This window comes from Bacteroides rodentium JCM 16496 (genome assembly GCF_000614125.1).
Taxonomy (GTDB): domain Bacteria; phylum Bacteroidota; class Bacteroidia; order Bacteroidales; family Bacteroidaceae; genus Bacteroides; species Bacteroides rodentium.
Window position 1 is genome coordinate 57,672 of record NZ_BAKJ01000003.1, and the last position, 57,671, is coordinate 115,342.

Below are 57,671 nucleotides of genomic sequence, written 5' to 3' on the forward strand. Positions count from 1 at the left end.
CGACCACACTGCCTTTTGGATTCCGGGCGACTACGATACGCAGGAATATGACTACACAGAATCCAAACTTTCTGAAATCCGCGGCTGATGAAAGGGGCCATTACGCCTAACTCTTCGCAAACCCCGTTTTCGCCCACCGGTGTTCAGACTTCTTTGCAGATGAAGACTGCTGATGGTTTGTACATCAACTTGCACGAAGCTGCTTTGGTGGATTACTCTTGCATGCACTTGAATCTGGATGATAAGAATTTCGTTTTTGAATCTTGGCTTACTCCCGATGCAGTAGGCGATAAAGGTTATCTGCAAGCTCCCTGCACGTCACCGTGGCGTACGGTTATCGTAAGCGACGATGCCCGTGACATCCTTGCCTCTAAAATCACGCTGAACCTGAACGAACCTTGTGCTTACGAGGACGTTTCCTGGATTAAGCCCGTGAAATACGTAGGTGTATGGTGGGAAATGATTGCAGGTAAGAGCACCTGGCATATACAGACGACCTTCCCTCCATCAAACTGGGTGATGTGGACTACTCCAAAATGAAGCCCAACGGCCGTCACGGTGCCACTAACGAAAATGTAAAGAAGTACATCGACTTCGCAGCCGAGCACGGTCTGGACCAAGTATTGGTAGAAGGCTGGAATGAAGGCTGGGAAGACTGGTTTGGCAAATCCAAGGATTATGTATTCGACTTTGTAACTCCTTATCCCGATTTCGACGTGAAGATGCTGAATGAATATGCAAAGAGCAAAGGCGTGAAGCTGATGATGCATCATGAGACATCCGGTTCGGTGCGCAACTACGAACGTCACATGGACAAGGCCTATCAGTTTATGGTGGATAATGGCTACAATGCAGTGAAGAGCGGATATGTAGGTAATATGATTCCCCGTGGTGAACATCATTATGGGCAATGGCTGAACAACCACTACCTCTATGCCGTGAAGAAGGCTGCCGACTACAAAATTTGCGTGAATGCGCACGAAGCTGTACGCCCTACCGGTTTGTGCCGTACTTATCCTAACTTGATTGGCAACGAATCTGCACGAGGAACTGAATATGAGGCATTTGGTGGCAGCAAACCGTTCCATACCACATTGCTTCCATTCAACCGCTTGATTGGCGGTCCGATGGATTACACACCGGGTATCTTCGATACCAAACTCGACTTTATGGGCGATTTGCCCCACGGACAAGTGCAGACTACACTTGCCAAGCAACTCGCTCTGTATGTAACTTTATACAGCCCGTTGCAGATGGCTGCCGACTTGGTTGAGAACTACGAAAAGCACATGGATGCTTTCCAATTCATCAAGGATGTGGCAGTAGACTGGGACGACAGCAAGTACATTGAAGCAGAACCGGGTGATTACATTACCGTGGCCCGTAAGGCAAAAGGAACCGGCAACTGGTTTGTTGGCGGTATTACAGACGAGAATGCACGTACAGCCAACTTTACGCTCGACTTCCTTGAACCGGGCAAGCAATACGTAGCCACTCTCTACGCCGACGGTAAAGATGCTGATTATAAGGAGAACCCTACTTCTTATCAGATAAAGAAGGGTATCGTAACCAGTAAGACCAAAATGTCCGTGAAAGAAGCGCGTAGCGTGGTTTTGCATTGAGCTTGATTGAAGCGACTCCGGCTGACAAGAAAGCTGTGAAGAAGTGGAGATAATTTAGGGTAGAAAGAGTTTTTATTAGGCATTAGTGAGGCCCCGCAGAAGTCCAATCTCTGCGGGGCTTTTTATTTCCCCCTCCCCAACAAGTTTTTTTTAAATGTATAGATAGAAAATGACACGAACAAAAAAACTTCTTTGTACCTTTGCACCCGTTAATTTTAGAAACCAATAACAAAACAGAACTTATGGGAGGTTTTTTCGGAACAGTCGCCAAGGCAACAAGCTGTGTGGCGGATTTGTTTTACGGCACAGATTATAATTCACATTTAGGGACAAAACGTGGTGGGTTGGCTACATACGATGCAGAAACGGCGCAGTTTACCCGTTCCATCCACAATCTGGAAAGCACCTATTTCCGCACGAAGTTTGAAGATGAACTGGACAAGTTCAAGGGAAATTCCGGAATAGGAATCATCAGCGATACAGACCCTCAACCCCTTATCCTCAACTCCCACCTTGGCCGCTTTGCCATTGTAACGGTAGCCAAAATCGTGAATCTGCAAGAACTGGAAGCAGAACTGTTGGCTCAGAACATGCACTTCGCCGAACTCAGTTCGGGCAAAACCAATCAGACGGAACTTATTGCCCTCCTTATCATACAAGGAAAAACATTTGTCGAAGGAATTGAAAATGTGTATAAGCATATCAAAGGTTCCTGCTCCATGTTGTTGCTGACAGAAGACGGCATCATTGCCGCCCGCGACCGCTGGGGACGTACTCCGATTGTGATTGGCAAGAAAGACGGAGCGTATGCCGCCACAAGTGAGTCGAGCAGTTTTCCGAATCTTGGTTATGAGATAGACCGCTATCTGGGTCCCGGAGAGATTATACGGATGCGTGCCGATGGTGTGGAACAGATACGCAAGCCTGATGAAGGAATGCAGATATGCTCCTTCTTATGGGTATATTACGGTTTCCCCACTTCCTGCTACGAAGGTAAGAATGTGGAGGAAGTGCGTTTTGCCTCCGGTTTCAAGATGGCACAGACAGATAAGTCAGAGGTGGATTGTGCCTGCGGCATTCCCGATTCGGGTGTAGGCATGGCACTTGGATATGCTGAAGGTAAAGGAGTTCCTTATCATCGTGCCATCTCCAAATATACTCCGACTTGGCCTCGTAGTTTTACTCCCAGCAAGCAGGAATTGCGTTCGCTGGTGGCAAAGATGAAGCTGATTCCCAATCGTGCCATGCTCGAGGGTAAGCGTCTGCTGTTCTGTGATGACTCTATTGTCCGGGGGACCCAGTTGCACGACAATGTGAAGGTACTGTATGAGTATGGTGCCAAGGAGGTGCATATCCGGATTGCTTGTCCTCCATTGATATATAGCTGCCCGTTTGTAGGATTCACGGCTTCCAAAAGCGACATGGAACTGATTACCCGTCGTGTCATCAAGGAGCTGGAGGGTGACGAGAATAAGAATCTCGATAAGTATGCCACTACCGGCTCACCCGAATATGAAAAGATGGTGGACGTTATCCGCGAGCGTTTCGGACTTTCATCCTTAAAGTTCAATACGTTGGAAACTCTGGTTGAGGCTATCGGATTGCCTAAGTGTAAGATATGTACGCATTGTTTTGATGGTAGCAGCCATTTTTGATTGACATTTTGTCCTTAAGGAATAAAAAAGGGGCGTGAATTGCTTGGCAGTTCACGCCCCTTTTTTTATCTTTACAGCGAGTTGTCAATGCGTCAATGTGCTAATGTGCTAATATGCTAATGTGCCAATTGGTTGCGCTGTGGGCATAGGCATGACTATCTTCATTAGCATATTAGCACATTAGCATATTGGCATATTATCACATTGGCATATTATCACATTGGCATATTATCACATTAAATCATTATTATCATGACTTTAGTAGAACGTTTTTTAAAGTACGTAAGCTTCGATACTCAGTCCAGTGAAGAGACTGAGGTTACTCCGAGTACTCCGGGACAAATGGTGTTTGCCCGGTATCTGAAAGAAGAATTGGAAACTTTGGGTCTGGAAGAAATCACGTTGGACGAAAATGGTTATCTGTTCGCCACTCTTCCTGCCAATACAGACAAGCCGTTGCCCGTTATCGGCTTTATTGCCCACATGGATACAAGCCCCGATATGAGTGGCAAGAATGTTTCTCCGCGTATCGTGCAGAATTATGACGGTAAGGACATCGTTCTTTGCGCCGAAGAGAATGTGGTTCTTTCTCCTGCCCAGTTCCCCGAACTGCTCGACCATCAAGGGGAAGATTTGATTGTGACCGACGGCAAGACCTTGCTTGGTGCCGATGATAAAGCCGGTATTGCCGAAATTGTATCGGCAGTGGTATATCTGAAGGAGCACCCCGAAATCAAGCACGGTAAAATCCGTATCGGCTTTAATCCGGATGAGGAAATCGGTCTGGGTGCCCATAAGTTCAATGTAGCGCAGTTCGGCTGCGAATGGGCCTATACCATGGACGGCGGAGAAGTGGGTGAACTTGAATTCGAGAACTTCAATGCGGCCTCTGCCAAGATAAGTTTCAAGGGACGGAATGTGCATCCGGGCTATGCCAAGAATAAGATGATTAATTCTATTCGCGTTGCCAACCGTTTCATGTCCATGCTTCCGGCTGACGAGGCCCCGGAGCATACCGAAGGTTACGAAGGTTTCTATCATCTGATAGGCATTACCGGCGAGGTGGAGCAGACAACAGTCTCTTACATTATCCGTGACCACGACCGCGCCCGCTTCGAAGAGCGCAAGAAGGAGATGGAACGCCTTGTGGCAAAAATCAATGAAGAATACGGTCCGGGTACTGCTACTCTGGAACTTCGCGACCAATACTACAATATGCGCGAGCAGATTGAACCGGTGATGCATATCATCGACACCGCTTTTGCCGCCATGAAGGCGGTAGGTGTAGAGCCTCGTGTAAAAGCCATTCGCGGAGGTACGGACGGTGCCCAGCTCTCTTTCAAGGGGTTGCCTTGTCCCAATATCTTTGCCGGTGGCTTGAACTTCCACGGCCGCTATGAGTTCGTGCCTATCCAGAACATGGAGAAAGCCATGAACGTCATCGTCAAGATTGCCGAGCTCGTAGCCAGCAAATAGATAATTCATAACTCATAACTCTAATAGTTCCATGAAAACCACTCCGTTTACCGAAAAACACATCTCGCTGGGTGCCAAGATGCACGAGTTTGCGGGATATAATATGCCTATCGAGTATTCCGGCATCATTGACGAGCATCTCACAGTATGTCAGGGTGTCGGTGTATTCGACGTCTCACACATGGGAGAATTCTGGGTGAAAGGTCCCCATGCTTTGGACTTTCTGCAGAAAGTGACCTCCAATAATGTAGCTGCCCTCACACCAGGGAAAGTACAGTATACCTGCTTCCCCAATGACAACGGAGGCATTGTAGACGACCTTCTGGTCTATCATTATGAGCCGGAGAAATACCTGCTTGTCGTGAATGCGTCGAACATTGAGAAAGACTGGAACTGGTGTGTGTCTCATAACACGGAAGGCGCTGAATTGGAAAATGCTTCCGACCACATGGCACAGCTTGCTGTGCAAGGACCGAAGGCTATTCAGGCGTTGCAGAAGCTGACTTCCATCAATCTTTCCGACCTTCCTTACTATACTTTTACCCACGGTGAGTTTGCCGGAGAAAAGGATGTCATTATCTCTAATACCGGATATACCGGCGCGGGTGGTTTTGAGCTTTACTTCTATCCGGAGGCTGCCATGAAGATTTGGGATGCCGTGTTCGAGGCAGGCGCGGAGTTCGGCATTAAGCCAGTTGGTCTGGGTGCGCGCGATACGCTTCGTCTGGAAATGGGCTTCTGTTTGTATGGCAATGATTTGGATGACACCACTTCGCCCATTGAAGCGGGTTTAGGATGGATTACCAAGTTTGTGGAGGGAAAGAACTTCACCAATCGCCCGATGCTGGAAAAACAGAAAGCGGAAGGCACTACCCGTAAGTTGGTGGGATTTGAAATGATAGACCGCGGTATCCCCCGTCATGGTTACGAGCTGTATAGTACAGACGGTACTGCCATCGGTGTGGTTACCTCCGGAACTATGTCGCCTACCCGTAAGATTGGTATCGGAATGGGGTATATCAGACCCGAATACAGCAAGGTCGGTACGGAAATCTGTATTGACATGCGGGGACGTAAGCTGAAAGCTGTGGTTGTGAAGCCACCGTTCCGCAAATAGTAATTTGAATGAATAACTAAAATAAGAAGAATGAAGAATTTGTCATGCGGCATCATCGCGCAGTCAAATTCTTCATTCTTAGTTATTCCTTTCTCTATATTCTGCTTATCCTATCCAGCATTTGGTTTGCCCAACCTATCTCTTTATTAGTCCATTCCTTTTCGGTTCCTTCTATGCCCTGGCCTTCGTAGTCCGAAAGCAAGGTGATGTATTCTTTCAGTATATCGGCGGCTTGGGCTTGTTTGTTCATGCGCATCAATAATAGTATTTTTTGTTTATATATGTCCAGATTGGGGCTTGTTCCTGCCATCTCCTGGGCTTTGTCAAGCATGGCGAGGCAGCGGTTGTTCACTTCTTCCGTATTGGACAGTGCCATTTCCGCTTTTACCAGGATGATGTAGTCGTTGTCCGTGGCTAGTCTGTTGTCAATGTTCTTGCGTATCAGCCGGGCGGTTTCCTTATAGCGCTTGTTGGCGTAGTTCATACTTGCGTTGAAAGAAACGACATCGCTGGTGGTCCGTAGGTAGGGGCGAGCACTCAGGCTATGGGATTCACCGGCCTTTTCTATACGCTTTTGCAGGTCGCCGATGCTGCCGTAGCGAGGAATGTCCTTACTGCGTTGGTGCAGGTTGTAATACCCTATAATTTTACCGAGAGCCGATGCGATTCCGTCGGGATTATAGCCCTTGAATGCCAGAAGTTGGCGCGCAAGGTGGTCCGAAGAGATTTCCTGGGAAGTTTTGTATTTCATTCCCAACCGGTCCGTTGCCGGAATGCTCAAAAGGGAGGCGATGGCTCCGATATCTGCCACCAGACTGACGGCATAAGCATCTTCATTATCGTCCCAGTAGGCCACATCGAGGGCTGTGCTGGCGGCAGTGGTAAAGACGTCTGCCCAGAAAGCCGCACGCTTGGCACGCCGCTCGGCACGGTAAATGTTGTTTACCTGATGGTCGAGGACGAAATGCCCCAGCTCACATGCGATGACGGCGGCCAGTTCGTCTTCGGAATCAAGAGTGCAGAGGAGGCCCGTACTGATAACCATGGAGCCGTTGGGAAGCATGAAGGCATCTGGTTCGGGCGACTGGATGACACGTATGTTCAGGCTCTCTCCACGATTGCTGTCGATGGTGGTGGCATTCAATTTGGAGAATATTCCTTGCACGTACGAGGTTATGTAGTCGTCTTGATAGGCTATCTCGTTCAGTTTATCGAGATAGTCCAGGCATTCTTCGTCGATTTCCTGGCGCAGTTTGTGCTTGTAGCCGCGGTCGTTGAAATATTCGTAAAGATGATTCTTCAGGTATATTTGCTGCCAGAATTCCCGGTCCGTTTCCGGAGCGGATATGGCAATGATACCTATCTCATCCGAAGGAATGGTCTCTTGTATGCCGTTCACTTCGACAGCATAGTAAATGTTGTCGCTGTTTTCGCCGGGATTGTTCATTTTGACAACCCGTCGGATAATGACCGGGGTACCGGCGGGAGATTGCTGGTACTCTTTTGTCAATTCTCCTTTGATGGCGATGTTTCCGCTTAAGTCCTTGTGCTTGGGGTTGGCAAACCCTGCCGTTGTGACAAGGATTGTCAGGATGAATAGGGTGGCGAGTCGTTTCATGATTTTGGTATGTTTTCGGTTTCGATGATACAAAAATAGGAAAGTGTTTTTCCCCTTTCTTGTTTTTTCCCCTATTCTGTGATAGGAGATTCCCTATTTATCGCTCAGCGGGAGGCGGAAACAAAAAAGGGAACCTTTCAGTGAAAGACTCCCTTTTTTCAGTTTGCTTGAAACTGATTATTTCTTACGGTTACCGTAACGGCTCATGAACTTATCAACACGACCGGCAGTGTCAACCAGCTTGGACTTACCTGTGTAGAACGGGTGAGAAGTGCTGGAGATTTCCAGCTTTACCAGCGGATAAGTTTCACCTTCGAATTCGATAGTCTCTTTCGTGTTGCAAGTGGAACGAGACAAGAATACATCACCATTTGACATATCTTTAAATACTACCGGACGGTAATTTTCAGGATGAATACCTTTTTTCATTTTGATATTTTCTTTTAAAAATTTATATTCTGTTACTATTTTGGTAATAAATAGTGTAATGGTCTTCTTTTCAGAGCGCAAAGATAGTGCAAGTTGGAGACTCTACAAAATAAATTCAGATTTATTTTTATTTAGTAGGTTTATCGCATTTTATTTCTGATTTTTGCAGGACTTAATCTTGTGAATTTATGAGGAAACTACTTGTCTTATGCTCTTTCTGGCTGTGCGTGGCAACGCTGGGGGCACAAAATGCGGAACGGAAACTGTATAGTGTTGCGTTCTACAATCTTGAGAACTTGTTTGATACGATTCATGATGCAGGTAAGAATGACCATGAGTTCCTGCCCGACGGCAGTTACCAGTGGACGGCAAAGAAGTATGAGTCCAAGCTGCAGAACCTTTCCAAAGTGTTGGGTTCCCTTTCGCGCAGTTTAGTGCCGGAAGGTCCGGCCTTCATCGGTGTGGCAGAGGCAGAGAACAGCCGGGTGCTGGAAGACCTCGTGAAGCAGCCGGCCATTTCCAATTATGAGTTCGTGCATTATGAAGGACCGGACAGACGGGGTATAGACTGTGCCTTGCTGTACGACCCGAAGCAGTTCAGCGTTACCCGCTCAAAGTTGGTGCTTTCTACTCCTTTTGAGGGGGATACGGTGCACTTGACGCGCGGCTTCCTGATTGTGGACGGACAACTGGCGGGAGAGCGTGTCTGCGTGATAGTGAACCACTGGCCCTCCCGTGGGGCAAAGTCACCGGTGCGTGTGCATGCAGCCAGGCAGGTAAAGGCCTTGAAGGACTCTCTGATGCGTAGCGACAAGAAGCTGAAGCTCATCGTGATGGGGGATATGAATGACGACCCGATGGATGAAAGCATGGAGGTGCTGGGTGCACGCAAATATCCGAAGCAGGTGAAGAAAGGCGAATTCTACAATCCCTGGTGGGAGACGCTGGAAGACAAGGGAGTGGGGACATTGCTCTATCGGGGCAAGTGGAACTTGTTTGACCAGATTGTCATTTCGAAACCGTTGCTGAAGGCAAAGAAAGGGTTGCGCTATGACCACAATGAAGTTTTCATCCGCGATTATCTGATTCAGCAGGATGGCAAATACAAAGGTTCCCCCTTGCGTACGCATGGGGGCAGGACTTGGCTGAACGGTTACAGTGACCATTTGCCGACCATCATCTATCTGAAAAATTAGAGCCTGTTTAAATTTTCTTGGAGCTTTTTTCTAAGAGTTGTTTTTGAGGATTTTTCTTCTTTCTCATGAGGAGCATAGCGGGCTATGTGACGAATGTGAAAGAAAAAAAAGACCAGAAAGAAACTTAGAAAAAGCTCATAAAATACTTTTTATAGTCGAACAGAACTGATTTGCGAAAAGAAAAGCGAATAGAGCGAGTATCTTAATTCCCCTCCTCTGGGGAGGAGGGGTGCCCAACGGGCGGGGTGGTAGGGAGCATAAAGTGATGAAAAATAGTACAGTGTGTATCGCTACCACCTCCCCCTACGTACTCACCCCCTCCACCTCCCCCGTTATCGGGGGAGAGCAACCTCCCCGGAGGAGGAGAAGTAAGTTACTCCGTATTTTTTCGCAAACCAATTCTGTTCGACTATAATAAAATCAAAACAGGCTCTTAGTATTACATAATAATGTGTAAACAGCCGTCGGAGAGCAAACATGGTCTCCGGCTTTTTTGTTGATAGGAGTATAGATGGCAAAAGTATGGCTGGCAGAGATAAATGCAAAGAGTTTGTAATATAGAGATTACAATAATCTGTTAAATGAAGCCAATAGCTTTAAAATAGAATGGATTTGATAGGATGAGCCGGATATTTTATTCCCCTCAAGTTCTTTACTTTAAAGGATTATGATTACTTTTGCGAAGAATTTTAATTCACTAACAATAAAATTTAAACAAAATGGTTAATTACAAAGATTTAGGACTGGTAAACACAAGAGAGATGTTTGCTAAGGCTATCAAAGGTGGATATGCTATTCCGGCATTCAACTTCAACAATATGGAACAGATGCAGGCTATCATCAAGGCTGCAGTTGAAACAAAGTCTCCGGTTATTCTTCAGGTATCTAAGGGTGCCCGTCAGTATGCCAACGCTACGCTGTTGCGTTACATGGCTCAGGGTGCTGTTGAGTACGCTAAGGAATTGGGTTGCAAACATCCTGAAATTGTTCTTCACCTCGACCACGGAGATACATTCGAAACTTGCAAGAGCTGTATCGACTCTGGTTTCTCTTCAGTAATGATTGACGGTTCACACCTTCCGTACGAAGAAAACGTTGCACTGACTAAGAAGGTAGTTGATTATGCTCATCAGTTCGACGTAACTGTAGAAGGCGAACTCGGTGTATTGGCAGGTGTAGAAGATGAAGTTTCTGCAGAACACCATACATACACTAATCCTGAAGAAGTTATTGACTTCGCTACCCGTACAGGTTGCGATTCACTGGCTATCTCAATCGGTACTTCTCATGGTGCATACAAGTTCAAACCCGAACAGTGCCACGTTGACCCTGCTACCGGTCGTCTGGTTCCTCCTCCTCTGGAATTTGCCGTTCTGGATGCTGTAATGGAGAACTTCCGGGATTCCCCATCGTTCTTCACGGTTCTTCTTCTGTTCCTCAGGAAGAAGTTGATACTATCAACAAGTATGGTGGTAAGCTGGAAGCTGCTATTGGTATCCCCGAAGAGCAGTTGCGTAAGGCTGCTAAGTCTGCAGTTTGCAAAATCAACATCGACTCTGACTCACGTCTGGCTATGACAGCTGCTATCCGCAAGACATTTGCTGAAAAACCGGCAGAATTCGACCCGCGTAAGTATCTGGGCCCGGCTCGTGACAATATGGAGAAACTGTACAAGCATAAAATCATCAACGTGCTTGGTTCAGAGAACAAGTTGGCTCAACTGGACTAATCGCAAGATAATCCGAATATAGTGTCAGCCCTTGCAATATTGGTGTTGCAAGGGCTGATTTGTTATAAGGCCGGTGAAAGGCATATCCCCGTGACACCTATTCCATACTAAAAATCCCTTGCAGATGGCTGGCAGGAGAGGTGTCTGCCAGCTATCTGCGAGGGAGATTTGCAAGAATGAGCTCTCTGTGTGGAGTGCGCGTTATAATTCTATCACTAATGATTCTCTGGGGCCCATCTTCAGCTCTTCACCGAAGGTGACGGTCTTTCCGCTCAGAATGTCTTTTCCTTGTTTGCTGTCTTTCAGGATTTCCTTGTAGAATTTCAAAGGAACGGTGGTCTCCGCATCCGTGCCGTTCAGCATCACGAATACCGTCTTGCCTTCGTACTGGCGTGCGTAGGCATAAACACCATTCTGTACCATGAACTGCACCATGCTGCCTTTGGCAATGACATCGTTTCCTTTACGCCAGTTCAGGATGGTCTTGTAGAAGTCGTAGCACTCGTTCTGTATCTTGGTACGTCCGGCTGGGGTCAGTGCGTTTGTTGCGTCACCGCTCCATCCGCCGGGGAAGTCCTTGCGTACATAGCCATCGCTCTTGCTCTTCACACCATTCATCATGACTTCCGTTCCGTAGTAGAGTTGCGGAATGCGGCGGGTGGTAAGCAGCAGGGTAGAGGCTTGCTTCAGCATCGGCAGATTGTCGCCTTCGCCCAGGAAGCGGTCGGTGTCGTGGTTTTCGATGAATGCCAGTACGGAAGCGGGGTTGGGGTAGAGGAAGTCGTATACGAAGTTATTGTATATGCGGTCCAGTCCCTTGAACCAAGTCTCGGTCTGTTCATTCTTGGCGGTGTTTATCTTGTCGAAGAAGCTGAAGTCCATAACTGTCTTGAGGTTACTGTTCTTGGGGGCTGATAGCTTGGAATCCTTCTGCCACCAGGCGGTGTAGGCGGGTTCGGTAACCCAGGTCTCGCCCACGGTGTTGTAGTTGGGATATTCTTCGTTGAGCTCTTTCATCCAGTTGCTCATGGCATCATAGTCGGCATACGGGTAAGTGTCCATGCGGATGCCGTCGATGTTGGCGAATTCAATCCACCAGAAACTGTTCTGTACCAGGTAGCGGTAAACGTGAGGGTTCTTCTGGTTGAGGTCGGGCATGGCGGTAACAAACCATCCGTCGTTCATCTGGTCGAAGTCATATTGGGATGTATAAGGGTCTACGTGCGGGGTCAGTTTGAAGGAAGTCTGCACGAAGTTATTCTCGTGGTCGGGGTTGTTGAACCAGTCTTTGGAGGGCATGTCCTTAATCCATACATGCTCTACGCCGCAGTGGTTGAAAATCATGTCCATTACGATTTTGATGCCGCGTGCATGGGCTTTTTCAATCAGTTGCTTGTATTCTTCGTTGGTGCCGAAGCGTGGGTCCACCTTGTAGTAGTCTGTGGTGGCATAGCCGTGATAGGAACCGCCGGTCATGTTGTTTTCCAGTACCGGAGTAAACCAGAGGCTGTGACGCCGAGGTCGGAGAAGTAGTCCAGGTGTTGTTCGATGCCGGCAAGGTCACCGCCGTGGCGTGCATTGGGGTCATTGCGGTCTACCTTGTACTCGGCCATGCCTGCAATCTGGTCATTGTCCGGGTTGCCATTGGCAAAGCGGTCGGGCATCAGCAGGTACAGTGCGTCGGAGGCGTCGAAACCTTTATGTTCGCAACCTTTCTTGTTGCGCGCCTTTAGTTCATATTCCTTTACGAGTTTCTTTTTTCCTTCGGTGAAGGTGAGGTTGAATTTGCCGGGTTTTACATCCTTGTCCAGTTTCAGATAGACCAGGAGGTAGTTGTTGCTTTCCAGCTTGACGGTGCTGCTCAATGAGACGCCGGGATAATTGACGGATACTGACGCGTTGCCGATGCCTTCGCCATAGACCATCAGCTGGAGTTCCGGGTTCTGCATGCCGGTGTACCAAAACGGAGGGTCGATTTTGTTCACATTCATAGCTGCATACGTACTGAGGGAGAGTAAGAGTGTTCCCAAGATTAAGAAAACTTTTTTTCATGATAGTAACTTTACGGTTAATTTTTGCGCTAATTTAAAACAAATAACGGAGAAAGTTAATCTTTCTCCGTTACTGTACCTTATTATATTATGCAAACGTTTTCATTGGGGCTATTTAATGGGGGTTACGCTGGCGGTATCGACCTTTCCCTTGAAGAAGTCCTCTTTCTTGCGCTTTTCCCTGATGTCCTTCAGCCAGTTTTCGGCGGCATTGTACCGGTTGTCTTCTCCGATGATGGGAACCCCGTCCGCATCCACTTCCTGCACTTTGTCCTTACCGTTTTTCGGACGGGTTTTCAGGTAGGCCGTTAGGTATTGCTCTGCCTTGGATGTATCTTTCAGATAGTAATAATAAACGAAGGCCGTGTCGTAGAGCAGTCTGTGTTTTTGCCGGTCGTATTTCTCGTATTGTGTCAGGAGGGCGTTTGCCTGGTCTGTATATTGGAGTGCCATCTTATAGCAGTCCACAAGCCCTACGTATAAGCGGGACATGACACTGTCGCTGGGCATGGCCAGGTTTACGGCTTGTTCCAGATATTCCACGCCTTCTTCCTTCCACGAGGTCTTGGAGCAGGCGCGTCCCAGGTAGTAGAGCACATTTATATTGGACTGGTCATCTTTAAGGGCGTGTTCCAGTACATCGTGCGCTGTGTAGAAGTCTTCGACAGCATAATAACTGATGCCCGCATAGAAGCAGGTTTGGAAACTGCTGTCTTGTTCTTGCAGTAGCTGTTCATATCTCTCTATGGCTTTGGGGTAATCTTTGTTCAGGCAATAGGCTTGCGCATTGACACGGTTCACCAGGATGTTGGTGGAGTCTATGCCGCGGTATTTTTCTGTCACCTCGATAGCATCGTCATATTGGTGTCCGGCAACGTAGATGTTTCCCAGTTTGGCGGCAGACAGGTAGTCGTTGGGGAATCTTCTCTGTATGTCGGTATAGGCATCTATGATGCGTTCTATCTCCGTATTGTCATACACATGTATCATGTTTTCTGCCCTGAGGTGCAGCACGTAGCGGAGCTGTCATGCTCTGCCAGCAGGTTACTTTCTTTTAGTGCTTCGCGGTGTTTTTTCATACTCATCAGCATGCCGATGTACTGGAGGCGGACGTATTTGTTATCCGGATTGATGGTGAGGGCTTCTTGATAGTAATTCAGCGCTTCTCCATATTTGGCAAGCGACTTGCAGCATTCGGCAGCTTCGATGTAGGCACGTGGGTTGAGCGAGTCTTGTGTCACAATTTCTTGAAAGACGCTCAAGGCTTCCGGATTGTTTCCCAGTCCTTTCAATGCTTTCCCTTTTTGATAGAGCAGGGGGAGGCTGGGAGCAGCCTCTTGTTCTATCAGTTTTAAGGCTGTTTCATAATCGTAGTTTGACATTGCCTCCTGAATGGGGTTGGTGTTCTGTGCTGTCAGAAGTGTACAGCAGATGCTGAAGCATAGAGTGATAAAAAGTTTTCGCATACAGTCTCTCTTTAATATGATGATTAAACTGACTGCAAGTTACTAAAAAGAATGCTTTTACGAAATAATCGTAGTGAGGGTTTAGATAGATTAACAAATAAAGCCCCTTCTCACGAAGGGGCTTCAAACATAAACAGTTAAAATCCACTCCAAATGAATGGAGCGAAAGAAGTATTACATTAAGAATCCTAACAAAATACCGGCTGCTACTGCAGAACCGATTACACCGGCAACGTTCGGACCCATGGCATGCATCAACAAGTAGTTGGTCGGGTCGTATTCCAGACCTACTACTTGGGAGATACGTGCGGAGTCGGGTACGGCAGATACACCTGCATTACCAATCAACGGATTAATCTTATTGTCTTTCTTCAAGAAGATATTGAAAATCTTAACGAAGAGTACACCGGACGTAGTAGCGATGATGAATGACAATGCGCCGAGGAAGAATATCAAGATAGAATCCAATGTCAGGAACTCGGATGCTTGTGTGGAGGCACCTACTGTCAGACCCAGCAAAATGGTGATAGTATCAATCAACGGACCGCTGGCGGTATTGGCCAAACGACGTGTCACACCACTTTCCTTCAACAGATTACCGAAAAACAGCATACCCAGCAAGGGCAGACCGGACGGAACCAAGAAGGTAGTGAGCAGCAAACCTACAATCGGGAAAATGACTTTCTCTGTATGAGAAACCACGCGCGGCGGTTTCATACGGATGAGGCGTTCTTTCTTGTTGGTCAGCAGGCGCATGATGGGCGGTTGTATCACCGGTACCAGCGCCATGTAGGAATAGGCTGATACCGCAATGGCACCCATCAGGTTAGGAGCCAGTTTGGACGAGAGGAAGATGGCGGTCGGACCATCGGCACCACCGATGATGCCGATTGCACCGGCTTGCATGGGGTCGAATCCCAATCCAAGGGCAATCATGTATGCACCGAAAATACCGAATTGTGCAGCCGCACCGATAAGCATCAGCTTAGGGTTCGAAATCAAGGCGGAGAAGTCCGTCATGGCACCGATACCCAGGAAAATGAGTGGTGGATACCATCCGGATGTCACTCCCTGATACAGAATGTTTAGTACAGAACCTTCTTCATAGATACCGACTTTCAGTCCGGCCTCCATGTTGAAGGGAATATTACCGATAAGCATACCGAAACCTATAGGAATCAGCAACATCGGCTCAAATTCCTTGGCTACAGCCAAGTATATGAAGAACAAACCTACCAGGAGCATTACCACGTGTCCCACCGTTGCATTGGCAAAACCCGTATAAGTCCAGAAGTCGGCAAGGTTGTTTCCTAAGAATGTGATAAATTCTCCCATATTATTCAATAATTACGAGGTCAGTACCTTCGAGAACGGAGTCTCCTTTATTAACATTGATAGCAGTAATCTTACCGTCTTTGTCGGCATTGATGTTATTCTCCATCTTCATGGCTTCCAGAATGATGATGACCTGGCCTTTCTTCACGGTGTCGCCAACATTCACTTTGATGTCGAGGATGACACCGGGCAGCGGAGATTTCACTCCGGATTTTCCAGTAGAGGGAGCAGCCGGCTTAACCACCTGGGTGGTAGGAGCAGCCGGAGCAGTGGAGGCAGGACGTACTATTGGTTTGACAGCCACTTTCGGCGCCTTCTCCATTTCAACCTTGTAGGGAGTACCGTTCACTTCTACGTGAGCGATATTATCTTCGATATCTCCAATGGCAACCTTATATACGTTACCGTTAATCTTATATTTATATTCTTTCATCGTTTTATCTTATTATAGGTGACTTTACTTTCTGGGAGTTTCACGCAACGTATAAATCTTCGAACTCCACGGTGAATAACTACGTTTTACACGGGTAATGGTAAGTATGGTATCTTCCACGTCGTGTACATCGCTTTGCATCTCGTGCATAGCCATGGCAATGGCAGCGAATACTTCTCCCGGGGCCTCGCCGAGTTTCTTCTCTTTGGCTTCCTGCTTGTCGGTGATGCCTTTCGCTTTCATGGCATTACGCTTGCTGAGGCTGACAGATGCCTTACCGATAATCTTGAAGGAGATATAAAGAAGAATCAAACCGCAGAATACGACGCTCATGGCGGAAATGGCCATACCGATACCTATGCTGTCGTGCTCTTCAAACTTTTCCATCTTGGCATTGCTGTCGATGGTCTTGTTGTTGGTACTCGGAGTGACATATTTATCTTCGCTTCCACCCTTTACTTCCCATTGGTCGGCTGCATCGCTGACACGGGCATACGACTGGTTGGCTTTTAAAGTACCGGCAGGCACTATGACTTGATCAAGCAATTTCTTGCCGGAATCATACAGCCCAATCCAGTTGGCGTTTGTGGCATCCAGTTTAAAGTTCGTGTGGAATGTACCGCGTCTCGGAGCTCCATCTGCCCAGAAAAGTGCATGTTGACGTGGTTTTACCAGTGTCAGCACATCACCTTTGGGGATGAAATAACTGGTAGTATCACCCGGCTGGCTGCTGAATTTCAGATAGCAACCTGCAAGGTCGGCGCTGCCGTATGATCTGTTGAATATTTCAATCCATGCGCTATGTATACCGTAGTCATCCTGATAGTTGCTTTCGTTGTTGACCAGCACTTCATTCAGTAACAATTTGTTGTTCGATTTCTGTTCTTGGCAAGAAGAGCAGAAGCCTAACACCAGCATCAATGAAAGGAATATTCCGATTTTTGTTTTATTCATAATCGTTCTTGTTTTAGTGTAAAAAGCCTGATTACAAAGGAATATTACCATGCTTCTTAGCCGGATTGGACAACTTCTTGGTTTGCAGCTGCTGCAGGGCGCGGATGATGCGGAAACGTGTGTTGCGCGGTTCGATTACATCGTCGATGTAACCATACTTGGCTGCATTGTAAGGATTGGCAAACAGTTTGGTGTATTCGGCTTCTTTCTCTGCCAGGAATTGAGCCGGATTTTCCTGCTCTTTGGCTTCGCGGGCATACAATACCTCTACGGCACCTGCGCCACCCATTACGGCGATTTCGGCAGTAGGCCATGCGTAGTTCATGTCGCCACGCAGCTGCTTACAGCTCATCACGATGTGCGAACCACCGTAGGACTTACGCAGTGTGATGGTAACCTTGGGTACAGTAGCTTCACCGTATGCATACAGCAGCTTGGCACCGTGCAGGATGACGCCGTTGTACTCCTGACCGGTTCCCGGAAGGAATCCCGGTACGTCTACCAATGATACGATAGGAATATTGAAGGCGTCGCAGAAACGGACGAAGCGTGCGCCCTTGCGGGATGCGTTACTGTCGAGCACACCTGCCAGATACTTCGGCTGGTTGGCAACGATACCCACGGACTGGCCGTTGAAGCGTGCGAAACCGATAATGATATTCTTTGAATAGTCTTTCTGAATTTCGAGGAACTCACCGTTGTCCACAATGGCACCGATAACTTCGTACATATCGTACGGCTTGTTCGGATTGTCGGGAATAATCTCGTTCAGGGAGTCTTCCAGACGGTCGATGGGGTCTGTGCAATCAATGTAAGGAGCTTCTTCCAGATTGTTTTGAGGAATGTAACTCAAGAGCTTGCGGATGAGTGCAAGACCTTCTTCTTCAGTCTGTGCAGTGAAATGAGTAACACCTGATTTGGTGGAGTGAACGCTCGCGCCACCCAGGTTTTCCTGGCTTACATCTTCGCCGGTTACAGTCTTTACTACCTTCGGACCGGTAAGGAACATGTAGGATGTACCTTCCATCATCAGCGTGAAGTCTGTCAATGCAGGAGAGTAAACGGCACCACCGGCACAAGGACCGAAAATACCGGAAATCTGCGGAATGACACCCGAAGCAAGGATGTTGCGCTGGAAGATTTCAGCGTAACCCGCCAAGGCATTGATACCTTCCTGGATACGTGCGCCACCCGAGTCGTTGATACCGATACACGGAGCACCCATTTTCATGGCTTGGTCCATAATTTTACAGATTTTCAGAGACATGGTTTCGGACAGTGAACCGGCAGAAACCGTGAAGTCCTGTGCGAAGATATAAACCAGACGGCCTTCGATTGTACCGCAACCGGTTACCACACCGTCACCGGGGTAGTGTTTCTTTTCCATGCCGAAGTTGGTGCATCTATGTTCTACGAACATGTCCATTTCTTCGAAACTGCCTTCGTCGAGAAGCATGGCTATGCGCTCGCGAGCTGTATATTTACCCTTCTCGTGTTGCTTTGCAATCGCTTTTTCACCACCACCGAGACGTGCTGCAGCGCGGCGGTCTATAAGCTCTTTAATCTTTTCAAGTTGATTACTCATGAATTTATATTCTTTTAATGTTTATACAATTTATGGTTGGACGATTTACGGTCGTGCTTATTCCGGTTTCTCGCAAAGTTCAGTCAGAACGCCGAGGGTTGACTTCGGATGCAGGAATGCAATGTTCAGACCTTCTGCACCTTTGCGGGGAGCTTTGTCTATAAGGCGGATACCTTTCTCTTCGATTTCGGCAAGCGCACCGGCCACTCCGTCTTCTACGGCGAATGCAAGGTGGTGCATGCCACCGTTGCCGTTGTTCTTTTCGATGAACTTGGCAATTGTGCTTTCTGGAGAAGTCGGTTCCAGTAACTCAATTTTCACATCACCCACTTTCAGGAAAGCGGTTCTAACTTTCTGATCTTCCACGGTTTCGATGTTGTAGCATTTCAAACCTAAAACGTTTTCGTAGTACGGAAGGGCTTCTTCAATGCTCTTAACGGCAATGCCCAGATGCTCAATGTGTGAAATCTTCATAACTATATAAATTAATGTTAGTATTGTATCCTTTTTAATAAAGGTATAAAGCAGTACAAAGAAAGAGAATTCTTCCTTAATAAAGAAATTTTTCATCAATTAATTAATGTGATTATTTGTAATAAGACGCCTGAATGGGAAATTTCCGGTTCTCTCCTTATTCTCTCTTTGTTTTCTCCCTGTATATGCAGAGGGAGCAGGTAGGGACTTGGTAGGGAGCAGACAAGGAGTAGGCAGGATTGCAGATATCGTTCGCTAACGGACATCCCCACTGTCCGAAAATGAACACTTACCCCTCTATGGAACCTTTCCGGCCACTTGGCACACTCTTTGCTTTTCTGTTTGCGACAATTTTAAAGATTGAACATGAAAAAGAATATTTTACTTGCTGCTTGCTTTTTGATGCCGTTGGCAACCATGGCGCAGAATGATACTTTGGGACATGAACGCAATATTACGCTGTCGGAGGCCATTGTACTGGCCCGCACGCAGTCTGTGGATGCTGCCGTGGCATTGAATGAATTGAAAACCGCGTATTGGGAATACCGTACATTCCGTGCGGACTTGTTGCCGGAAGTGAATTTCACCGGTACACTGCCCAACTATAACAAGTCCTACAGTACCTACCAGAATTCCGACGGCTCCTATAGCTTTGTCCGCAACAATACACTGGGGCTGTCCGGCCAGCTTTCGGTAGACCAGAACATTTGGTTTACGGGGGGTAAACTGTCACTGGCTTCTTCGCTGGATTATCTCAAACAGCTGGGCTCCGGGGGAGAGAAGCAGTTCATGTCAGTCCCCGTGAGCCTGGAGTTGACGCAGCCGGTCTTCGGAGTGAATACTTTGAAGTGGAACCGCCGTATAGAGCCCGTACGCTATGCCGAGGCAAAGGCCGAGTTCATTTCAGCTACGGAAGAGGTGACGATGAAAACCATCACTTATTTCTTTCAACTGTTGCTGGCCAAAGAATCGCTCGCTACCGCCATGCAGAACAAAGTGAATGCCGACCGCCTTTATGAAGTGGCCATAGCCAAACGTAAGATGGGACAGATATCCGAGAATGATTTGCTGCAGCTTAAACTGAATTCATTGCAGGGCAAGGCCGACGTGACTGAGGCAGAGAGCAACCTGAATGCAAAAATGTTCCAGCTCCGTTCTTTCCTCGGGGTGTCCGAGCAGGAAAGCCTGAACCCGGTGTTGCCCGCCACTGTTCCCGATATAAAGATGGAGTATGACCGTGTGCTGAACAAGGCACTGGAACGCAACTCCTTTGCACAGAACATCCGTCGCCGCCAGCTCGAAGCTGATTATGAAGTGGCAACGGCACGCGGAAACCTGCGCAGCATCGACCTCTTTGCCAGTGTGGGCTATACGGGGCAGAACCATGAATTCTCTTCAGCCTACCGGGACTTGCTTGACAATCAGATTGTGCAGGTGGGCGTCAAGATTCCTATCCTTGACTGGGGCAAGCGCCGTGGAAAGGTAAGGGTGGCAAAGAGCAACCGTGAAGTGGTCTTGTCCAGAATCCGTCAGGAACAGATGGACTTTAACCAGGACATCTTTTTGCTGGTGGCTAACTTCAACAACCAGGCGCAACAGCTGGACATAGCCGAAGAGGCGGATGTCATTGCTGAGAAGCGTTACAAGACCAGTGTGGAGACCTTTATGATAGGTAAAATCAGCACACTGGACCTGAATGATGCACAGAACTCTAAGGACGAAGCCCGTCAAAAGCATATTTCAGAGTTGTACTACTATTGGTATTACTTCTATCAGCTCCGCAGCTTGACCCTTTGGGATTTTGAACGCGATACGGAATTGGAAGCTGATTTTGAAGAGGTGGTAAGAGGATAAGTCGACGGGTTGCAAGTGATAAGTTATGAGTCGTTTGCCGGTAAAAGCGCCGTATATGCGATATTATAGGTAAATAACTTATAACTTATCATTCATAACTCTGCTTTTTTACTTATTTTTGCGGGAAACAAACTGCAATTTTTATGATACTGATAATAGACGACGATAGTGCTGTGCGTTCTTCCCTCAGCTTTATGCTGAAGCGTGCCGGATATGAGGTGAAAACGGCTCCGGGTCCTCGCGAAGCTATGGACATAGTGAGGGCCGAAGCTCCCGCTTTGATTTTGATGGATATGAACTTCACTCTTTCCACTACCGGAGAAGAGGGACTCACCTTATTGAAGCAGGTAAAGGTGTTCCGTCCCGATGTGCCCGTTATTCTGATGACGGCATGGGGAAGTATCCAGCTTGCCGTGCAGGGTATGCAGGCCGGCGCATTCGACTTCATAACCAAGCCTTGGAACAATGCTGCTCTTTTGCAGCGCATCGAGACGGCCCTTGAGCTTACGGTCGCCCCGAAAGAGGTGCCGGAAGAGCAGACTACCGCATTGAATCGCAGCCATATTATAGGCAAGTCCAAAGGGCTGATGGAAGTGCTGAACACAGTGGCCCGCATAGCCCGTACCAATGCTTCGGTGCTGATTACGGGAGAAAGCGGAACGGGCAAGGAGCTGATTGCCGAAGCCATCCATATCAACAGCCAACGTGTGAAGCAGCCCTTTGTCAAGGTGAACCTCGGCGGCATCTCGCAGAGCTTGTTCGAGAGCGAGATGTTCGGCCATAAGAAAGGGGCGTTTACCGATGCCAGCGCCGACCGTATAGGGCGTTTTGAAATGGCAAACAAAGGTACCATCTTCCTCGACGAGATTGGTGACCTCGACCCTTCCTGCCAGGTGAAACTGCTGCGCGTGCTTCAGGACCAGACATTCGAAGTGCTGGGCGATAGCCGTCCCCGCAAAGTTGATGTACGCGTCGTGTCCGCCACTAATGCAGACCTCCGCAAGATGGTGTCCGAACGTACTTTCCGTGAAGACCTCTTTTACCGTATCAACCTGATTACCGTAAAACTGCCCTCCTTGCGGGAGCGCCGTGAAGATATTCCTTTGCTGGCACGTCACTTTGCCGACCGTCAGGCAGAGGTGAATGGCTTGCCGCGTACGGATTTCTCGGCCGACGCTCTGAATTTCCTTTCCCGCCTGCCTTATCCGGGTAACATTCGTGAGTTGAAGAATCTGGTGGAGCGTACCATTCTGGTCAGCGGCAAGCCGGTGCTGGATGCCACGGATTTTGATGCCCAATATCTGCGTCACGACGAACCGGCCAAAGCTGCCGAAGGTACTTCTTTTGCAGGTATGACCTTGGATGAAATAGAGCGGCAGACTATCTTGCAGGCGTTGGAACAGCATAAAGGGAATCTCAGTCAGGTGGCAGTGTCATTAGGCATCAGCCGCGCTGCGCTTTACAGACGTTTGGAGAAATATAATATTCAAGTCCCGTGCGCATAAAATTCTTTTTCTTCATACTTGTCCTTTTTCTGCTCGGTCTGGGTGGAATGCTGGTGTATCTGCTGAGTGAAAAGCCGCCTTTGTATCTGTACGTATTGGAGGGGCTCATCGGTTTATCCTTATCTATCTGATAGTATTCTATAATAAGATAGTGAAGCCGATGAACACCATAGGCAGCGGTATGGAGTTGCTGCGCGAGCAGGATTTCAGTAGTCGTCTCAGCCGGGTGGGGCAGTACGAGGCAGACCGCATTGTGAATATCTTTAACCGAATGATGGAGCAGCTCAAGAATGAACGGTTGCGCATGCGCGAGCAGAATCACTTCTTGGATTTGCTGATTCAGGCATCTCCAATGGGGGTTATTATCCTGACAATGGACGATGAAGTGTCGCAACTGAATCCGATGGCGGTAAAGATGCTCGGTGTCCGTATGGAGGAGGCGATGGCAAAGCGGCTGGACCAGATGGACTCCCCGTTGGCTGCCGAACTTTCGTCCATTCCCAAAGACGAGACGGCAGTAGTCCGTCTCAATGACGCGAATATTTATAAATGCACCCATTCTTCTTTTATTGACAGAGGGTTCAAACATCCTTTTTTCTTGATAGAGCGTATGACAGAAGAAGTGATGCGTGCCGAGAAGCGTGCCTATGAAAAGGTTATCCGCATGATAGCTCATGAAGTGAACAATACCACTGCGGGCATCACTTCCACACTCGATACAGTGGAGCAGGCACTTTCTACGGAAGATGATATGGAGGACATCTGCGATGTGATGCGCGTCTGTACGGAGCGTTGTTTCTCGATGAGCCGTTTCATTACCCGTTTTGCAGATGTGGTAAAGATACCCGAACCTACCCTGGCACCCGTCCAACTGAATGAGTTGGTGTCCATGTGCAAGCGTTTTATGGAAGGAATGTGCAATGACCGCAATATAGGGCTACGTCTGGAATGCGACCCGGAGGTGGGAATGGTGCGTATGGATGCTTCTCTTTTTGAGCAGGTGCTTGTGAATATCATCAAGAATGCTGCCGAAAGTATAGAGGGGGTTGCCGGAGAAAACGGACAGCAAGGTGAGATAATAGTAAGGACCACTGCCCCCGCTTCTGTCGAAGTCGTTGACAATGGTCCGGGGATAAGTAAAGAGACCGAAGCTAAACTCTTCAGCCCCTTCTTTTCCACCAAGCCGAACGGGCAGGGAATTGGCCTGGTGTTTATCCGGGAAGTTTTGAGCCGTCATGGTTGCACGTTCTCCCTGCGTACCTACAACGATGGATTGACCCGCTTCCGTATACTATTTAATTGAAAATTGAAAGTTTAACCTTTCGCCTTTCCATTTTTATAGTCGAACAGAATTGGTTTGCGAAAAATACGAAGTAACTTACTTCTCCTCCTTCGGGGAGGTGTAGCGATACACACTGTACTATTTTTTATTGCTTTATGCTCCCTACACCCCGCCCGTTGGGCACCCCTCCTCCCCGGAGGAGGGGAATTAAGATACTCTCTCTATTCGCTTTTCTTTTCGCAAATCATTTCTGTTTTACTATAAAGAATTCTTTTGCATACTCGTCCAGTATCTTTTTGATGCTTTGGCCGATGGTTGCATAGTCTTTCTCGTCCAGATTGGCGAGTGAGGCACGCACGCTCCATTCGGGGCCGTCAAAACCACCGCCGTTCAGCAGCACCAGAGAGGTTTCTTTGGCAAGGCGGAAGACTACGTTCAGCGGGCTGTAGGTACGTTTCAGATATTCTACAAAGTCGTCCCCATAGAACTTCTTTGCCCAAACCAGCATGTCGATTTCTGTATAATAACCTACGCGCAACGGGTCTTCCGTCAGCGTGAAACCGGTATTTTCCCAAAGGGCATGCAATCGGCGGCGGATAATCTCCTGCATCTTTTGCTTGTATTTGTTTTCCTTGTCCAGCAGGGCAAAGGCGGCGAAAAGGCCCATCTGCATCTGTTGTGGCAATGACAGTCCGGCGGTATGGTTCAGTGCCACCTGACGGCTGTCGGCAACCATACGGTCGATAAACTTCAGTTTTTCAGGTTCCAGAGTGAGGGTGGAGTAGCGGTGGTGCAGAATCTCCCGTTTCTCTTTCGGCAGTTTGGCTATCAGCTTGTCGAACAGATTGAATTCGTGCAGGGCGATGACCGCATTGCGCCATCCGGTGGCACCGAAGTATTTGGAGAATGAATAGACGCAAAGCGTATTGTAGGGAATTTCTGCCATGAACGAACGGAAGTGCGGACTGAATGTACCGTATACGTCGTCTGTAATAATCATCAGATTAGGGTTGTCATTTCTGACGATACTCACGATGCGCGCCATTGTATCCGGACTGAGTGTGTAGCTGGGCGGATTACTGGGATTGGTGACAAAGAGGGCCTTGATTTTAGGGCTTTTCAAGCGGTCTATGTCTTCGTCGCTGTACTGCCAGAGGTGCATCCCTTCGTTATTCATGCGGTTGGCATGTATTTTGGTCACTCGAAACTGGTAGCGGCTGAGTTGTGGGATTTCAATATAGGGGGTAAAGGCAGGAACCATGAGGACGATGCCGTCCCCTTTGTTCAGCAGGAAGTTTTCCTGCAGGGAGTCGAAGATGTAGCACATGGCGGCTGTTCCACCTTCGGTGGCAAACAGGTCATAGGCACCCCGGGGAGGACGGTTGTCGCACATCTCTTGCGAAAGGTAGTCTTGCACAAGGATTTCCGTAAAATGAAGGATGCGGTCGGGCACGGGATACTGGTCGCCTACAATGCTTTCGGCCCATTCGTGTACAAGGCTGTCGGGGTCGGCGGCATGCTGCATCAGCAGGTAGTTGTAGGTTTGTTCCAGCAATTTGGCGCCCGGTACGTTATTGTTCTTTTTCAGGAAGGCTTCGAAGCGAGAGGCAATGCCTTTTTTTTCGGGGATGCCTGCAATTCCCTCGGGCAAATCCATGATGCGGCGGCACTCTTCCAGGCCGAAGCTTCCCAACAGGAAGAAGGCTTCGCGTGGAGCGGTTGCAATCCAGTTGGGGTTGCCGCGCCCTGCGTTCAGCATGGTACGGGCGGTTTTCTTCAGACTCTCGTCTGCCATGTCTATCAGGCGGTTCTTCAGTTCGAAAGGACTGATAGATTCCATTTTCTTTTCTAAAAGTTTTGTATCCATAAGCTCAAGTTTAGGTTCGTTATTTATTGTTTTCAGTCATTCGGCGAATAATCTCTGTTCATGCGGTATACTATTTCTTTCCTTGCTTGAAATTAATCGTCCGATATATGTTTCCTTTTCGTCCGACAGTTGTTGAATCATCGTCCGACAACTGTTGAATTATCGTCCGACAGCTGTCGGACGAATAGCTATTAGTGAATGGGTATATAGTCGCTTGCATTTCCGGCAATAATTCTTTGAATGCTCCGGATTAGTAAGCATTGGTACAGAATCGTCTTATATTAGCAAAACGATGACTACACCCCATATTATTAATAAGGTATTGCCCACGGCATAGGTCACGGTGTATCCCAGAGCAGGTGTCTCACTCTCAACGGCATCCTGCACCGCGCCTAAAGCGGCCGTAGTGGTACGTGCCCCCGCGCAGACGCCCAAAGCCAGTGCCGGATGGAACTTGAAAACATACCTTGCCAGCAGCAAGCCGATAATCAGCGGCAGGGTGGTGGCGGCTGCTCCCACCAGAAACAGGCTGATACCTACGTCGTGGAAGCCCTGCACGAAACTGGGACCTGCCGAAATGCCCACTACCGCGATGAACATGTTCAGACCGACATTGTTCAACACCCATTGCGAAGGTTCGGGAATGCGCCCGAAGGTGGGATGCTTACTGCGGAGCCAGCCGAAGAACAAGCCCGCAATCAATGCGCCGCCGCTTGTGCTCAAGCTGATGGGGATGCCGCCGATATGGACGGAAAGTGCTCCGAACAAACCTCCGACAAGGATACCCAGGCCTACGAATATCATATCCGTCTGGTTGGTAGGACGGTCTATATACCCTAGACGTTTGGCTGCTGCTTCCACTTCCTGCCTGGTACCTACCACTTCGATGACGTCGCCGGCATCTACTACCGTTTGTGCCAGCACGGGAATGGATATTCCGGCGCGCTTGATGCTCCGGATACTGACACCGTGCATGAACTTTTCCCTTCGGATAGCTGCAACCGTCTTGCCGGCAACCGTCTTGCGTGTGATTGTAACCGGTAACTTTTCGGCAGGAAAATCCAGGAGCTGGGCATCTTGTACTTCCGGCCCTATCCAGCTTTCTTCGCCTATGATGTATTCGCGGCGTCCGCTTAGCACTATTTCGTCTCCCGGCTCTATCCGTAGGTTCATGCTGACTTCCACTACAATTCCGGATTTGCGGAGGCGTTCCACAAATAGACGTTTGTCGTGCTGCCGGAAGTAGACTTCCAGGTCAATCACCCGCTTTCCATTCTTGAACCATTCGTTTTCGACCCGGTAGGCACGGAAAGTGACGGGGCGTGCCGCCGGCATGAATCCCGGTTCGTCAGCCAGAGAGCTGCCCATCTTCGCCTCCAGTTCCTTGCAGGCGGCTTTCACCTTTTCCAGCCCGCCCAGCATCTTGGGACCGATGGATGATAGGACCCATGCCGAGCCTGCCGTACCGAAAATGTAGGTGACGGCGTAGGATACGGGAATGATGTTGACGTAACTTTGTCGTTGGGCCTCGTCCAGTCCCATATTGGCCATGGTGTCTTCTGCCACTCCGATGACGGCGGAGATGGTTTGCGAACCGGCCAGCAGTCCGGCAGCTTCACCGGCATTGTAGCCCATCATCAGGCCAGCAGCCAGGTCACTAACAGTACGGATATACACATCAGTACGGCAAAGCCACTTGGGGCAATCCGTCCTTTTTTAGTCCGCGGAAGAACTGGGGACCCACTTTATAGCCCACGGCAAAAAGGAAAAGCAGAAAAAATACCGACTTTATCGGACCCGGTACGGCTATATTCAGCTGCCCTACCAGTACGCCTACAAGCAGTACACTGGTCACTGTGCCCAGCGTAAACTTACCGATACGCAGTTTCCCCAGCCAGAATCCCAGGAATATAGTGAGGAAAATGGCAAGTTCGGGGCGTTCCCTGAGCTGGTTGAAAATCCATTCCATAATCAAGTTGTTTAGGTTATATATTGGTTGTTCCGATGCTTTCTGGAGCGTCGTTTCGCTATACAACGGCTTTTAACGGGAAGTGTTTTATACAAAAGGAGTTTTTTAGAACATTTATTCCGTAAAACCGAACTTTAAGAAAAAGTTTTCTTCCGTACCTTTGCTATCCAAATTAGGTAAAACAAGGTATGAAGTTGTTTTTTAGGGTATTTCTGCTTATCCAGCTGGTTACTCTTCCATTGAGAGCACAATATATGGTGCAAGGCGTTGTCACCGATTCGTTGACGAAGGAGCCATTGCCTTATACGTCAGTTTATCTGAAAGGAACTACGGAGGGAGGGATGACGGACAATAACGGCCGTTTTTCCTTCAAGACCTATCGCCCGGAGGCCACGCTGGTCATTTCGGCCGTGGGATATAATGAATATGTCCGGCTGATTCATCCTGCAAAGTCTTCTAAGTTCAATATTGCCCTTTCGCCAGCCACTTATGCACTGGATGAGGTGGTGGTGAAGCCGAAACGTGAACGGTATAAGAAAAAGGATAATCCCGCAGTGGAGTTTGTACGCAAGATGATAGAACATCGGGATGACTATTCGCCCGACGAACGCGACTTCTGGAAACGTGACCGCTATGAAAAGATGACTTTTGCCATCAATAACTTCGACAGCTTGAAGCAACAGAAGTGGCTTTACCGTAAGTTCAAGTTTCTGACGGATTATGTCGATACCTCTGCCGTTACCGGCAGGCCGGTATTGGCCATCTCCAACCGTGAGTTACTTGCCACAGACTATTACCGCAAGTCTCCGCATAGCCGGAAACAGTGGGTCACCGCCCGCAGGCAGGCAGGAGTGGACGAAATGCTTTCCCAGCAGGGTATGGAGCAGGCTATCAGTGTCACCATGACCGATGTAGACCTTTATGAGAACAACATCACCTTGTTCACCAATAAGTTTGTTAGTCCGCTTTCCTCCCTTGGGCCGTCTTTCTACAAATATTATCTGATGGATACGCTTACCGTTGCCGGAAAGCCTTGTGTTGACTTGACATTTGTCCCTTTCAACTCCGAGTCGTTCGGTTTTACGGGACATTTGTACGTCATGTTGGACAGTACCTATTTTGTAAGGCGTGCCGTCATGAACTTTCCTCAGAAAATCAATCTGAACTTTGTGGACTACATGAAGATTGAACAGAATTTTGACCGCGCGGAGGACGGTACGAGGCAGTTGCTCAATGAGAGTATCACTACGGAATTCAAGTTGGTGGACAATAGTGACGGTATTTATGCCAAGCGGGATGTGTATTACAGAAACTATCAGTATGAACCGGATGACAAGGCTCTGCAGGCTTTCCGAAGACCGGAAAAGGTGATTGAAGAGACATCGGCTTCCGGCTATTCGGAAGCATATTGGGATGCCAACCGCCAGGTGGAGGTCAGCAAGAAAGAGACTTCGGTGGACAAGATGATGGCCCAGTTGCGCAGCTATCCCGTTTATTTCTGGACGGAGAAAGTGCTGAAGGTGCTGTTCACGGGTATATTCCCGCTCCGAAGGAAAAAGAACCTTTGTTCTATATCGGTATGATGAATACCACCATCAGCGGAAATACACTGGAAGGGGTGCGCTTGCGTGCCGGCGGTATGACGACGGCATGGCTCAATCCGCATCTGTTCGGCAGGGGGTATATGGCATACGGTTTTCGCGACCATCGCGTAAAGGGACTCGCTGAACTGGAATATTCTTTTCATAAGAAGAAGGAATATGCCAATGAATTTCCTATACATTCGTTGAAGCTCCGTTACTTGTCAGATGTCAATCAATATGGACAACACTATCTTTATACCAGTCAGGATAATGTTTTTCTTGCCTTGAAACGTCAGAAGGATGACCGTATCGGTTATCAGCGGAAGGCGGAGCTGACCTATACCAATGAGTTCCATTCCGGCTTTTCCGTACAGATGACGACGCGTCTGCGTAAAGATGAATCATCCCATCTGATTCCTTTCGTCAAGCAGGATGACCGTAATACGTATGTAAAAAGTATTTCGACCAGTGAGCTGGAATTGAAGCTGCGCTATGCTCCCAACGAGAAATTCTTCCAGACCCAATGGAACCGCTTCCCCGTTTCGCTGGATGCTCCGGTCTTTTCGCTTACGCATACCATGGCTGCCAAAGGGGTACTGGGAGGAGACTATACCTATCACTATACGGAAGCGGGTTTTCAAAAGCGTTTCTGGTTCTCGGCATTCGGTTATACGGACGTTATCCTGAAAGCCGGAAAAGTCTGGAATAAAGTCCCTTTTCCTCTGCTCATCATTCCCAATGCGAACTTGTCTTATACCATACAGCCTGAGTCTTATTCATTGATGAATGCCATGGAATTCATGAACGATGAATACGCTTCCTGGGATGTGACCTATTACTTGAACGGCTGGCTCTTCAACCGTATTCCTTTGTTGAAAAAGTTGAAATGGCGTGAAGTACTTTCCTGCCGCGGCTTGTATGGGAATTTGAGTGATAAGAATAATCCGGCTTTTCAGCAGGATTTGTTCCGTTTTCCTGCCGGAAGTACCACCATGGGGCATACGCCATACGTAGAGGCAGGTGTAGGCATTGAAAATATTTTCAAGGTGTTGCGTGTCGATTATGTATGGCGTCTGACTTACCGAAATTTACCGGATATAGACAAATCCGGGCTCAGAATCAGTCTACACATGACATTTTAACTTAAATCTTACTAATGGAACATTAAATCGGATAAAATGACTAATCCCAATTGAGTAAAATACCCTAAATTTGAGCAATTTTTTAAACTCTAAATAATACAATGGCAATGAAAGAAAACATTAAGCCGGCAACCGGACGCTTGGGCGTGCTGGTAGTCGGAGTAGGTGGTGCGGTTGCAACCACCATGATTACCGGTACATTAGCTGCTCGCAAGGGCTTGGCAAAAGCTATAGGCTCAATCACACAAATGGCTACTATGCGCATGCAGGACGGCAAAGAAAAACTTATCAAAGACATAGTGCCTTTGGCTGATTTGAATGATATCGTTTTCGGTGGTTGGGACATTTTCCCGGACAACGCCTACGAGGCTGCTATGTATGCCGAGGTCTTGAAAGAGAAAGACTTGAATCTGGTAAAAGACGAACTGCAAGCTATCAAGCCGATGCCTGCTGCATTTGACCACAATTTCGCAAAACGTTTGAACGGTACGCACATTAAAAAGGCTGCTACCCGCTGGGAAATGACAGAGCAGTTGCGCGAGGATATCCGTAACTTCAAGGCAGCCAATAACTGCGAGCGTATTGCTGTGCTGTGGGCTGCAAGTACCGAAATATATATTCCGCTGTCCAAGGAGCACGAATCTCTCGCTGCTTTGGAACAGGCAATGAAGGAAAACAATACTGAAGTAATCTCTCCGAGTATGTGCTATGCATATGCTGCCATTGCAGAAGGTGCTCCGTTTATTATGGGTGCTCCTAATCTGTGTGTGGATACTCCGGCTATGTGGGAATTCTCCAAGAAAATGAATGTGCCCATTTCCGGTAAGGACTTCAAGAGTGGCCAGACTTTGATGAAGACGGTGCTTGCTCCGATGTTCAAGACCCGTATGTTGGGTGTAAGCGGCTGGTTCTCTACCAATATTCTGGGTAACCGTGACGGCGAGGTACTCGACCAACCGGAGAACTTCAAGACAAAAGAGGTCAGCAAGCTGTCTGTTATCGACAATATCTTCGAACCGGAGAAATATCCTGACTTGTACGGTGATGTTTATCATAAGGTACGCATCAACTACTATCCTCCCCGTAAGGATAACAAGGAAGCATGGGACAACATCGATATTTTCGGCTGGATGGGCTATCCGATGGAAATCAAGGTCAACTTCCTGTGCCGTGACTCCATTCTTGCTGCTCCCATCGCACTCGACTTGGTTATTTTCAGTGATTTGGCATTGCGTGCAGGCATGTGTGGCATCCAGACTTGGCTGTCTTTCTTCTGCAAGAGCCCGATGCACGATTTCGAGCATGAGCCGGTACACGATTTGTTCCAGCAATGGCGCATGGTGAAAGAGACTCTCCGCAACATGGTGGGTGAAACAGCACCGAGTTATCTGGACTAAAACAACAGTGATAAGGTGATAAAAATAAGGTGGTAAGGTGATAGAGTGATAGCACTTTACCACTTTATCACTTTTATTACTTTATTGCATTTATCATTTTACCGTTTTTATCGCATTTGTCACCTCATTACTTTTTTGATGAAGAAACCCTCCCTCCTCCCAGTTATTATCGGTACGGGCTTTGGCTCGGGCTTTTCTCCTTTTGCACCCGGCACTGCGGGAGCTTTGCTGGCTACGCTTATCTGGTTCGGGTTGTCTTATCTGGTTTCAAGTGTCTGCCTTTTGTGGCTGACAGTAGCATTGATTTTGGTATTTACACTTGCCGGTATCTGGGCTGCCAACCGCCTGGAGGCATCTTGGGGCGAAGACCCTTCGCGCGTGGTGGTCGATGAAATGGTTGGCGTGTGGATTGCCTTGCTTGCGGCGCCCGCCGGACACGTATGGTATGCATTGGGAGCATTTGTCTTGTTCCGTTTGTTTGATATATTCAAGCCCTTGGGCATCCGTCGTATGGAAAGACTGCCGGGTGGAATCGGGGTAATGATGGACGATATTCTGTCCGGAGTTTACGGATTTGTAATTTTGATTGTGGCAAGATGGATAATCAGCTGAAAATAAGTGGCAGAGGTTTGTCATGGCGTCATTCTGTCTGGATCTTCTTCAAGGCCCAGATTTCTGCGCAGTTTGCAAGCTTTGTCGATTTTCTGGTGACTATCCTTCTGGTAAAGGCTTTTGCTGTTTTTTATCTTTATGCCACATTCACGGGCTCCGTAGTGGGAGGCATTGTAAACTGTGCCATTAATTACGGATGGGTGTTCCATGCTGAAGACTGCAAGAAAACGCATGTTGCCGTCAAGTATCTCTTTGTCTGGGGAGGCAGCATTATGCTGAATACTTGGGGTACTTTTGCACTGACCGAATGGCTTACCGGCATGACATGGGTCAATGGATTGTTGGGATATTATATAGACAATGTATTTATTCTGTCAAAGATAATTGTAGCAGTGCTGGTAGCTTTTTTTTGGAACTACCATCTGCAACGTTTTTTCGTTTATCGTAATCATAATATAAAAGGCTTTCTGAAACATTATTTAGAGAACAAAAAAGACGAATATGAATTATAGAGATTGGTTGCAGCAGGTGATATACAAGATTATCAACCCTGTGGTGCATAGTATGATTAGAATTGGCATTACGCCTAACTTTATTACGACTACGGGGCTGGTACTGAATATCGTGGCGGCTGCCTTGTTTGTGTATGCCGGGGTGTACAAGAGTGGTGAACTGGCTTATGTAGGCTGGGGAGGCGGTATTGTGCTCTTTGCCGGGTTGTTTGATATGATGGACGGACGCGTGGCACGCGTGGGTAAAATGAGTTCTACTTTCGGTGCGCTCTACGACTCCGTACTCGACCGTTACAGCGAGCTCGTGACATTGTTTGGCATTTTCTATTACCTGATGCTGCAAGGCTATTTGTGGGGCTCCATCATTACATTCATTGCGCTGATAGGTTCGCTGATGGTGAGTTACGTGCGTGCCGTGCCGAAGGCTTGGGACTGGAGTGTAAAGTAGGTTTCATGCAGCGCCCCGAACGCGTTGTACTGACTGCCCTCGGTGCCATGTTCTGCGGTATCTTCGGTGATTGTACCTTGTTCGACCCGATGCTGATACTAATTGTGCCTATGGCAGTGATTGCAATATTGGCGAATTTGACGGCATTTGCGCGCTTGGCGCATTGCTATAAACTACTGAAAGACAAGGAATGAAAAATAGTTTGTTTCCCTCTGTGAGAGAGGCAGTGCTGGTGATTGTCATCACAGCGTTTTTCCTGATTCTGACAGCAGTCTGTATCGGGCTTCGTCCGGAACATTTCCTGATGGCGGGTGTATTTTTGGCATTATTCTTTGCCGGACAGACAACCCGTAAGTTGGCAGTGGCGCTGTTGCCGTTTTTCATATTCGGTATTTCGTATGACTGGATGCGCGTATATCCCAATTACCAGGTGAATCCCATTGATGTAAAAGGACTTTATGAGGCAGAAAAATCCCTTTTTGGCTTGTCTGTAGACGGTGCTGTCCTTATCCCTTGTGAATATTTTGCTTTGAATCATTGTCCGGTCGCCGATTTCTTTGCCGGGATATTCTATCTCTGTTGGGTACCGGTTCCCATTGCATTCGGGTTGTGGCTCTATCTGAAAGGTGACCGTAAGGTATATCTTCGCTTTGCGATGGTGTTCCTGCTGGTTAATCTCATCGGTTTTGCCGGCTATTATATCCATCCCGCTGCTCCGCCCTGGTATGCCATGAATTATGGTTTCGAGCCGATACTCGACACTCCGGGCAATGTGGCAGGCTTAGGGCGCTTTGACGAATTGCTGGGATGCTCCATCTTCAACTCCATTTACGGAAGGAATGCCAATGTATTTGCGGCGGTGCCCTCGCTCCATGCCGCCTATATGGTGGTGGCTTTGGCCTACGCCGTTATGGACCGCAGCAAAAAGTGGTTGATAGCGTTGTTTGCGGTGATTATGGTCGGTATCTGGTGGACGGCTGTCTATTCGGGGCACCATTATCTGATTGATGTGATGCTGGGCATCTCTTGTGCATTGCTGGGTATTTTTGTTTTTGAGAAAGGACTGATGAAGTGGGGAGCGTTTGGACGCTTCTTTGAAAGATACAGTCGATACATTAAATAAGATATACAATGAATAATTTTGTTTTTTATAGTCCTACAGAGTTTGTCTTTGGCAAGAATACTGAAGTTCAAGTCGGTGCATTGGCACGTAAGTATGGTGCACAAAAAGTGATGATAGTATATGGAGGCGGTTCCGTTGTACGGAGTGGTCTGCTTGATAGGGTGAAGCAATCCTTGCAGGAAGCCGGTGTGGCTTATTGCGAAATGGGAGGTGTCCAGCCCAATCCCATTGACAGGAAGGTGTACGAAGGTATTCAGCTTTGCCGTCGTGAGCACGTGGATATGATGCTTCCTGTGGGCGGTGGTTCGGTCATAGATACGGCAAAGGCCATTGCTGCCGGAGCTTTCTATGATGGAGACTTTTGGGATTTCTTTATCGGTCGTGCCAAGGTGGAGAAAGCGTTGAAAGTAGCCGTGGTGCTGACTATCCCGGCTGCCGGAAGCGAAGGCTCGGGCAATACGGTAATTACCAAGACAGAGACACTCCAAAAACTGGGTCTCTGTGCCCCCGAGCATTTGCGTCCCGTATTTTCCATCATGAATCCTGAACTGACCTACACCCTCCCGGCTTATCAGACGGCTTGTGGTATTGCCGACATGATGGCTCACATCATGGAGCGTTACTTTACGAATACACCGGATGTGGAAATCAGCGACCGGCTTTGCGAAGGCACCTTGACAGCTATCATTAAAGAAGCTTACCGGGTGAAACAGCAACCGGACAACTATGCCGCGCGTGCCAACATTATGTGGTGTGGCACTGTGGCGCATAACGGAACTTGTGGGGTAGGGCGTGAGGAAGACTGGGCATCCCATGCACTGGAACATGAAATCAGTGCTATCTATGATGTAGCCCACGGTGCAGGCTTGGCTGTAATCTTTCCTGCCTGGATGGCTTTTATGGCGGAACATAATCCGGCAAAGATAGCCCAGTTTGCCCACCGCGTTTTTGATATACCCAAGTCCGAAGATTTGGAAGAGATGGCTTTGGCTGGTACCGCCCGCCTGAAACACTTTTTCCGTTACATGGGCTTGCCGGTTAGCTTCAAGGAGTTGGGCATCGAGCATCCCGATATAGACCGTATGCTCGTCAGCCTGCAGCGCAATAAAGGCGAACAGCTTGGCAACTACGTGAAGCTGACCATGACTGATTGCAGGGAAATATACCGTTTGGCTTTATAGCAAAAGGAGCCTGTTTTGGGGAGAACTCCCCCAAAGCAAGAAATAAAAAAGACGGCGAAGATAAATACCCTTCGCCGTCTTTTTTATTTGATTTCGATTTCTTCCTTCATGTCTATCTCTTCCCCTTGCAGGTCGTAGAATACATATTCCAGGAATGCTAATTTCTGGTTTGGAATAATCTTGATACCGAATCCGTACTTCATCTGCCACTTCCGTTTCAGGGAGACGAGTCCCTGATTGACGTAGGCTGCGATGTACGGGTGGATGTGTAACGAGAATTTCTTTATCTTCAATTTGTTGACCAGGTAGTCAATCTTACTCTCTAAGGTGTCCGTAAAGAGGATGGACGATTTGATGGTGCCTTTACCGAAGCAGGTGGGGCAGGTTTCCGTCGTATTTACATCCATGGCCGGGCGCACACGCTGGCGTGTAATCTGCATCAGTCCGAATTTGCTGAGCGGCAGGATGTTGTGACGTGCTCTGTCTTTCTGCATGTTGGCACACATACGTTCGTAAAGCTTCTGGCGGTTTTCGGCTTCATTCATGTCGATGAAGTCCACCACGATGATACCACCCATATCCCTTAGTCTGAGCTGGCGTGCCAGTTCGTCGGCTGCACCCAGATTCACTTCCAGTGCGTTGGCCTCCTGCCCGTTGGCATTCTTGGTGCGGTTACCGCTGTTCACGTCTACTACGTGAAGCGCCTCAGTATGCTCAATAATCAGGTAGGCACCACTTTTGTATGAAATGGTCTTGCCGAATGACGACTTGATTTGTTTGGTGATACCAAAATTGTCGTAAATGGGGAGTTGGCCTTTGTACAGCTTCACGATTCCTGCCCGTTCAGGGGCGATGAGGGTTACGTAATCCTTGATTTCGTGGTACACAACCTCGTTGTTCACGTGGATGTTTTCGAAGGAAGGATTGAACAAGTCGCGCAACAGTCCTACGGCGCGGCTGGTTTCTTCGTAAATCAGTGTCGGAAATTTGGTGGCCTTCTGTACTTTTGTAATGGCATCTTCCCAATGTTTCAGTAATACTTTAAGCTCTCCGTCGAGTTCGGCAACACGTTTTCCTTCGGCTACGGTGCGGACGATGACGCCGAAGTTTTTCGGCTTGATACTCATCAGCAGTTGCTTGAGGCGTGCGCGCTCTTCGCTCGATTTAATTTTTTGTGATACGGAAACCTTGTCATTGAAGGGAATCAGCACGAGGTATCTTCCGGCAAAGGAAAGTTCGGAAGTCAGTCGCGGCCCTTTGGTAGAGATAGGTTCCTTGACAATTTGCACCACTACTTCTTGTCCCACCTTGAGTGTGTTGGAAACCGTTCCGTCCTTTTCAAGGTCGGGAAGTATGGTTGCTTTGGTAATGGGATTCAGCTTCTTCTTGTCGCTTAAAGTTTGCTTTACGTACTTCTCTAACGAGTTAAATTGAGGACCCAGGTCCAGATAATGAAGAAAAGCGTCTTTCTCGTAACCCACGTCCACGAAGCAGGCATTCAGGCCGGGCATCAATTTCTTGACGCGTCCCAAATACATGTTGCCCACCGAAAAGGAGATGTTTCTTCCTTCGCTCTGGAGTTCCACCAGCTGCTTGTCTTCAAGCAGTGCAATGGATACCTCTTTGGGCTGTACGTCTACAACGAGTTCGCTTGTCACAATAATTGGCTTTTAAATGATTCTATTTACTACTTAAACAAAGAACAAACCCGCGAGACATTTTGCTTCACAAGTTTGTTCTTTATTTTGTCCTTCAGACTAAAAATTACTTTTTGCTTTTATGTCTGTTCTTTCTTAGTCTTTTTTTACGCTTGTGCGTAGACATTTTATGTCTTTTTTTCTTCTTTCCGCTTGGCATAGCTTCAAAATTTTTATGGGTTAATACTATTGTTTATTATTTCTTCACTGAGAGGGTGAACGTTTTTGCAGGCTTAAATGCCGGAATGTTATGTTCCGGAATGATTATTGTAGTGTTCTTGGAGATGTTGCGAGCAGTTTTCTGGGCTCTTTTCTTCACTACAAAACTACCAAACCCGCGGAGGTAAACATTTTCATCTTTGGATAAAGATGCCTTTACTGCGTCCATGAATGCTTCAACGGTTGTAAGTACGGTTGTCTTATCAATTCCGGTGTTCTTTGTAATTTCGTTTACAATATCAGCTTTAGTCATTTTTCTTTAAAAAAAAATATTATTACTATAGTTTTCCTAATTTTTTGGACTGCAAATATATAGCTTTTCCGTGGCTCTAAAAAATATATTTCGGACAATTTTCTAAAAAAGTCTTGGCATTAAGCTTTGTTAGGCTGAAAATGAAGTATTTTTGCAGCATGAATATTTTTAGCGGAACATTGTTGGACTGGTATGCGGAGAACAAACGCGACCTTCCGTGGCGAAATACCACGGACCCTTATCTGATATGGATTTCTGAAATCATCTTACAACAGACAAGAGTGGCGCAGGGGTATGAGTATTTTCTGCGTTTCATAGAACGCTTCCCGGATGTGGTGTCGCTGGCTGCTGCGTCCGAGGACGAAGTGATGAAATATTGGCAGGGCCTGGGGTACTATTCGCGTGCCCGCAACCTGCATGCCGCAGCCAAAAGCATGAAGGGGACATTTCCGAAAACCTATGCAGAGGTACGTGCTTTGAAGGGAGTGGGGGATTATACGGCAGCGGCCATCTGCTCCTTTGCCTATGACATGCCTTATGCGGCGGTCGACGGGAATGTGTATCGGGTGCTTTCCCGCTATTTCGGCATTGATGTTCCCATTGATTCTACTGAAGGGAAAAAGACTTTTACCGCTTTGGCGGGTGAGGTGCTCGATAAATCCAGGCCGGCAGATTATAACCAGGCAATTATGGACTTCGGAGCCGTGCAGTGTACGCCGCAGTCGCCCAACTGTCTGTTTTGTCCTTTGTCCGGCAGCTGCCGGGCATTGTCTGAAGGAAAAGTGCAGCAACTGCCCGTGAAGCAGCACAGAACCAAGACCACCAACCGCTATTTTAATTATATATATGTACGCATGGGCGCGCATACCTTGATACATAAGAGGACGGAGGACGATATCTGGAAAAATCTCTTTGAATTGCCTCTGGTTGAAACGGAAAAAGATTTATCCGAAGAGGAATTTCTGGCATGTCCGCAGTTTCATGCGCTGTTTGCAGAGGGAGAGGTGCGGATGGTCCGTACACTGCTTCGGGGGGTGAAACATGTATTGTCCCACAGAGTGATTTACACCAACTTCTACGAGGTTACTCTGCCCGATAATTCGAGCTCCTTCTCAAGTTACCAACGGGTTGCAGTCGAAGATTTGGACCGTTATGCGGTACCCCGGCTGATACATGCTTTCTTGGAGAAATATGTATAAAAGTTGTTTGTATTCTTGCATGGTGTGAATATTCTCGTTAATTTTGGCAGCAAATTAATAAAATAGAAGCTTATGTCAGTAAATAAAGTGATATTGATAGGAAATGTGGGACAAGACCCTAAAATAACCTATTATGAAGGTGGAAACTGTGTTGCCCAGCTTTCTTTGGCCACTACGGAGAAAGGATACACTTTGCAGAATGGTACGCAGATTCCGGACCGTACCGAATGGCATAACCTGATATTCCGTGGCCGTTTAGGCGAAATCGTTGAGAAATATGTGCATAAAGGCGATAAGCTTTACGTGGAAGGTAAGATACGTACCCGTTCTTACGATGACCAGGGAGGCATCAAGCGCTATGTGACTGAGATATTTGTCGACAATATGGAGATGCTGACTCCGAGAACGGCAACTCCCGGTGCCGCCCCTTATGCGCCGCAGGCGGGAGCCGCCCCCCAGCCACAACAACCAGTACAACCGCAGGCTGCCCCTGCACAAGATAACCCGACGGACGACTTGCCGTTCTAATTGTTTAACTAAAACCAAAATCTTTGGACCCAGACGCTTATTTATGCCAGTTGGCAGATGTTTTTAACGGTATATCCGTACAGACTCCTTCTATTTCGGCCATTGTAGCCATTGTGTTGGCAGGTTTGCTTTTGCTCGTTTCCGGTTTTGCATCAGCTTCCGAAATAGCCTTTTTCTCTCTTTCTCCGTCAGACCTGAATGCAATAGCGGAGAGAAAGCATCCTTCGGATGAGAAAATCAGTAATCTGCTGGACAACAGCGAACGTTTGTTGGCAACGATTCTGATTACGAACAACTTCGTGAATGTAACCATAATCATGCTCTGCAACTTCTTCTTTATGAATGTGTTCCAATTTCATTCTCCCATTGCAGAGTTCCTCATTCTGACAGTAGTCCTTACATTTTTGCTGTTGCTTTTCGGTGAAATCATGCCTAAGATATATTCGGCTCAGAAGACGCTGGCTTTTTGCCGCTTCGCCGCTCCCGGTATCACGTTTTGCCGTTCCGTATTCTATCCGATGGCATCCATGCTGGTGCGTTCCACTTCTTTCCTGAACAAGCATATGGTCCGCAAGAACCATAACATATCGGTCGATGAACTCTCGCATGCGTTGGAGCTGACCGACAAGGCAGAGCTTTCGGAGGAGAATAATATTCTGGAAGGTATCATCCGCTTTGGCGGGGAAACGGCCAAGGAGGTCATGACCTCTCGCCTTGATGTGGTGGACTTGGATATCCGTACCCCTTTCAAAGATGTGGTGAAGTGCATCGTAGAGAATGTCTACTCCCGTATTCCCATCTATGCGGATAGCCGTGACAATATCAAGGGGGTACTTTATATCAAGGACTTGCTTCCCCATCTGAACAAAGGGGATAATTTCCGCTGGCAGTCGCTTATCCGGCCCGCCTATTTTGTGCCCGAAACCAAGATGATTGATGATTTGCTGCGCGATTTTCAGGCAAACAAAATTCATATAGCCATTGTGGTCGATGAGTTCGGCGGTACGTCGGGCATTGTCACCATGGAGGACATTATAGAGGAGATTGTGGGCGAAATTCATGACGAATACGATGATGAAGAACGTACATATGCCGTACTGAATGACCACACTTGGGTATTTGAAGCCAAGACCCAGCTGACTGATTTCTATAAAATAACGAAGATAGACGAGGAAATGTTCGATGAGGTGGCAGGGGATGCCGATACGCTTGCCGGACTTCTGCTGGAACTGAAGGGGGAATTTCCTGCTCTCCATGAAAAGGTGACCTACGGCCGTTATGAGTTTGAGGTGTTGGAGATGGACAACCGCCGTATCCTGAAAGTGAAGTTCACAGTAAATGCCCCGGCAGAACCCAACTCTTCTTCCCTTTAATTTTTAATTATTAATTTTTAAATTGTTCCGTGCCCCTCTTCTTGCAACATACCGCTCTTCCCTGTCGATGGGGAATTTGGAAAACGGAGGAATCTCCGGAGGAATTGCTGGCCATGCTTCCTCATCAGGAAGTATACCGGGAAGGTATGCGGCGCTTCACCGCGGCACACCGCCGTCTGGAGTGGCTGGCTGTCCGTGTGTTGCTTTACACGCTGTCGGGAGAAGAGAAAGAGATTGCCTATTATCCAGTGGGAAACCTTATCTGGCAGATGCCTCCGCCTCTCTCAGTATTTCGCATACGAAAGGTTATGTGGCTGTTGTCTTGGGATTGCCGGGCCGGGAAGTAGGTATTGACATCGAGCAGTATGGTGAGCGGGTAAGGAAGGTGGCGCATAAATTCATGCGCGAAGATGAACAGCCGTCCGTGTTTCGCGGAACCGACACTTGGTCACTGTTGCTGCACTGGTCGGCCAAGGAGACCATGTTCAAATGCCTGAATGCTTCCGAGGTTGATTTCCGCAGGCACATGCGCATTCTGCCTTTTGCTGTAAATGAAAGCGGCGTATTCTCCGCCGAAGAATATCGTACGGTGGAGAAACGCCGGTTTACTATCCATTATTATTTGTTTCCGGATTTTGTCTTGACATTGAGTCTGTAAATCTCTTACAGTCTTTCCAGTTGTACCGTGAAGTGTCTCATCAACGGAGCTTCCCAGGTGATACGTACTCCGCGGGTAATACTTTCCCGCTTGTCATATACATTTTTCAAAGCGGCTGCCACCACATCCATGTGGTTGTCGGTATACACACGGCGGGGGATGGCAAGCCGGAGCAAGTCCAGGCCGTTGAAGCGGTTTTCGCGGGTCACCGGGTCGCGGTCTGCCAGCAGATACCCGATTTCGCAGCCGCGTATGCCTGCTTCCAGATAGAGCTCGGCGGTCAGTGTTTGTGCCGGGAATTCTTCTTTGGGCACATGTGTCAGCACTTTGGGGGCATCCACAAATATGGCATGGCCGCCTGCGGGACGTTGGTAGGGTATCCCGTATTCGTCCAGTTTCCGGGCTAAGTATTCCACCTGGTGAATGCGGGTTTCCAGATTGTCAAATTCAGTGTTTTCATCCAGGCCGATGGCAAGGGCGTTCATGTCACGACCGTTCATGCTCCGTAAGTAAGGTAGCCTTCGAACTGCACGCAGAAGCCTTTGGCACCTTCATACCAGTCTTTCCGGCGGGTGGCTATGAATCCGCCCATGTTGACAATACCGTCTTTTTTGGCACTCATCGTCATGCCGTCGGCAAGGTCGAACATCTCGCGGGTGATTTCCTTTATGCTCTTGTTGTGGTAACCTTCTTCTCTCATTTTGATGAAGTAGGCATTTTCCGCAAAGCGTGCCGAGTCAAAGAGAACGGGCTTGCCGTACTTGTCGGCAATGGCGCGGACTTCGCGCAGGTTCTGCATGGAAACCGGCTGGCCGCCTGCGGTGTTGTTGGTGATGGTGACGATGATGAACGGTATCCGTTCGCTATGTTCCTGCAATGCTTTTTCCAGTTTTTGGGGGTCTACATTGCCTTTGAAGGGGATTTCCAGTTGTGTCTGTTTGGCTTCGTCTATGGTGCAGTCCAGAGCCAGTGCCCGGCGTCCCTCGATATGTCCTTTGGTGGTGTCGAAATGGGAGTTTCCCGGCACAATGTCGCCCTCGTGCACCAGGTAGGAGAAGAGCACGTTTTCGGCAGCGCGTCCCTGGTGGGTGGGGATGATGTATTCAAATCCGGTGAGGCGGGTGATGACCTCCTTCAGTCTGAAGAATGAGGTGGCTCCGGCATAGCTTTCGTCGCCCAGCATCATGCCTGCCCATTGGCGGTCGCTCATGGCGCCGGTGCCCGAGTCGGTGATGAGGTCGATATAAACTTGTTCCGATTTGAGTTGGAATACGTTGTAGTGGGCTTCTTTCAGCCATTGTTCGCGTTCCTGGCGGGTGCTTTTACGGATAGGTTCCACCATTTTGATTTTCCATGCTTCGGCAAATGGTAATTCCATAGACTCTGTATCTTTAATGATTTGACAATAGGTTAACGGATAAACCGGTTAATGCGGTTTGATGTGCCGAATTTAGACAAAATAAGTGTAATGACCAACTAAAACATGACTTTTTGTAAAGCGAATGTCCGGACGAAATCACTTCGGCCGGACATCATGAAATAAACTTGGCAGAGTTTATTACCTTCTTTACTTTCTCTGAATCAGGTTTGATGAATGAAATGATGGACGATTTGTCCGGCTCATTAGACTCAACGCTTTTTCCTCGAAAGCAATGATAAAGTATGCATGGCAGGTCTTCTGACTTGTTTCTGTTGCAGGCGCCTTCCCGGAAGAGTATTCCAGTGGCATAGAGGGTGATTGCCTGCAACATTGTGCGAAACTTACAGCAGCGGGACTGTCCAGGATTTACACCTGATTCCCTTTTAATCACTTTCCCCGAAGAGAGGGAGCGAACCAATGCATGACAAAGATAGGGATTCTTCTTGAGAAAACAATTCTATGAGTGATAAATTTTCTTCCCCGCTCTCTTTCTTTTTGCCGACAAGTTGGCAAGGGCTTGCCACCGCATTGGCAAAACTTTGCCATAGGCATGGCAAAAGTTTGCCAAAAGCATGGCAATAGGTTGGCAAAATTACTCTCTGATTGATAGTGACTTAAGATGATTTACCCAATCCGTCACATCAGTAAGGTGAAAACCGATACAAGCCACACTGGCCACAAGAACCTTTTCCGGAGGTATGCAAAGCATTTTGTTTGGTGTAGTAAAACGGGCTGTTATCTCTCTTTTGCCAGTGTGAATACGAACTCCAGCCCTCCGCCTTGGTTGTTTTTGGCAGAGATGGTGCCTCCGTGAATGAGGACTGCGTTCTTCACAATGGCAAGTCCCAGTCCGGTGCCGCCCAATTTGCGCGAGCGTCCTTTGTCTACACGGTAGAAGCGTTCGAACAGACGGTTGAGATGTTCGGGAGAGACACCGATGCCGGTATCGGCGAAACTGAAATAGTAGTAATTCTCGTCTTCGCGGAAACAACTGATATGGATATATATATTGGCGCCGGCATAGGCGATGGCGTTGTCCATGAGGTTGCGGAAGATGGAGTAGAGCAGGGAGTAGTTGCCCCGCAACTGTATCTTCGGCTTCAGGGAATTGACAACGGTGATTTGCTTCTGTTCCAGTTCCAGGGACACTTCGTTGACGATGTTTGCTACCAGCATGCTGATGTCCACCTTTTCCATGTCAATCATGTTGGCGGCTTCGTCCATGCGGGTCAATACGGATATGTCGCGCAGCAGGCGGCTCAGCCGGTTGCTTTGCGCGTAGCAGCGTTCCAGGAAGGCGTGCATTTTCTCGGGTGCGATGTTCTCGTTGTTCACAATGGTTTCCAGATAACCCTGTATGCTGCTTACGGGGGTTTTCAGTTCGTGGGCGATGTTCTGGGTCAACTGCCGTTTCAGCTGTATCTGCTCCTCTTCCTGGGTGATGTCGTTGATGGAAATCTCAAAGCTGAGGTCTTGGAAGATGATGCACTCCACGATGAAGGTGCGTCCGTTCTTGTTGATGTGGACGGACATTCTTCGTTCTTCGTTATAGGAAGGGCGTTTCTGCGCCTTGTTGATGAAATCTGTTATCTTCTGGAATTCGCAGATGGAGAATATCTCTTCGGTAGCCTGCAGGTTGGAGTCCGAAATCAGGTTGCCGTATTGGGTGAACAGGTTGTTTACCAGTATCTCCTTTTTGTCTCTGTTGAATACGCCCAGTCCTTCGCGGGAGGTCTGCAAGTGGGTGATGAGCTTTTCGCGCTCAATGTAAAGCGCCTCTTTCGTTTCGCGCAAGCGCTTGTATATCTGTATGATGTGCTGCGAAATCTCCCCCAGCTCATTGTGCGGGAAGGCGGCTTGTATATCCATTTCTATGGGTTCGTTCTTGTCGGCTCGCTTGGCGAACTCGCGCAAGTGGCTGATGGCGCTGCCCAGTTTGGAAGTGAATTTGTAGAAGATGAATATCAGCAGCAGCGATACGATGACCGTGAACCAGATGTAGTGTGGGTCGGCAGCCAGGTTCTTCATCAGGTTGACGTTGTAGGGCAGTGCCGAGCGGATGATGCAGTCTTCGTAGGCGGTGGCAGAATAGAAATAGGTCTTGCCGGTGGTTTCGGAGATGCGCCGCAGGTCGTAGCCCTTGCCGTTTTTCAGCGCTTTCTGTACTTCGGGGCGCTTGAGGTGGTTGTCCAGTTCATGGCTGTCGTTCTGGAAACTGTCGAACAATACGTTGCCATGAAGGTCTACCACGGTGACGCGCAATTCCTTGTTCACATGCTTGGAGATGTAGTTGTCTGGCATGGAAGTCCATAGGCTGTCTGGAAGGTAGCGAAGTTCCTGGTGCAGTCTGTCATTATAGTCTTGCAGCTGCATGTCCAGCAGCTCCGCTTTGTATTCTTTTTCCCGCTGATACTGGTAGGCAATGAAGCAGGCGGCGAATACGAGGAACAGCGAGATGACCGAAAGGAAGAGCTTCCGGCTGAAGGACAGAAAGTGTCTGTCGTTATTCGGCTTCGAAACAATAACCATATCCCAAGCGTGTTACGATGCATTTGCCATAAACTCCGATTTTCTTGCGCAGGCGTGTGATGTTCACGTCGATGGTGCGGTCCAGTACATATACTTCGTCGCTCCAGATGCGGTTCAGTATATCCTCGCGCGAGAATACGCGTCCTTTATTCTGCAAAAGCAGCAATAAGATTTCAAATTCCTTTTTGGTGAGCGGTGCCTCTTCGCCGTCAATGCAGACTTTCTTCTTGATGATGTCCAGCACCAGCGTCTTGTAGACAATCTGTTCCGGTGCGTGCTCCGTTTCTCCTTGCCGGGTGCGTCTCAGTACGGCTTTGACACGTGCCGCTACTTCGCGCAGCGAGAAGGGTTTGGAAATGTAGTCGTCCGCTCCCAGGTTGAAGCCGGTCACGGTGTCATTTTCCGTATCTTTGGCGGTGATGAAGATGATGGGTATCCGGGCTGTCTTCTTGTCCTTCTTCAGCATACTTGCCATTTTGAAGCCGGAAATTTCTCCCATCATCACGTCCAGCAGCAGCAGGTCGTAGCTGCCTATGTCCATTCTCATGGCCTCTTCGGCAGAGTTCGCCGTGTCCACTTCGTAGCCTTCGTTTTCGAGGTTGAACTTCAGAATCTCACATAAGTCTTCTTCATCGTCCACTACTAAAATCCGGTAATCGTTCATTGCTTTGTTGTTTATGTATGACAAGGATAAAACAATTCTCTTGTCACAAAGTTAAACTTTATTTCTTTTTATCGGCAAAAATAGTGCAAACCGAATGCAGAATTTCCATGTTTGCATGAAAACTTGTGCTGAGATGCAGCCATTTCTACTTTCTGGATGCAAAAGTGAGGCTAATTTGTTACGGAATGATGAAACAAGTGTTACATTTGGGTTACATTAAATTCCCGTTTATCTAAAAGAACCGTTCCATTAAAATATTGTTATCTTTGTTCCGTAAATACTGATGATTTTATGAAAGAACTTATGTATATCAGGAGTTTCTCCAAAAGACGTTTGTCGGTTATTGTGGGAACTCTGCTTTTGGTGATAATCGGTTCAGTCTGGCTGAATACGGCTCCTTTCCGTTCGGGCTTTGAGATTGCGGATGAGTTGGGCGGCAATATCTTTCCTTCCAGCATCCTTTCGGTGGCCACTACCGATGCCCAGGTCATAGTGCCGACAGACTCCATGTACGTAGGTAATCCGAAGTCGTGTATCGCTGTCCGCGTCCGTTCGAGTAATGCTTATAGCCGGGTGCGGGTAGAGGTTGCGGAGACTCCGTTCTTTGCCCGTTCCGTGTCGGAGTTTGTGCTGGCAAAACCGCGTACGGAGTATATCATCTATCCTGATATCATATGGAATTACGAGGCTCTGAAGAATAACAACCAGGCGGAACCCATCAGTGTGGCCGTTATGGTAGAGATGAACGGCAAGGATTTGGGGCAGAGGGTGCGTACTTTTTCTGTTCGCAGCATTAATGAATGCCTGTTGGGGTATGTCACGAATGGTACAAAATTCCATGATACCGGCATCTTTTTTGCAGCATACGTGAATGAGGAGAATCCCATGATTGACAAGCTGCTGCGTGAAGCGCTGGATACGCGTATCGTCAACCGGTTTTTGGGTTATCAGGGAGGTGCCGAGGTGGTGGACAAGCAGGTTTATGCTTTGTGGAATGTGTTGCAGAAGCGCAAGTTCCGCTACAGTTCGGTCTCCAATACGAGTCTTTCCAGCAACGTGGTCTTTTCGCAGCGTGTGCGCACGTTCGACGATGCGCTGGAGTCTTCGCAAATCAACTGCGTGGATGGCAGCGTGCTTTTTGCATCCCTGCTCCGTGCCATCAATATAGAACCTATATTGGTGCGTACTCCGGGTCACATGTTTGTGGGATATTACACGGATTCCAGCCATAAGGATATGAATTTCCTTGAAACGACCATGATTGGTGATGTGGATTTGGATGATTTCTTTCCGGACGAACAGTTGGATTCGACGATGGTGGGAAAGTCGCAGAACCAGATGTCACGCATTACCTTCGACAAGTCTAAGGAGTATGCCAATAAAAAGTATACCCAGAACAAGGAAGGTATCCACTCCGGCAAACTGAACTATATGTTTCTGGAAATATCCAAAGAGGTGAGGAGGAGGATACAGCCGATAGGGAAATGAGGTGCAGACGACAAGCAGCCGATTCGCACGAACCGGCTGCTCCAATCATCATTTATGAATGAAGACCTTTTGAAGGTACTTCATTTTTTATTTTCAGTTATTCTATGCCATACTCTTCGTCAGTGGCGCAATCCCACCATACCGGATAAGAATTGATGGTGTATTTGGTAGCTTCCGGATTGGAGTCGCCCCAGTTGGCAACGTTGTACAGCTGGTCGTAGCTCGGTTGTTGCAAGCGTCGTGGCCAGTATCTTACGTTTTGCGGGTCGGTAGTATTCGGGAAGTGTCTCTCACCTTCGCTGTTGAACTCATACGGACGTTTGAAGTCGGGGTAAATGTAGCCGAACGTGGGGTCCTTGGCACCGTAATTGCAACGGCGCATGTCGTTCCAGTTCTCCAGTGTCATGGACATGGCTAAGAATTTTTGCTGCATAATCTGCGAAAGCTTCAGTTCCGCACCGTTTTGCGCCACGGCGGCACTTGCCAGGAATGCGGTGATTTCCGATTCCGGAATCACTTTTTTGCCTAATATCTGCGGATAGGTGGCAAGTTTTTCGTTCATCAGTTCCATGTGCGCGCGGATACCGTTCTTGTAGGCCACCTGCGCCTCGTCTTTCTTGCCCATTCTGTAAAGCACTTCGGCTTTGATAAAGCACATCTCCGGATAAGTGCAGTAATAGGCGGGAGCATCGGCACGAAGCTGGAACACACCGGTGGAAATCACTCCGATTTGCTTGGCAGATTCCTCTTTTGTCAAGTTTTTCGCTCCGTTGTAGCGGCAAGCCAGGTAGCGGTCGTCATTTTCATCTCCTTCTGTGTCTACAATCCATGCCAGACAATCGGAATATACGGGTACATAAATCGAGTCGCCCTGCCTTTTAGGGTCTTGGCTGGTAGTTCCCCAGTGGTTTATCTTGCCTGCTTTGTTCTTTTCGCCTGTTTCGTCATAAGCATAGATGTCGAATGCAACCGGTCCTCCCTGGAAACGGATGTCGCTGCTCAAGTCTACTCCGGCAGAGCGTACGAATTGAATCTTGCCGTCGATGTTGAACTCTCCGCTGGGCACCATGGCATCCGTGCGGGGGTCTTCCACGCCGCTGCCTCCGGTAAAGGTGTTGGTCAGCAGGTCGATGTACCATTTGGTAAGACGGCTTGTTGTATTTGTGACATTGCCGAATACATTGCCATACACATTACCTGCTGTTTTGGAGTCACTGATGTTCTGGAATCTCATGATAGTGTTGTCTGCATTAGATTGCGGTGCTTTTTCCAGCTCACTCAGGATGCCTTGCGGGTCATATAAATCCGCTTTTTTCGAGAGTTTCAGCATCCAGCGGGCTTTTAGCCCGTGTGTCAGTTTAATCCAAGTGTCTACATTGCCGCTGTTCCACAAGTCCCCTGCGCTCAACTGTTCCGCTGTTGGCGTTTGTTGCTTTTGGAAGTCTTCCAAAGCTTCGTCCAGCAAGCCCATGCATGCGTAGTAGACATCTTTTCCACTGTCGAATTTTGGATTGGCGATTCCCACCATGGATTCCGTATAAGGGACTTCACCATACACATCGACCATCGTCATGAATCCCCATGCCTTGATAACCTTGGCGGCACCGGCATAATGGTGGGCGCCGGTCTCTTCTGCCTTGGCAATCAGGTAGGGAATATTGTTCCCGCAATACACGAACCATCCTTGATTGGGCCAGTTGCAGGAATTGATATAAGGATCCCACTTGATTAAGTAGTCATTGTAAGCAGTGCCTCCAGTTTTAGCCATGTTTTGCGTGAACCAGATGCCGCGGATTCCTGCCATCTCGTAACAACCGCCGAAATTCGCCTGGATTCCTTTCAAACGTAAGGAACACGAAGGTACATTGGCGTTCGGATTGTCCGGATTGTCATTGATATCCAGATAATCATCACAAGCACTCAGACCCCATGCAGAAAGGAGTGCCATCAGTATATATTTAAATTTTTTCATATGATATTCTGTTTTTATAAGTTGATAGATACGTTTCAGAACGTTACGTTCACTCCGAATGAAACACCCGCTGTGGCAGGCACGCCGCAGTAGTCGATACCTACAGAACTGGAACCTACGGCACCAGAGCCGGCAGCACTTGTTTCGGGATCCATGCCTTTATAGTTGGTCCATACAAACAGGTTGGTTCCTGTCAGTGTAGCGGAGAGACCCTTGATGAACTTCGTCTTGGCAAGCCATTGTTTCGGGAATGTATAGGAAAGCGACAATGAGCGCAGACGTAGCCAATTGGTGTCGGTCATGAAATTGGCAGACTCCATGGCATAGTAACTAGCCCAATAGTTTTGGATGATGGCTCTACCGCTTCTTGCGTTCGGGTCGGAAGAGGGAACTTCTCGGCTGGCATCATTCTTGTCATAGAACTTTCCGGCATCGAAAGTGAAAGTCTTGGCTTCGTAAATCGGGTTCTTGTCGGCATCTAATCCAGTCTGGATGACTCCTTCCGTAACCAGGTGCTCGCGGTTCATGCTTCGTTTGCTCATACCGATGGAGGTCATATAGTAATCAGTTCCGTTGAATACGTCACCACCGATGCGGAAATCGAAGAGGAAAGATAGGTTCCAGTTTTTCCAAGTGAGGCTGTTGTTGAAGCCGCCGGTCAGTTTGGATTCGCGGTTACCTATTTCATAAGTAGCCTTGCCGTCTGTGGTCGCATGCCTGAATTAGCGTCCAATACGATGCGCCCTTGGTCGTCCCTTTTGTATTTCGAGCCGGAGATAGCCATGAAGTTACCTTGTGCAAACGATGCAGCTTTGGCATTTCCCACTTGTACATCGGTCACGTACAAGATGTCGATACCTTCCATCAATTCTTCTACCTTGCCTTTGTTGTGTGCCAAGTTTAGCGTGGATTCCCAGGTGAAATTGCGAGTTTCAACGGGCTTTCCTGTGATAGAAACTTCAATACCCTTGTTGGAGATGTCGCCTGCGTTGACTGTTTCGAAGATGTAGCCGGTGGCATTACTTACACGTGGGCTGAGCAGTTGGTTGTAGCTTTTGTTGGTGTAATAGGTGAAATCGAAACCTATCCGGCCATTGAGGAAACGCATTTCCAGACCTACTTCTGTGGATTTGGTCATTTCGGGTTTCAGGTTTTCGTTGCCGTGTGTCCAGGAGTTCTGGATACCAGAGCCGCCGATGGTGGCAAATGGTGCATCCAAGTAAGTGTTCGTCACGTATGGAGAAGCGTCTTTACCTACACGAGCCCAGGAAGCACGGATTTTACCGAAGGAAAGCACATCGTTTTCCGGCAGTAATTCTGTGAAGACAAATGCGCCACTGACCGAAGGATAAAAATAAGAACGGCTGTTGACGGGCAGCGTGGAAGTCCAGTCGTTACGTCCGGTCACAGTGACGTATGCTACACTTTTGTAGCCCATGCGGAATTCTCCGTATGTACCCATCAGACGATGACGGCTGTGTCCGGAAGCGAAAGAACGGTCCGATTCGGCGGCATTGCTCATTGAGAAGAAGTTGTCTACCGTGAAGTTCCAAGCTTTGCGGCGTTGTGTTTCCACTTTGGTGTCTTCTACTGTGTAACCCAATAAAAGGTTGAAGTCGAAGTCGCCGAATTTCTTGTTGAAATTGGCCATCAGGTTTGAGGTCAGATATTCGTAAGTGTAGTCATTCTCGCTCAACAACCCTTTTTGGTAGAGGATGGGATAACCGGAGCCCGGTTCAATCAGGCGGTTCCCTTTGGTGTCATAGCGGTCGATACCTGCTGTATAGCTTAGTTTGAACCAGTCGCAGATGTCATATTTCAGGTTCAATCCGCCTGTGAATCTGGTGGTCTTGTCATGACCCTTGTTTTTGTTGACTACCCAGAACGGGTTGTCATAGTCGTCTTGCAGTAACTGGTCGGGGAAGATGCGGTATTTGGTGCCGTCTTCATTCAGCCAATGGGTCACTTGCTCGTCGCGTGGCCAGGTATAAACAGAGTTCATGGCACCTACACCACCAATGGCATACAGACCGCCTCCGGTCAATGCCTTGTCGCTTTCGGCTACGGAGAAAGCTACGTTGGCGCCTACTGTCAATTTGCCGTAACGCTGTTCACCATTGAAGCGGAAGGTGTTTTTCGTATAGTCAGTCTCCGGAATGATACCGGTTTGGTTGAAACGAGAAGCGGACAGGTAAAAATTGCCGTTTTTCGAGCCGCCTGATACACTGATGTTGTTGTCCCACGTAACTCCTGTCTGGAAGAAGTCCTCGATGTTGTTGTACATCTTTTCACCGGCTCCGAACGCTTCACCCCAGGAATTCATGGTGGTGGAACGGTCCAGCATGCCATTGTCCAGATAAACCCCTCTTTTATATTTATCTTGCTGTTCCGGAAGGCGGTTGGCCCAGTTGGCCGATACTTTAGAACTTAGGTTTACTTCAACTTTGCCTTCCTGTCCTTTCTTTGTTGTGATGATGATAACACCGGCAGCAGCACGCGAACCGTAAAGGGCGGCAGCTGCGGGACCTTTCAGCACAGACATGTTTTCCACATCTTCCGGATTGATATCCATGACACGATTGCTGTGGGTGGTATTGGTACGTGATGCACCGTCAAAAGCACTGTTGCCGGCATCGGTTCCATTATCATAGATAATTCCGTCGACAACAAACAGCGGTTGATTGTCACGTTCCAATGATGTACCTCCACGGATAATGATACTGGCACCTTCACCGGCGGCACCGCTTCCTTGTGTGATGTTGACACCTGCCACTTTCCCGCTTAAGGAATTGATTACATTGGCGCTTTTGTTCTTTAAGAGTTCCTTGCTGTTTACATCTTGTACGGCATATCCCAATGCTTTCTTTTCTTTCTTGATACCCATGGCAGTAACTACTACTTCATCCAGTGCTTGGGAGTCGTCTTGTAGCGTTACATCGTAACTGGTGGCGTTCGTTATTTTTAGCGACACAGTTTGATATCCGATGAAAGATATTTCCAATGTGTTACCTACCGATGCTTCCACGGAATATTTTCCGTTTAAGTCCGTCACCGTGCCTGTTCCGCGTTGTTTCACTAATACACTGGCACCGATTATCGGCTCGCCTGCTGCATCTACAACTTTACCTGTGATTTTCTTGGCTTGCTGAGTACTTTGGGAACTAAGTACACTTTCAACAGCTGCGTTGGCTGCAAAAGGCATAGCTATCCCAAACAATGCAAGCAACACTAATGATAAGCAATAATTTCTTTTCATAAGCTTTGTTATTTGGATTTGTTTGCAAACATATAAATTAATTTAGTAATATCATAATTTATTAATATGAAAAAACGTAAATAAAAATAAAATTCGGATATTTTGTTTTATAGAAAATAAATGTATTTTTAGAAATCATCTACATCAAGTGGGTTTCAGTAAGACGTCTTATATAAATTTATTTTTAGTAAAAAAAAAAGTGTATACCAATGGTTTTATATAGAAATAGCCATTGTTGACTACTTGCCATGTGAGGCCTTTCGATTAAACTAAGCTAAGGAAATTCGTGGGTTTTCTAAAAAATAGTATCAAATAATTAATATTATACATGTATGCTTTATAACATAAATTAATAATAGGTGACGTAATACTAAGACCCGTTGGCAGAATTAAATCGTGTGCAAAAAACTGAAAAAGTATTCCATTTTTCCACTTGCTCCGTATCTGACCATCCGTATACGGAAAGAATCCAGACCAGGTACGGAGCGGACTAAAAAACAGAATGAAGTCGGTGCGTACATTTATTCAAATAACTAATTCTACCAACGGGTTAGTACAACTTTAATCCATTGGCGACTCTAACGGTCTTTATTCATGACGATGATTGAAGCGGCCGATTCTCACGAATCAACTGTTTTGTCGTCCATAAAATCCCCTTGTTTATAGAATATTAATTTAATATTCTTAAAATCTTAGGATTGTATGTATTCCATTGATTATCTTTGTATCCGAATTAGAAATTTAATGGATTTCATTTAGACTTTAGTTTGCTTGAATAAAGATATTGAAGGCTCTAATGGTCTTCATTCATAGATGATGATTGGAACAGCCGGTTCGTGAGAATCGGCTGTTTTTTGTTTCGTTTGTTTGCATATCAACGGCGGTAATGTTACTTTTGCCCTAAAAGCGAAGATAGACTGCACCTCAGCATAAAAAATGAATAAGTTCATTTTATTTTGCATTCGGTTTGCACTATCTTTGCGAGAAATAGCTAAGATGGTATGGAACAAAGCAAGAAATTTATCTCTCCGGGGGCATGGTTCTCTATGGCTTATCCGGCAGACTGGAATGAATTCGAAGATGGGGAAGGTTCTTTCCTTTTCTATAATCCCAATGAGTGGACCGGTAATTTTCGCATTTCGGCTTTCAAAGGGAATACTACTTATGGCAAGGACTCCGTGAAGCAAGAGTTACGGGAAAACTCCTCTGCCACTCCGGTCAGGATAGGCCGGCTGGAATGTGCATATAGTAAGGAGATGTTCGAGGAAGAAGGTGCATACTATACTTCCCATTTATGGATAACGGGCGTGGATGAAGTTGCTTTTGAATGCTCGTTTACGGTGAAGAAAGGAGAGTCGGTTGCAGAAGCGGAGAAGATTATCGCTTCGCTGGAAACGCGTAAGGATGGAGTGAAGTATCCGGCAGAGATAATTCCGGTGCGGCTTTCGGAAATCTATCAGATTAATGAAGCATACGAGTGGGTGGATACTACTGTAAAAGAGTTACTGAAGAAAGATTTCCAAGGAGCGGAAGAAGACATTGCCAAGATGCAGCAGATTATGGAAGAAAGTGACATCAGCCCTAAGAAGAAGGATACATGGCTGGCTCTTGGCATCGTGCTTTGTGTTATTTTCGCCAATGAAGTGGACGGTATGGAATGGCGCACCTTGGTGGACGGAAACCGGGAAGCGCTATATTGCTGAACACGTCTACCGCTGAATGGATAGACCCCATGAAGCTGGTTTGGAGCAAAGTAAAGGCAGGAGCTAAAGTGAATCTGCCGGAGGTATATAGCTCCTTGTTCTAAGGTCCGGTCATCTCAGTACTGTGATTTTCAACTTTCAATTTTCATTTTTCAACTATTAAAGCATTGGCAGCAGTAAATTCAATTCTTCAGGTGGAAAACCTGACCAAGTCGTTCGGTGACTTGGTACTATTCGAAAATATCTCTTTGGGCTTGTCCGAGGGACAGCGTGTCGGGCTGATAGCCAAGAACGGCAGCGGCAAGACGACGTTGCTCAATATCCTTTCCGGCAAGGAAGGGTATGACAACGGCACCATTTCCTTCCGTCGTGATTTGCGTGTGGGGTATCTGGAGCAAGACCCGCAATACCCCGAAGAGCTGACCGTGCTCGAAGCGTGCTTCCATCATGGCAACAGTACTGTCGAGTTAATCAAGGAGTATGAACGTTGCATGGAAACGGAGGGGCATCCCGGCTTGGACGAAATTCTGGTGCGTATGGACCATGAAAAAGCTTGGGAGTACGAGCAGAAGGCGAAACAGATTCTGTCTCAACTTAAAATACGTGATTTCAGTCAGCACGTAAAGTATCTGTCCGGTGGACAGCTGAAGCGTGTGGCACTTGCCAATACCCTTATCACTGAGCCCGATTTGCTGATATTGGACGAGCCTACCAACCACCTCGACCTCGATATGACGGAGTGGCTGGAGGAATATCTCCGCCGGAATAACCTCAGCCTGCTGATGGTGACACACGACCGTTATTTCCTCGACCGTGTATGCTCCGAAATCGTAGAGATAGACAACCGGCAGATTTATCAGTATAAAGGCAATTACAGTTATTATCTGGAGAAGCGCCAAGAGCGTATCGAGGCCAAGACTGTGGAGATAGAGCGTGCCAATAACCTCTACCGCACAGAGCTGGAATGGATGCGCCGCATGCCGCAAGCCCGCGGGCACAAGGCACGCTATCGGGAGGATGCTTTTTACGAGTTGGAGAAAGTGGCTAAGCAGCGTTTCAACAACGACAATGTAAAGCTGGACGTCAAGGCTTCCTATATAGGCAGTAAGATATTCGAGGCAGACCATCTGTACAAATCCTTTGGTGACTTGAAGATTCTGGATGATTTCTCCTACATCTTCTCCCGGTACGAAAAAATGGGTATCGTTGGGAACAATGGTACGGGAAAGTCGACCTTCATCAAGATACTGATGGGTTTGGAGCAGACAGACAGCGGTACGTTGGACATTGGTGAGACGGTCCGCTTCGGTTACTATTCGCAGGACGGCTTGCAGTTTGACGAGCAGATGAAGGTGATTGATGTAGTGCAGGACATTGCCGAGGTCATCGAGCTGGGTAACGGCAAGAAGCTGACGGCATCGCAATTCCTACAACATTTCCTGTTTACTCCCGAGACACAGCACAGCTATGTCTACAAGTTGAGTGGGGGAGAACGCCGCCGCCTCTACCTGTGTACGGTCTTGATGCGCAATCCCAACTTTCTGGTGCTGGATGAGCCGACCAATGACCTCGATATTGTGACGCTGAATGTGCTGGAAGAGTATTTGCAGAATTTCAAAGGATGCGTGATGGTGGTGAGCCACGACCGTTATTTCATGGACAAGGTGGTAGACCATCTGTTAGTGTTCAACGGACAAGGGGATATCCGCGACTTTCCCGGCAACTATACCCAATACCGCGACTGGAAAGATGCGAAAGCCCATCAGGAAAAGGAGAAAGAGAAAGAAGCCGCCAAGGCTCAGGAGGAGAAGACGGCGAAGGTGCGTCTGAACGAGAAGCGGCGCATGTCTTTCAAGGAAAAACGCGAGTTTGAACAATTGGAACAAGAGATTGCCGACCTGGAAACGGAAAAGAATGCAATTGAAGAGGCTCTGTGCAGCGGCACCTTGTCTGTGGACGAACTGACGGAGAAGTCGAAGCGTTTGCCGGAATTGTCGGACTTGATTGACGAAAAAACATTGCGCTGGCTGGAGCTGAGCGAGATAGAGTCGAACTGAAGTTCGAAATTAAGAATTAAAAATTAAGAATTAAAATTAGAAATTAGAACTGAGAAAGTGGGAAATCTGACGAATTATCATAGCCATAGCCTTTATTGTGACGGGCGTGCCGGCATGGAGGACTTTGTGCGTTTTGCATTGAGTGAAGGTTTTACATCATACGGCTTTTCATCGCATGCGCCATTGCCTTTTTCTACGGCATGGACGATGGAGTGGGATAGTATGGACGACTATTTGTCTGAATTCCACCGTCTGAAGGAGAAGTATGCCGGACGTATCGAACTGTATATTGGTCTGGAGATTGATTATCTGAATGAAGCGAGCAATCCGTCCATCGCCCGTTTCAGGGAATTGCCGTTGGACTACCGTATCGGTTCTGTACATCTTCTCTACAACGACAAAGGGGAAGTGGTGGATGTAGATGTACCTGCAGATACCTTCAAGACCATTGTAGACGGACATTTCTGCGGTGATTTGGAGCATGTGGTCCGCCTCTATTATGGCAGGCTGGCGAGGATGCTCAAGCTGGGTGGTTTCGATATTGTGGGCCATGCCGACAAGATGCACTACAATGCGGCATGCTATCGCCCGGGATTGCTGGACGAGCCTTGGTATGATGAGCTGGTCAGGGCGTATTTCGCAGATATTGCCCGTCGCGGCTATCAGGTAGAGGTCAATACCAAAGCCTATCATGACCTGGGCACTTTTTACCCCAATGAGCGCTACTTCTCCTACCTGCATGATTTGGGTGTACGTGTGCAGGTGAACAGTGATTCACACTATCCGGAACGGATAAACAACGGGCGTCCCGAAGCTTTGCGTGCCTTGAGGAAGGCTGGGTATGAATCGGTGATGGAACTACACGGAGGAGAATGGAAAGAGATACCTATCGTGTTTTGAGTGAATAGGATACAAAAACGGGGGTGTGTCATAATTCACCACAGATTACACAGATTAACACAGAATAAATCAATATATTGATAATCAGATATATTTATCTGTGTAAATCTGTGTAATCTGTGGTGAATACCAGTTTTGAC

At 47.8% G+C, this 57,671-nt stretch carries 32 protein-coding genes, 11 pseudogenes and 1 riboswitch (1 of these 44 only partly in view); of the genes and pseudogenes, 24 read left to right on the forward strand and 19 right to left on the reverse strand.

Annotated elements, in window-relative coordinates:
- The 4 genes and pseudogenes from JCM16496_RS01810 to gcvT all read left to right on the forward strand — a co-directional run.
- Positions 1-1,675 (forward strand): annotated as a pseudogene (locus JCM16496_RS01810) (glycoside hydrolase family 97 protein); it begins 485 nt to the left of the window's first position.
- 189 nt (positions 1,676-1,864) lie between these two features.
- Positions 1,865-3,277 (forward strand): amidophosphoribosyltransferase, encoded by a 1,413-nt coding sequence (locus JCM16496_RS01815; RefSeq protein ID WP_025831911.1) that lies wholly within the window; start codon positions 1,865-1,867, stop codon positions 3,275-3,277.
- 252 nt (positions 3,278-3,529) lie between these two features.
- The gene (pepT, locus tag JCM16496_RS01820; RefSeq protein ID WP_025831913.1) at positions 3,530-4,753 is read left to right on the forward strand and encodes a peptidase T; all 1,224 of its coding nucleotides are present in this window, start codon (positions 3,530-3,532) and stop codon (positions 4,751-4,753) included.
- A gap of 31 nt (positions 4,754-4,784) precedes the next feature.
- On the forward strand, positions 4,785-5,870 hold the full coding sequence (gene gcvT / locus JCM16496_RS01825) for a glycine cleavage system aminomethyltransferase GcvT (RefSeq protein ID WP_025831915.1): 1,086 nt from the start codon (positions 4,785-4,787) through the stop codon (positions 5,868-5,870).
- Positions 5,871-5,964: 94 nt separating this feature from the next.
- On the opposite strand, the gene JCM16496_RS01830 is transcribed toward gcvT, so the two are convergent.
- Both JCM16496_RS01830 and JCM16496_RS01835 read right to left on the reverse strand, forming a co-directional pair.
- Positions 5,965-7,488 (reverse strand): M48 family metallopeptidase, encoded by a 1,524-nt coding sequence (locus tag JCM16496_RS01830; RefSeq protein ID WP_025831917.1) that lies wholly within the window; start codon positions 7,486-7,488, stop codon positions 5,965-5,967.
- Positions 7,489-7,665: 177 nt separating this feature from the next.
- The gene (locus JCM16496_RS01835) at positions 7,666-7,917 is read right to left on the reverse strand and encodes a type B 50S ribosomal protein L31 (RefSeq protein ID WP_005835945.1); all 252 of its coding nucleotides are present in this window, start codon (positions 7,915-7,917) and stop codon (positions 7,666-7,668) included.
- A gap of 188 nt (positions 7,918-8,105) precedes the next feature.
- On the opposite strand from JCM16496_RS01835, the gene JCM16496_RS01840 reads away from it, so the two are divergent.
- Both JCM16496_RS01840 and JCM16496_RS01845 read left to right on the forward strand, forming a co-directional pair.
- A complete protein-coding gene (locus tag JCM16496_RS01840; RefSeq protein WP_025831922.1) occupies positions 8,106-9,113 on the forward strand; it encodes an endonuclease/exonuclease/phosphatase family protein in 1,008 nt (335 codons plus the stop codon).
- A gap of 719 nt (positions 9,114-9,832) precedes the next feature.
- Positions 9,833-10,842: pseudogene (locus tag JCM16496_RS01845) on the forward strand (class II fructose-bisphosphate aldolase).
- Between the two features lie 201 nt (positions 10,843-11,043).
- Here the strand turns inward: JCM16496_RS01845 and JCM16496_RS01850 are convergent.
- The 7 genes and pseudogenes from JCM16496_RS01850 to mce form a co-directional block, all read right to left on the reverse strand.
- Positions 11,044-12,833: pseudogene (locus tag JCM16496_RS01850) on the reverse strand (glycoside hydrolase family 13 protein).
- Positions 12,834-13,004: 171 nt separating this feature from the next.
- Positions 13,005-14,359 (reverse strand): annotated as a pseudogene (locus JCM16496_RS01855) (tetratricopeptide repeat protein).
- Between the two features lie 174 nt (positions 14,360-14,533).
- Positions 14,534-15,694 carry a sodium ion-translocating decarboxylase subunit beta gene (locus tag JCM16496_RS01860; protein WP_025831924.1) on the reverse strand — a complete coding sequence of 387 codons (1,161 nt, stop codon included), beginning with the start codon at positions 15,692-15,694 and terminating at the stop codon, positions 14,534-14,536.
- Between the two features lies 1 nt (position 15,695).
- Entirely contained in the window at positions 15,696-16,127 is a 432-nt protein-coding gene (locus JCM16496_RS01865; RefSeq protein ID WP_025831926.1) for an acetyl-CoA carboxylase biotin carboxyl carrier protein, read from the reverse strand.
- 24 nt (positions 16,128-16,151) lie between these two features.
- Positions 16,152-17,081, reverse strand: coding sequence for an OadG family transporter subunit (locus JCM16496_RS01870; RefSeq protein WP_025831928.1), 930 nt, complete (start codon positions 17,079-17,081; stop codon positions 16,152-16,154).
- 31 nt (positions 17,082-17,112) lie between these two features.
- A complete protein-coding gene (locus tag JCM16496_RS01875; RefSeq protein ID WP_025831930.1) occupies positions 17,113-18,666 on the reverse strand; it encodes an acyl-CoA carboxylase subunit beta in 1,554 nt (517 codons plus the stop codon).
- Positions 18,667-18,723: 57 nt separating this feature from the next.
- Positions 18,724-19,140 (reverse strand): methylmalonyl-CoA epimerase, encoded by a 417-nt coding sequence (gene mce, locus JCM16496_RS01880; RefSeq protein WP_025831932.1) that lies wholly within the window; start codon positions 19,138-19,140, stop codon positions 18,724-18,726.
- Between the two features lie 366 nt (positions 19,141-19,506).
- On the opposite strand from mce, the gene JCM16496_RS01885 reads away from it, so the two are divergent.
- From JCM16496_RS01885 to JCM16496_RS01895, 3 genes and pseudogenes are all read left to right on the forward strand, one after another.
- Entirely contained in the window at positions 19,507-20,994 is a 1,488-nt protein-coding gene (locus JCM16496_RS01885; RefSeq protein ID WP_025831934.1) for a TolC family protein, read from the forward strand.
- Between the two features lie 143 nt (positions 20,995-21,137).
- Entirely contained in the window at positions 21,138-22,499 is a 1,362-nt protein-coding gene (locus JCM16496_RS01890) for a sigma-54-dependent transcriptional regulator (RefSeq protein WP_025831936.1), read from the forward strand.
- Positions 22,490-23,802 (forward strand): annotated as a pseudogene (locus JCM16496_RS01895) (sensor histidine kinase). The gene JCM16496_RS01890 and the pseudogene JCM16496_RS01895 overlap by 10 nt, the downstream one beginning before the upstream one ends.
- Positions 23,803-24,025: 223 nt before the next feature.
- On the opposite strand, the gene aspD reads toward JCM16496_RS01895, so the two are convergent.
- Together aspD and aspT are read right to left on the reverse strand one after the other, a co-directional pair.
- Positions 24,026-25,648 carry an aspartate 4-decarboxylase gene (gene aspD, locus JCM16496_RS01900; protein WP_025831938.1) on the reverse strand — a complete coding sequence of 541 codons (1,623 nt, stop codon included), beginning with the start codon at positions 25,646-25,648 and terminating at the stop codon, positions 24,026-24,028.
- A 276-nt stretch (positions 25,649-25,924) separates the two neighbouring features.
- Positions 25,925-27,617, reverse strand: a pseudogene (gene aspT / locus JCM16496_RS24525) (aspartate-alanine antiporter).
- A 188-nt stretch (positions 27,618-27,805) separates the two neighbouring features.
- On the opposite strand from aspT, the pseudogene JCM16496_RS01910 reads away from it, so the two are divergent.
- From JCM16496_RS01910 to JCM16496_RS01940, 7 genes and pseudogenes are all read left to right on the forward strand, one after another.
- A pseudogene (locus JCM16496_RS01910) lies at positions 27,806-30,342 on the forward strand (DUF5686 and carboxypeptidase-like regulatory domain-containing protein).
- A gap of 107 nt (positions 30,343-30,449) precedes the next feature.
- The gene (locus JCM16496_RS01915) at positions 30,450-31,739 is read left to right on the forward strand and encodes an inositol-3-phosphate synthase (RefSeq protein WP_025831939.1); all 1,290 of its coding nucleotides are present in this window, start codon (positions 30,450-30,452) and stop codon (positions 31,737-31,739) included.
- Between the two features lie 138 nt (positions 31,740-31,877).
- A complete protein-coding gene (locus JCM16496_RS01920) occupies positions 31,878-32,351 on the forward strand; it encodes a phosphatidylglycerophosphatase A family protein (RefSeq protein ID WP_025831941.1) in 474 nt (157 codons plus the stop codon).
- Positions 32,336-32,863 carry a GtrA family protein gene (locus JCM16496_RS01925; protein ID WP_025831943.1) on the forward strand — a complete coding sequence of 176 codons (528 nt, stop codon included), beginning with the start codon at positions 32,336-32,338 and terminating at the stop codon, positions 32,861-32,863. Before JCM16496_RS01920 ends, JCM16496_RS01925 begins: the two co-directional genes overlap by 16 nt.
- Positions 32,853-33,505: pseudogene (locus JCM16496_RS01930) on the forward strand (CDP-alcohol phosphatidyltransferase family protein). The gene JCM16496_RS01925 and the pseudogene JCM16496_RS01930 overlap by 11 nt, the downstream one beginning before the upstream one ends.
- The gene (locus JCM16496_RS01935; RefSeq protein WP_025831946.1) at positions 33,502-34,434 is read left to right on the forward strand and encodes a phosphoinositol dihydroceramide synthase; all 933 of its coding nucleotides are present in this window, start codon (positions 33,502-33,504) and stop codon (positions 34,432-34,434) included. The pseudogene JCM16496_RS01930 and the gene JCM16496_RS01935 overlap by 4 nt, the downstream one beginning before the upstream one ends.
- Before the next feature lie 8 nt (positions 34,435-34,442).
- Complete coding sequence (locus tag JCM16496_RS01940) at positions 34,443-35,615, forward strand: iron-containing alcohol dehydrogenase (RefSeq protein WP_025831948.1); 1,173 nt, start codon at positions 34,443-34,445, stop codon at positions 35,613-35,615.
- Positions 35,616-35,698: 83 nt separating this feature from the next.
- On the opposite strand, the gene JCM16496_RS01945 is transcribed toward JCM16496_RS01940, so the two are convergent.
- Positions 35,699-37,273, reverse strand: a complete 1,575-nt coding sequence (locus JCM16496_RS01945) for an Rne/Rng family ribonuclease (RefSeq protein ID WP_025831950.1) — start codon at positions 37,271-37,273, stop codon at positions 35,699-35,701.
- A 235-nt stretch (positions 37,274-37,508) separates the two neighbouring features.
- Positions 37,509-37,784 carry an HU family DNA-binding protein gene (locus JCM16496_RS01950; protein WP_005826750.1) on the reverse strand — a complete coding sequence of 92 codons (276 nt, stop codon included), beginning with the start codon at positions 37,782-37,784 and terminating at the stop codon, positions 37,509-37,511.
- A 158-nt stretch (positions 37,785-37,942) separates the two neighbouring features.
- Here JCM16496_RS01950 and mutY point away from each other — a divergent pair, with 158 nt between their 5' ends.
- The 4 genes and pseudogenes from mutY to JCM16496_RS01970 all read left to right on the forward strand — a co-directional run bounded on the left by mutY (position 37,943) and on the right by JCM16496_RS01970 (position 41,542).
- Positions 37,943-38,983 (forward strand): A/G-specific adenine glycosylase, encoded by a 1,041-nt coding sequence (gene mutY / locus JCM16496_RS01955; protein ID WP_025831955.1) that lies wholly within the window; start codon positions 37,943-37,945, stop codon positions 38,981-38,983.
- Positions 38,984-39,055: 72 nt separating this feature from the next.
- The gene (locus tag JCM16496_RS01960; protein WP_016273371.1) at positions 39,056-39,511 is read left to right on the forward strand and encodes a single-stranded DNA-binding protein; all 456 of its coding nucleotides are present in this window, start codon (positions 39,056-39,058) and stop codon (positions 39,509-39,511) included.
- A 23-nt stretch (positions 39,512-39,534) separates the two neighbouring features.
- Entirely contained in the window at positions 39,535-40,884 is a 1,350-nt protein-coding gene (gene gldE / locus JCM16496_RS01965; RefSeq protein WP_025831960.1) for a gliding motility-associated protein GldE, read from the forward strand.
- 29 nt (positions 40,885-40,913) lie between these two features.
- Positions 40,914-41,542 (forward strand): annotated as a pseudogene (locus JCM16496_RS01970) (4'-phosphopantetheinyl transferase family protein).
- Between the two features lie 5 nt (positions 41,543-41,547).
- On the opposite strand, the pseudogene tnaA reads toward JCM16496_RS01970, so the two are convergent.
- The 3 genes and pseudogenes from tnaA to phoB all read right to left on the reverse strand — a co-directional run bounded on the left by tnaA (position 41,548) and on the right by phoB (position 46,155).
- Positions 41,548-42,920, reverse strand: a pseudogene (tnaA, locus tag JCM16496_RS01975) (tryptophanase TnaA).
- 273 nt (positions 42,921-43,193) lie between these two features.
- Positions 43,194-43,397, reverse strand: a riboswitch (cobalamin riboswitch).
- 300 nt (positions 43,398-43,697) lie between these two features.
- Positions 43,698-45,491: a two-component system sensor histidine kinase PhoR gene (gene phoR, locus JCM16496_RS01980; RefSeq protein WP_025831962.1), complete on the reverse strand. Its 1,794-nt coding sequence runs from the start codon at positions 45,489-45,491 to the stop codon at positions 43,698-43,700.
- Complete coding sequence (gene phoB, locus JCM16496_RS01985) at positions 45,466-46,155, reverse strand: two-component system response regulator PhoB (RefSeq protein ID WP_025831964.1); 690 nt, start codon at positions 46,153-46,155, stop codon at positions 45,466-45,468. Before phoB ends, phoR begins: the two co-directional genes overlap by 26 nt.
- 291 nt (positions 46,156-46,446) lie before the next feature.
- On the opposite strand from phoB, the gene JCM16496_RS01990 reads away from it, so the two are divergent.
- The gene (locus tag JCM16496_RS01990) at positions 46,447-47,643 is read left to right on the forward strand and encodes a hypothetical protein (protein ID WP_025831967.1); all 1,197 of its coding nucleotides are present in this window, start codon (positions 46,447-46,449) and stop codon (positions 47,641-47,643) included.
- A gap of 97 nt (positions 47,644-47,740) precedes the next feature.
- Here the strand turns inward: JCM16496_RS01990 and JCM16496_RS01995 are convergent, their stop codons facing one another.
- The 3 genes from JCM16496_RS01995 to JCM16496_RS02000 form a co-directional block, all read right to left on the reverse strand.
- Positions 47,741-49,615, reverse strand: coding sequence for a SusD/RagB family nutrient-binding outer membrane lipoprotein (locus tag JCM16496_RS01995; RefSeq protein ID WP_025831969.1), 1,875 nt, complete (start codon positions 49,613-49,615; stop codon positions 47,741-47,743).
- A gap of 35 nt (positions 49,616-49,650) precedes the next feature.
- A complete protein-coding gene (locus JCM16496_RS24825; RefSeq protein WP_369346649.1) occupies positions 49,651-50,172 on the reverse strand; it encodes a hypothetical protein in 522 nt (173 codons plus the stop codon).
- A 122-nt stretch (positions 50,173-50,294) separates the two neighbouring features.
- Positions 50,295-52,871: a SusC/RagA family TonB-linked outer membrane protein gene (locus JCM16496_RS02000; RefSeq protein ID WP_369346650.1), complete on the reverse strand. Its 2,577-nt coding sequence runs from the start codon at positions 52,869-52,871 to the stop codon at positions 50,295-50,297.
- Between the two features lie 1,001 nt (positions 52,872-53,872).
- Here JCM16496_RS02000 and JCM16496_RS02010 point away from each other — a divergent pair.
- The 3 genes and pseudogenes from JCM16496_RS02010 (at position 53,873) to JCM16496_RS02020 (ending at position 57,531) form a co-directional block, all read left to right on the forward strand.
- Positions 53,873-54,678: pseudogene (locus JCM16496_RS02010) on the forward strand (DUF3805 domain-containing protein).
- 63 nt (positions 54,679-54,741) lie between these two features.
- Positions 54,742-56,631, forward strand: coding sequence for an ABC-F family ATP-binding cassette domain-containing protein (locus JCM16496_RS02015; protein ID WP_025831971.1), 1,890 nt, complete (start codon positions 54,742-54,744; stop codon positions 56,629-56,631).
- Between the two features lie 57 nt (positions 56,632-56,688).
- The gene (locus JCM16496_RS02020) at positions 56,689-57,531 is read left to right on the forward strand and encodes a histidinol-phosphatase (protein ID WP_025831974.1); all 843 of its coding nucleotides are present in this window, start codon (positions 56,689-56,691) and stop codon (positions 57,529-57,531) included.
- Positions 57,532-57,671: the final 140 nt, after the last annotated feature.

What these genes read in the sequence shown, in the direction of transcription:
- JCM16496_RS01815 (WP_025831911.1), top strand. Translation starts at nt 1,865, where the DNA reads ATGGGAGGTTTTTTCGGAACAGTCGCCAAGGCAACAAGCTGTGTGGCG.
- pepT (WP_025831913.1), top strand. Translation starts at nt 3,530, where the DNA reads ATGACTTTAGTAGAACGTTTTTTAAAGTACGTAAGCTTCGATACTCAG.
- gcvT (WP_025831915.1), top strand. Translation starts at nt 4,785, where the DNA reads ATGAAAACCACTCCGTTTACCGAAAAACACATCTCGCTGGGTGCCAAG.
- JCM16496_RS01830 (WP_025831917.1), bottom strand. Translation starts at nt 7,488, where the DNA reads ATGAAACGACTCGCCACCCTATTCATCCTGACAATCCTTGTCACAACG.
- JCM16496_RS01835 (WP_005835945.1), bottom strand. Translation starts at nt 7,917, where the DNA reads ATGAAAAAAGGTATTCATCCTGAAAATTACCGTCCGGTAGTATTTAAA.
- JCM16496_RS01840 (WP_025831922.1), top strand. Translation starts at nt 8,106, where the DNA reads ATGAGGAAACTACTTGTCTTATGCTCTTTCTGGCTGTGCGTGGCAACG.
- JCM16496_RS01860 (WP_025831924.1), bottom strand. Translation starts at nt 15,694, where the DNA reads ATGGGAGAATTTATCACATTCTTAGGAAACAACCTTGCCGACTTCTGG.
- JCM16496_RS01865 (WP_025831926.1), bottom strand. Translation starts at nt 16,127, where the DNA reads ATGAAAGAATATAAATATAAGATTAACGGTAACGTATATAAGGTTGCC.
- JCM16496_RS01870 (WP_025831928.1), bottom strand. Translation starts at nt 17,081, where the DNA reads ATGAATAAAACAAAAATCGGAATATTCCTTTCATTGATGCTGGTGTTA.
- JCM16496_RS01875 (WP_025831930.1), bottom strand. Translation starts at nt 18,666, where the DNA reads ATGAGTAATCAACTTGAAAAGATTAAAGAGCTTATAGACCGCCGCGCT.
- mce (WP_025831932.1), bottom strand. Translation starts at nt 19,140, where the DNA reads ATGAAGATTTCACACATTGAGCATCTGGGCATTGCCGTTAAGAGCATT.
- JCM16496_RS01885 (WP_025831934.1), top strand. Translation starts at nt 19,507, where the DNA reads ATGAAAAAGAATATTTTACTTGCTGCTTGCTTTTTGATGCCGTTGGCA.
- JCM16496_RS01890 (WP_025831936.1), top strand. Translation starts at nt 21,138, where the DNA reads ATGATACTGATAATAGACGACGATAGTGCTGTGCGTTCTTCCCTCAGC.
- aspD (WP_025831938.1), bottom strand. Translation starts at nt 25,648, where the DNA reads ATGGATACAAAACTTTTAGAAAAGAAAATGGAATCTATCAGTCCTTTC.
- JCM16496_RS01915 (WP_025831939.1), top strand. Translation starts at nt 30,450, where the DNA reads ATGAAAGAAAACATTAAGCCGGCAACCGGACGCTTGGGCGTGCTGGTA.
- JCM16496_RS01920 (WP_025831941.1), top strand. Translation starts at nt 31,878, where the DNA reads ATGAAGAAACCCTCCCTCCTCCCAGTTATTATCGGTACGGGCTTTGGC.
- JCM16496_RS01925 (WP_025831943.1), top strand. Translation starts at nt 32,336, where the DNA reads ATGGATAATCAGCTGAAAATAAGTGGCAGAGGTTTGTCATGGCGTCAT.
- JCM16496_RS01935 (WP_025831946.1), top strand. Translation starts at nt 33,502, where the DNA reads ATGAAAAATAGTTTGTTTCCCTCTGTGAGAGAGGCAGTGCTGGTGATT.
- JCM16496_RS01940 (WP_025831948.1), top strand. Translation starts at nt 34,443, where the DNA reads ATGAATAATTTTGTTTTTTATAGTCCTACAGAGTTTGTCTTTGGCAAG.
- JCM16496_RS01950 (WP_005826750.1), bottom strand. Translation starts at nt 37,784, where the DNA reads ATGACTAAAGCTGATATTGTAAACGAAATTACAAAGAACACCGGAATT.
- mutY (WP_025831955.1), top strand. Translation starts at nt 37,943, where the DNA reads ATGAATATTTTTAGCGGAACATTGTTGGACTGGTATGCGGAGAACAAA.
- JCM16496_RS01960 (WP_016273371.1), top strand. Translation starts at nt 39,056, where the DNA reads ATGTCAGTAAATAAAGTGATATTGATAGGAAATGTGGGACAAGACCCT.
- phoR (WP_025831962.1), bottom strand. Translation starts at nt 45,491, where the DNA reads ATGGTTATTGTTTCGAAGCCGAATAACGACAGACACTTTCTGTCCTTC.
- phoB (WP_025831964.1), bottom strand. Translation starts at nt 46,155, where the DNA reads ATGAACGATTACCGGATTTTAGTAGTGGACGATGAAGAAGACTTATGT.
- JCM16496_RS01990 (WP_025831967.1), top strand. Translation starts at nt 46,447, where the DNA reads ATGAAAGAACTTATGTATATCAGGAGTTTCTCCAAAAGACGTTTGTCG.
- JCM16496_RS01995 (WP_025831969.1), bottom strand. Translation starts at nt 49,615, where the DNA reads ATGAAAAAATTTAAATATATACTGATGGCACTCCTTTCTGCATGGGGT.
- JCM16496_RS24825 (WP_369346649.1), bottom strand. Translation starts at nt 50,172, where the DNA reads ATGACCTCCATCGGTATGAGCAAACGAAGCATGAACCGCGAGCACCTG.
- JCM16496_RS02000 (WP_369346650.1), bottom strand. Translation starts at nt 52,871, where the DNA reads ATGAAAAGAAATTATTGCTTATCATTAGTGTTGCTTGCATTGTTTGGG.